Annotated in this window: 37 protein-coding genes and 1 pseudogene (1 of these 38 running past the window's edge); 18 read left to right on the top strand and 20 right to left on the bottom strand. The window is 40.6% G+C overall.

What is annotated here, in order from left to right:
• Nucleotides 1-156, bottom strand: a pseudogene (locus A9J31_RS15460) (IS5/IS1182 family transposase); the annotation flags it as partial.
• A gap of 470 nt (nt 157-626) precedes the next feature.
• Between A9J31_RS15460 and ilvD (A9J31_RS11285) the strand changes: the two are divergent.
• The 4 genes from ilvD (A9J31_RS11285) (at nt 627) to A9J31_RS11270 (ending at nt 6,573) form a co-directional block, all read left to right on the top strand.
• Nucleotides 627-2,456 (top strand): dihydroxy-acid dehydratase, encoded by a 1,830-nt coding sequence (ilvD, locus tag A9J31_RS11285; RefSeq protein ID WP_081410317.1) that lies wholly within the window; start codon nt 627-629, stop codon nt 2,454-2,456.
• A gap of 689 nt (nt 2,457-3,145) precedes the next feature.
• The gene (gene ilvD, locus A9J31_RS11280; protein ID WP_067765736.1) at nt 3,146-4,831 is read left to right on the top strand and encodes a dihydroxy-acid dehydratase; all 1,686 of its coding nucleotides are present in this window, start codon (nt 3,146-3,148) and stop codon (nt 4,829-4,831) included.
• A 151-nt stretch (nt 4,832-4,982) separates the two neighbouring features.
• Entirely contained in the window at nt 4,983-6,305 is a 1,323-nt protein-coding gene (locus tag A9J31_RS11275; RefSeq protein ID WP_067765733.1) for a hypothetical protein, read from the top strand.
• Nucleotides 6,286-6,573 carry a chorismate mutase gene (locus A9J31_RS11270; protein WP_067765730.1) on the top strand — a complete coding sequence of 96 codons (288 nt, stop codon included), beginning with the start codon at nt 6,286-6,288 and terminating at the stop codon, nt 6,571-6,573. The genes A9J31_RS11275 and A9J31_RS11270 overlap by 20 nt, the downstream gene beginning before the upstream one ends.
• A gap of 98 nt (nt 6,574-6,671) precedes the next feature.
• Here A9J31_RS11270 and A9J31_RS11265 read toward each other — a convergent pair whose 3' ends face one another.
• Complete coding sequence (locus A9J31_RS11265) at nt 6,672-7,481, bottom strand: toll/interleukin-1 receptor domain-containing protein (protein ID WP_067765727.1); 810 nt, start codon at nt 7,479-7,481, stop codon at nt 6,672-6,674.
• A gap of 93 nt (nt 7,482-7,574) precedes the next feature.
• Between A9J31_RS11265 and A9J31_RS11260 the strand changes: the two genes are divergently transcribed.
• Together A9J31_RS11260 and A9J31_RS11255 are read left to right on the top strand one after the other, a co-directional pair.
• Nucleotides 7,575-8,042: a TIR domain-containing protein gene (locus A9J31_RS11260; protein ID WP_081410316.1), complete on the top strand. Its 468-nt coding sequence runs from the start codon at nt 7,575-7,577 to the stop codon at nt 8,040-8,042.
• Entirely contained in the window at nt 8,039-8,914 is an 876-nt protein-coding gene (locus tag A9J31_RS11255; RefSeq protein ID WP_067765724.1) for a DUF4231 domain-containing protein, read from the top strand. Before A9J31_RS11260 ends, A9J31_RS11255 begins: the two co-directional genes overlap by 4 nt.
• Nucleotides 8,915-9,052: 138 nt before the next feature.
• Here A9J31_RS11255 and A9J31_RS11250 read toward each other — a convergent pair whose 3' ends face one another.
• Nucleotides 9,053-9,544, bottom strand: coding sequence for a pyridoxamine 5'-phosphate oxidase family protein (locus A9J31_RS11250; protein WP_039624381.1), 492 nt, complete (start codon nt 9,542-9,544; stop codon nt 9,053-9,055).
• A gap of 201 nt (nt 9,545-9,745) precedes the next feature.
• Between A9J31_RS11250 and A9J31_RS11245 the strand changes: the two genes are divergently transcribed.
• From A9J31_RS11245 to leuA, 4 genes are all read left to right on the top strand, one after another.
• Nucleotides 9,746-10,066, top strand: a complete 321-nt coding sequence (locus tag A9J31_RS11245) for a type II toxin-antitoxin system RelE/ParE family toxin (RefSeq protein ID WP_067765721.1) — start codon at nt 9,746-9,748, stop codon at nt 10,064-10,066.
• Nucleotides 10,059-10,331: a NadS family protein gene (gene nadS, locus A9J31_RS11240; protein ID WP_004641921.1), complete on the top strand. Its 273-nt coding sequence runs from the start codon at nt 10,059-10,061 to the stop codon at nt 10,329-10,331. Before A9J31_RS11245 ends, nadS begins: the two co-directional genes overlap by 8 nt.
• Nucleotides 10,332-10,867: 536 nt before the next feature.
• Nucleotides 10,868-11,632, top strand: coding sequence for an AraC family transcriptional regulator (locus tag A9J31_RS11235; protein WP_067765718.1), 765 nt, complete (start codon nt 10,868-10,870; stop codon nt 11,630-11,632).
• 118 nt (nt 11,633-11,750) lie between these two features.
• Complete coding sequence (gene leuA / locus A9J31_RS11230) at nt 11,751-13,448, top strand: 2-isopropylmalate synthase (RefSeq protein ID WP_067765715.1); 1,698 nt, start codon at nt 11,751-11,753, stop codon at nt 13,446-13,448.
• Nucleotides 13,449-13,576: 128 nt separating this feature from the next.
• Here leuA and A9J31_RS15740 read toward each other — a convergent pair whose 3' ends face one another.
• Nucleotides 13,577-14,368: a hypothetical protein gene (locus A9J31_RS15740; RefSeq protein ID WP_005166851.1), complete on the bottom strand. Its 792-nt coding sequence runs from the start codon at nt 14,366-14,368 to the stop codon at nt 13,577-13,579.
• An 863-nt stretch (nt 14,369-15,231) separates the two neighbouring features.
• Between A9J31_RS15740 and A9J31_RS11215 the strand changes: the two genes are divergently transcribed.
• Nucleotides 15,232-15,969, top strand: coding sequence for a sulfite exporter TauE/SafE family protein (locus A9J31_RS11215; protein ID WP_067765709.1), 738 nt, complete (start codon nt 15,232-15,234; stop codon nt 15,967-15,969).
• A gap of 9 nt (nt 15,970-15,978) precedes the next feature.
• Here the strand turns inward: A9J31_RS11215 and A9J31_RS11210 are convergent, their stop codons facing one another.
• The 4 genes from A9J31_RS11210 to A9J31_RS11195 form a co-directional block, all read right to left on the bottom strand.
• Nucleotides 15,979-16,881 carry a LysR family transcriptional regulator gene (locus A9J31_RS11210; protein ID WP_067765706.1) on the bottom strand — a complete coding sequence of 301 codons (903 nt, stop codon included), beginning with the start codon at nt 16,879-16,881 and terminating at the stop codon, nt 15,979-15,981.
• A gap of 129 nt (nt 16,882-17,010) precedes the next feature.
• Nucleotides 17,011-18,315 (bottom strand): solute carrier family 23 protein, encoded by a 1,305-nt coding sequence (locus tag A9J31_RS11205; protein ID WP_067765704.1) that lies wholly within the window; start codon nt 18,313-18,315, stop codon nt 17,011-17,013.
• A gap of 297 nt (nt 18,316-18,612) precedes the next feature.
• The gene (gene ppc / locus A9J31_RS11200; protein ID WP_067765701.1) at nt 18,613-21,297 is read right to left on the bottom strand and encodes a phosphoenolpyruvate carboxylase; all 2,685 of its coding nucleotides are present in this window, start codon (nt 21,295-21,297) and stop codon (nt 18,613-18,615) included.
• Nucleotides 21,298-21,449: 152 nt separating this feature from the next.
• Nucleotides 21,450-22,073, bottom strand: a complete 624-nt coding sequence (locus tag A9J31_RS11195) for a TetR/AcrR family transcriptional regulator (protein ID WP_150923049.1) — start codon at nt 22,071-22,073, stop codon at nt 21,450-21,452.
• Nucleotides 22,074-22,224: 151 nt separating this feature from the next.
• On the opposite strand from A9J31_RS11195, the gene A9J31_RS11190 reads away from it, so the two are divergent.
• From A9J31_RS11190 to dnaJ, 4 genes are all read left to right on the top strand, one after another.
• The gene (locus A9J31_RS11190) at nt 22,225-23,334 is read left to right on the top strand and encodes an efflux RND transporter periplasmic adaptor subunit (protein ID WP_067765695.1); all 1,110 of its coding nucleotides are present in this window, start codon (nt 22,225-22,227) and stop codon (nt 23,332-23,334) included.
• Complete coding sequence (locus A9J31_RS11185; protein ID WP_067765692.1) at nt 23,331-26,468, top strand: efflux RND transporter permease subunit; 3,138 nt, start codon at nt 23,331-23,333, stop codon at nt 26,466-26,468. Before A9J31_RS11190 ends, A9J31_RS11185 begins: the two co-directional genes overlap by 4 nt.
• 133 nt (nt 26,469-26,601) lie before the next feature.
• The gene (locus A9J31_RS11180; RefSeq protein WP_067765689.1) at nt 26,602-26,979 is read left to right on the top strand and encodes a hypothetical protein; all 378 of its coding nucleotides are present in this window, start codon (nt 26,602-26,604) and stop codon (nt 26,977-26,979) included.
• Between the two features lie 107 nt (nt 26,980-27,086).
• On the top strand, nt 27,087-28,208 hold the full coding sequence (gene dnaJ, locus A9J31_RS11175) for a molecular chaperone DnaJ (RefSeq protein ID WP_067765686.1): 1,122 nt from the start codon (nt 27,087-27,089) through the stop codon (nt 28,206-28,208).
• Between the two features lie 85 nt (nt 28,209-28,293).
• On the opposite strand, the gene A9J31_RS11170 is transcribed toward dnaJ, so the two are convergent.
• Complete coding sequence (locus A9J31_RS11170; protein ID WP_067765683.1) at nt 28,294-29,937, bottom strand: PglL family O-oligosaccharyltransferase; 1,644 nt, start codon at nt 29,935-29,937, stop codon at nt 28,294-28,296.
• Between the two features lie 219 nt (nt 29,938-30,156).
• On the opposite strand from A9J31_RS11170, the gene dapB reads away from it, so the two are divergent.
• Both dapB and A9J31_RS11160 read left to right on the top strand, forming a co-directional pair.
• On the top strand, nt 30,157-30,978 hold the full coding sequence (dapB, locus tag A9J31_RS11165) for a 4-hydroxy-tetrahydrodipicolinate reductase (protein WP_067765680.1): 822 nt from the start codon (nt 30,157-30,159) through the stop codon (nt 30,976-30,978).
• Between the two features lie 58 nt (nt 30,979-31,036).
• Complete coding sequence (locus A9J31_RS11160) at nt 31,037-31,678, top strand: START domain-containing protein (protein WP_067765676.1); 642 nt, start codon at nt 31,037-31,039, stop codon at nt 31,676-31,678.
• 3 nt (nt 31,679-31,681) lie between these two features.
• Here the strand turns inward: A9J31_RS11160 and A9J31_RS11155 are convergent, their stop codons facing one another.
• Nucleotides 31,682-32,134 (bottom strand): hypothetical protein, encoded by a 453-nt coding sequence (locus A9J31_RS11155; protein WP_067765671.1) that lies wholly within the window; start codon nt 32,132-32,134, stop codon nt 31,682-31,684.
• 101 nt (nt 32,135-32,235) lie between these two features.
• Here A9J31_RS11155 and A9J31_RS11150 point away from each other — a divergent pair, with 101 nt between their 5' ends.
• On the top strand, nt 32,236-33,669 hold the full coding sequence (locus A9J31_RS11150) for an aminotransferase-like domain-containing protein (protein WP_067765667.1): 1,434 nt from the start codon (nt 32,236-32,238) through the stop codon (nt 33,667-33,669).
• Between the two features lie 11 nt (nt 33,670-33,680).
• Here the strand turns inward: A9J31_RS11150 and ahr are convergent, their stop codons facing one another.
• The 10 genes from ahr to A9J31_RS11100 form a co-directional block, all read right to left on the bottom strand.
• The gene (gene ahr / locus A9J31_RS11145; protein ID WP_067765663.1) at nt 33,681-34,706 is read right to left on the bottom strand and encodes an NADPH-dependent aldehyde reductase Ahr; all 1,026 of its coding nucleotides are present in this window, start codon (nt 34,704-34,706) and stop codon (nt 33,681-33,683) included.
• A 49-nt stretch (nt 34,707-34,755) separates the two neighbouring features.
• On the bottom strand, nt 34,756-35,310 hold the full coding sequence (locus A9J31_RS11140; RefSeq protein WP_067765660.1) for a DNA-3-methyladenine glycosylase I: 555 nt from the start codon (nt 35,308-35,310) through the stop codon (nt 34,756-34,758).
• A 27-nt stretch (nt 35,311-35,337) separates the two neighbouring features.
• Nucleotides 35,338-35,583, bottom strand: a complete 246-nt coding sequence (locus A9J31_RS11135) for a hypothetical protein (protein WP_067765657.1) — start codon at nt 35,581-35,583, stop codon at nt 35,338-35,340.
• Between the two features lie 17 nt (nt 35,584-35,600).
• The gene (locus tag A9J31_RS11130) at nt 35,601-36,128 is read right to left on the bottom strand and encodes a M23 family metallopeptidase (RefSeq protein WP_245668229.1); all 528 of its coding nucleotides are present in this window, start codon (nt 36,126-36,128) and stop codon (nt 35,601-35,603) included.
• Nucleotides 36,129-36,195: 67 nt separating this feature from the next.
• Nucleotides 36,196-37,242: an A/G-specific adenine glycosylase gene (gene mutY / locus A9J31_RS11125; RefSeq protein ID WP_067765654.1), complete on the bottom strand. Its 1,047-nt coding sequence runs from the start codon at nt 37,240-37,242 to the stop codon at nt 36,196-36,198.
• A gap of 136 nt (nt 37,243-37,378) precedes the next feature.
• Nucleotides 37,379-37,738, bottom strand: coding sequence for an HIT family protein (locus tag A9J31_RS11120; protein WP_067765651.1), 360 nt, complete (start codon nt 37,736-37,738; stop codon nt 37,379-37,381).
• A 72-nt stretch (nt 37,739-37,810) separates the two neighbouring features.
• Nucleotides 37,811-38,572 (bottom strand): dienelactone hydrolase family protein, encoded by a 762-nt coding sequence (locus tag A9J31_RS11115; RefSeq protein WP_483757037.1) that lies wholly within the window; start codon nt 38,570-38,572, stop codon nt 37,811-37,813.
• Nucleotides 38,573-38,749: 177 nt separating this feature from the next.
• Complete coding sequence (gene bamJ / locus A9J31_RS11110; RefSeq protein ID WP_067765645.1) at nt 38,750-39,442, bottom strand: BamJ family beta-barrel-assembly machinery protein; 693 nt, start codon at nt 39,440-39,442, stop codon at nt 38,750-38,752.
• A 54-nt stretch (nt 39,443-39,496) separates the two neighbouring features.
• Nucleotides 39,497-40,210, bottom strand: a complete 714-nt coding sequence (gene bamJ / locus A9J31_RS11105) for a BamJ family beta-barrel-assembly machinery protein (RefSeq protein ID WP_067765642.1) — start codon at nt 40,208-40,210, stop codon at nt 39,497-39,499.
• 249 nt (nt 40,211-40,459) lie between these two features.
• Nucleotides 40,460-40,849 carry the end of a polysaccharide biosynthesis tyrosine autokinase gene (locus tag A9J31_RS11100; RefSeq protein WP_067765639.1) on the bottom strand. The gene runs 1,797 nt beyond the window's last position, so only the last 390 of its 2,187 coding nucleotides appear in the window; the start codon falls outside the window, past its right edge; it ends in the stop codon at nt 40,460-40,462.

Below are 40,849 nucleotides of genomic sequence, written 5' to 3'. Positions count from 1 at the left end.
GGAGTAGGTTTGATTTCGCCCTTGTTTGCCTTTTGATGGCGCATACCATTGCGTAGCAGGATCAAACCAAATGGCAATATTTCCGCGACTCATAAGTGCTCGGTTATATGCGGGCCAATTGGTTGTGCGGTAGATTTTGTGTGCAGGCTTCTTCATTTGAAAATTATATCGCTGAAAAAGCCTTTACAGATAGGTTTGTGCAACAAAGCCGTATCTCTTTAAAAACGTTTAAAATTAAGGCAATAAAACCGATCAAAATGTTATTGAAAAAATGACTTAATTAAGCGTCTTAAATCAGCTTTTATATAACCCAATATTCAATATTTACTTATTTTAAATAAATTATATTTATATAAAATTTAAAAATTATTCATGAAAGTTTTGTATTGTCTCTACAGTGATGGCGGTATAGTAGATTTCAGTTAAAAGATTTTTGTCGTCAAATCAGCAAATTCAATTGATCGACCCTTCTGCCTATTACCAATATGAAAAGGCCATCTTTAAAAACAATGGCTTGGTGTATGATAGGGTTAAAATTTGACTGATTTAACATCATTGTCAGTATGATTTAGCCAGAATGACTCGCGTAGATTCATTTCAAGCTCAAACTTTGTTGGAAATATAAAATGCCTGACTATCGCTCAAAAACATCGACACACGGAAGAAATATGGCTGGCGCACGCGGTTTATGGCGTGCGACAGGGATGAAAGATGAAGACTTTGGTAAACCAATTATTGCCGTAGTGAACTCTTTCACCCAATTTGTACCGGGTCACGTTCATCTTAAAGACCTTGGTCAGCTTGTGGCGCGTCAAATTGAGCAAGCAGGCGGTGTTGCTAAAGAATTCAATACCATTGCGGTTGATGACGGTATTGCGATGGGTCATGATGGCATGTTGTATTCATTGCCTTCACGTGACTTGATTGCTGACTCAGTTGAATACATGGTGAGCGCGCACTGTGCGGATGCCATGGTATGTATCTCTAACTGTGACAAAATCACCCCAGGAATGCTAATGGCGGCTATGCGCTTGAACATTCCAGTGGTATTTGTATCTGGCGGTCCAATGGAAGCGGGTAAAGTTAAAATCCGCGGCAATGACAAAGCGATCGACTTGATTGATGCCATGATTGTAGCTGCTGATGATAACTACACTGACGAAGAAGTGGCTGAATACGAACGTTCTGCATGCCCAACTTGCGGCTCATGTTCAGGTATGTTCACCGCAAACTCAATGAATTGCTTAACAGAAGCATTGGGTCTGTCTTTACCGGGTAACGGTTCTACACTGGCAACACATGCCAACCGTAAAAAACTATTTGAAAAAGCGGGTCAATTAATCGTAGAAATTACCAAACGTCACTATGAACAAGATGATTACAGCGTATTGCCACGTGAAATGGTGACCAAAGCATCGTATGAAAATGCCATGACTTTGGACATTGCGATGGGTGGTTCAACCAATACTGTTCTTCACTTGTTGGCTGCTGCCAATGAAGCTGGCGTTGATTTCACCATGGACGACATTGACCGCTTATCTCGTAAAGTGCCAGTTCTGTGTAAAGTTGCACCTGCGAAAAACGATGTGCATATGGAAGATGTACACCGTGCGGGCGGCATTATGTCAATTCTAGGTGAATTGGATCGAGCTGGCTTACTCGATACATCTGTGGGCACCGTACATGAAAAAACACTGAAAGATTCTTTAGATAAGTGGGACATCATTCGTACTGAAAATGAAGATGTATACCAATTCTTCCGTTCAGCGCCAGGCGGTGTACCAACGCAAACTGCATTCTCACAAGATCGTTATTACCAACGTCTTGACGGTGACCGTGAAAATGGCGTGATCCGTAATGCTGAACATGCGTTCTCGAAAGACGGTGGCTTAGCTGTGCTTTACGGCAACATTGCGCTCGATGGTTGTATCGTAAAAACTGCGGGTGTAGATGATTCAATCTTGAAATTCAACGGTACTGCACGTGTGTTTGAAAGCCAAGATTCAGCAGTAGAATCGATTTTGGGTAACGAAATCAAAGCAGGCGATGTGGTTGTAATTCGTTATGAAGGTCCACGCGGCGGTCCGGGCATGCAAGAAATGCTGTACCCAACCAGCTACCTAAAATCGAAAGGTTTAGGTAAAGAATGTGCGTTATTGACTGACGGTCGTTTCTCTGGCGGTTCATCAGGCCTTTCAATTGGTCACGTTTCACCTGAAGCAGCAGAAGGTGGTGCAATTGGTTTGGTGGAAGATGGTGATTTAATCGAAATCGATATTCCAAACCGTACCATCAACTTAGCTGTTGATGACGCTACGATGGCAGCTCGCCGTGCAGCGCAAGAAGCCAAAGGTTGGCACCCAGTAGAAGAGCGTCCACGTAAAATTTCGAAAGCTTTGAAAGCGTATGCGATGCATACCACGAGTGCAGCGAAAGGTGCAGTACGTGAAATCTAAATTTTAGATTTCCAAATAAAAAAGCACTCCAAATGGGGTGCTTTTTTAATTTACATCTACATAACTTGCATTGGATACGAGGAAATGTCATCCGCAACTGTCTGAGGCAAACGGTAATTTAAAAGTGAATGTTTCTGCGATCATTTTTTTAGTTGCAAACAGTTGCCGAGTTTTGCGGATGACAAATGGTTTTGGTTACTTTTGCCGGAACAAAAGTAACATACGAGCTCCGAAAATTAGCTTTTATAGAGGTAAGACTCCGCTGTAATCAGCTTTTAAATGAAATAATGGGGCAATAATTCTAAGTTATATATTTCTTAATCTGATTAAAAATAATGTTTCTTGAAGCAACTAAATAAAATTTAATAATTAGTTGATGTCATTAAAATTCTAAAAAAGACAGCCTCGAATAGTAGCTATAATTTATATGGCTTTGTGTAGGCAATCCCTTACTTTTGAAAGATCAAAAGTAACAAAAATCTTTTGTTCTCCTGATATGGCATCCCTGCCATACAGGAAAACAGCGACTTCCATGTCGCTTTGTCATGTGATTGAATGGTATTGCATGCGCTAAAAATCTCTTTTGTTGGGATGTAATTTCTTTTACATACCGAGCGCTTTCTATACAATCAATTTAAAAGAATCCGCCAAAGCTGAGGCACGAAATCAGCGATCACCAAGGAACAACAATGAGTAAAAATAATATCCGCGAACATTCTGCTCCTGTTTATGAAGGCATTGAAAATGCCCCTGCACGTTCTATGATGCGTGCAACAGGTTTTGATGATGATGATTTTACTCGCCCCTTTATTGGTATTGCATCGACTTGGGCCAATGTCACGCCATGCAATATGCACATTGACGGCTTAGCGCGCGAAGCAGAACAAGGTGCCAACGCTGCTGGCGGTAAAGGCATTATTTTTAATACTATTACTATTTCGGACGGCATTTCCAACGGCACGGAAGGCATGAAATATTCATTGCTGTCGCGGGAAATTATTGCCGATTCCATTGAAACGGTTGTGGGCTGTCAAGCCTATGACGGCGTGATTGCCATTGGCGGCTGTGACAAGAACATGCCCGGTTGTATTATGGGCTTGGCGCGTTTAAATCGTCCGGGACTATTTATTTATGGCGGCACCATCAAACCCGGTGTAGGGCATACCGACATGATTTCAGTCTTTGAAGCTGTGGGGCAGTATGCAAAAGGTGAAATTAACGAGATTCAAGTTAAACAGATTGAAGAAGTTTCACTGCCGGGGCCTGGCTCGTGTGGTGGTATGTATACGGCCAATTCTATGGCTTCAGCCATTGAAGCCTTAGGCATGAGTTTGCCGGGTTCATCGGCGCAAGAAGCAGTTTCAGCAGATAAAATTGAAGATTGCCAACGCGCAGGCGAAGCAGTTATGAATTTGCTGCGTTTAGATATTAAACCACGTGACATTATGACCAAGGCTGCTTTTGAAAACTCGATTAAAGTGCTGATAGCTTTAGGGGGTTCAACCAATGGCGTACTGCATCTGATTGCCATGGCGCATACAGCAGGAGTTGAACTGTCTTTGGATGATTTTGTACGGATTGGTAAAGACATTCCCGTGGTCGCAGATGTGCGTCCATCCGGTAAATATTTAATGTCGGAACTGATTGCCATTGGCGGGATTCAGCCATTGATGAAACGTATGCTGGATGCCGGTATGCTCGATGGTTCTTGTTTGACGGTAACCGGTAAAACTTTGGCGGAAAACTTAGCAGATGTGCAGGATTATCCTGAAGGTCAGCAGATTATCTTGCCGTTTGATGCACCGATTAAAAAAGATTCGCATCTGGTGGTGCTCAAAGGCAACTTGTCACCGACTGGCGCTGTGGCAAAAATTACTGGTAAAGAAGGGCTGCATTTTGCAGGGCCTGCGCGTGTCTTTGAAGGTGAGCAAGGCGCAATGCGCGGTATTCTAGATGGCGAAGTCCAACCAGGTGAAGTAGTAGTAATTCGAGGAGTGGGGCCAAAAGGCGGCCCGGGTATGCCGGAAATGCTAAAGCCGACCTCTGCTATTATTGGCAAGGGTTTAGGGGCCTCGGTTGCCCTAATTACCGATGGCCGCTTCTCTGGCGGCAGTCATGGATTTGTTATTGGGCATGTGACACCGGAAGCTTATGAAGGCGGCCCGATTGGTTTAGTGCAAAATGGTGACCAAATTTCAATTAATGCCGAAACCCGCGAAATGACGTGGCAGGTGTCTGAAGAAGAAATTTCCAAACGCCGTGCAGCTTGGGTCAAACCGAAACCAAACTATACTTATGGTGCTTTAGCTAAATTTGCAAAACTCACGACGGGCGCAGAAAAAGGTGCGGTCACTGATCTAAATCTGGACGTCTAATCCATTGTTAAACGTTGAACATTTTGCCTTGAGTTGATATAAGTTTTGCACAAGACTTATATCTGCGGCAAAACATCTTCATAATAAGATGTAAACACCCTAAATGTGCTGACAGGGCTTAGCACGACCACATTGTTGAGGCAAAAAACGCATGTCACTGTTACGCCGTTGGTTCGATCCAATCCGATCGAGTTGGTTCTATCAGAAACCGACCCGACAAGCGGTGTTACCCACGGACCAAGGCTTAAGTGTTTATCTTCGACTGGATGATGTCTATAGCTATTTGGCGGCGCAGCAGTTACCACAGCTCGAAGAAATTCTCAGTGATGAGATTAAACCGCTGAAAGTGATTATTTCCAGCCAAGCAGCAGAGCCCCCCAACCAAATGTCAGCGGTTGAATGGCAGCAGTATTGCCTGAATGATGCCAAGATCTTATCGCGTCAGCATCGATTTAGTTTTCATGACACCCCAGAACAGCCACCACAAGAAGCACTAAAACAGGCTGAAACCATTCTAAAAAACACGCCACTGCGCGGCCAAGATTTTCTCTATTTACTTGAAGATGTGTTTCATATGTTGTGGCAAAAGCAGTACGGCAAACTGCGTACACTATACGCCATGGCGAGCCGTCATCATCAAGCCCAAAATTTCCCTGAACGTATTTTTAATGATGAGCCAATTTTGTCGGGTTACTTCGAATTTGGTGAACGTAAATATCATTCAGTAGATGATTTACTGCGTTTAACGCGCCGGTTAAAACAACAAAAACTGCTGACCGATAACCCAATTTTTATGATTAATCATATTGAATGGCGTGAGCATTTAATTAGTGATGCCGAAGAGTTGAATGAAATTCAGGGGCTAGATCCTGAGTTAGACCTGTATATTGCCATGGAAGATCCGATTTCATGGCTACTGCTTGCGTATATTCGTGAAGAACTGGCAGCCTATTACAATATTCATTTAAATGTGTATCCATTGTCATATCATGGTCGTGATTTGTTTGACTGGAGCCTTGCAACGCGTTTATCTAAAAGGACTGAAGTTAAGTTCACGCCATTTTGCCGGCCTACAGAAGCTGCGACATTAGCTATGTCACAGCTTTACTACAGTGCGCCCGAAGAGCAGCGTATTGATGCGATGTATCGCATTTTGGAAGCCGTATGGACCAAAGGGCGTGATTTATCCTTCAAAGCACATTTTCAGGCTTTACAGTATGAGTTAGAGATTTCTGAACTGAGCACTGAGGATATTGCTGAAAAATTAAAAGAAAATGATATGCACTGTGAGATGAAGTCACAGCCCGATTTTCCTGTTTTAGAATTACGTATTGCAGGTCAAAGCTATGTATTTAATAGCTTATACCGCGTTTGGATGATTGAAAGTATTTTCAGTAATGTGTTAGAAGAGAAGTATAAAAGTGAAAACACCGCTGAAAGTGAAGCCAGAGAAGATGAAGAAAGAAAAAGTTGAGTCATTAGAGCAAGCCCGCGCACAGATTGATGTGATTGATCAGGGAATTATTGAGCTCATTGCTGCACGTCAGTTTTATGTCGATCAAGCGGTGCGTTTTAAGCGTTCAGTACAGGATGTTCAATCACCAGAACGTGTCGAAGCGGTGATTAGTAAAATTCGTCTACAAGCCGCAGAGCACGGTGTAAATGCAGATATTGTGGAACGTTTATACCGCGATATGATTCAGCATTTTATTCAACGTGAGTTGAAAGAAATCCGCCCATAGTTGGGACGGATTTGAATTTCGTATAAGAGATTTTATGTTAAATAGGCCCTTTCTTAGGGGGCTATATTTTTAAATAAGTTCTAATTCAAAGTTTTCTTTCAGATATGATTATTAATATTATCCGAAATGGAATCTATACCTATATCACGTGAAATTTCATTAACCTCTTTAATAATAAAATGTGGAGAAACTCCTTTTTCTATAAGGTTTTCAATAATTATTTCTTTAGGAACACCATCTCTTAGCATCTCAAAGATTCTTTTTTTAGCTTGGTTTGGAGAAATCATATTTCTCCCATGAATACCTTGATTTTTTACGGATAATTCAATATTTCTAATTCTTTTATCAAAAGTTCTAGTTGTTTCCAATAATTCTAACAAAATATTTTCTTCAGTTCTAATGACTGGTTGTGGGGTCTCATTTGCATATCTCACAAGAATAGCATCAAGATCGCTTTCAAACTTAGGCCAATAAGTTTCAAAAACAGTCTCCAGAATATCATCTCGTAATTTATGTTCTTTTAAGGATTCATTTAATGTATCTATTAACGCTCTCATATTCTCTTTATTCGGAAGAGTATGGTTGAACTGAGATAAAGGGGGTTCAATATCTGTAGGTTGGAGATCTACTAAAAATGTGCATACTCTAGAAGATGTTAAACCTCGGGCTAAAGATCCAGCTTCGAATAGAATCCAAGGCTTATTTAAGTTCTCTTTTGTTAAGCAAATAATTCCTATAGTAGTATGTTGAAGTTGATCAGCAACCTCAGTAAACCAAAGAGCGCCCCGACCAATATGCTTAGTTGAAATCCAAGGATCTACTGCTTGTAAAACACATCTAATCCATGAATCTAATAGTTCTGCCGTTTCTTTACTTTTGTCTCCAGACCAGCTCAAAAAAACTTTCATTTTATCTCAATAGTATTTTTAAATTTTAATTATTATATTGATATTTATATTAATATACGAATTATTATTTTATGAGTCATTTAAAGAAAAGTTATGACATCAAAAGTTTTTTTTAGTTTCAGTAGTTCTGATATAAGTCACTATTATTTAATGAAAGCATGGAAAAAAAACCCTCATACAGATTTTACTTTTATTGATTATCAATTACCTACTGCTATTCGTTCTGAGAATATTCCATATATTAAGAGAATTTGTAAGGAGAGAATTGATTCAGTAAGCACATTTGTACTGTTGATAGGTAAAGATACAAAGTTCAAAACTACTTTTGTGAAGTATGAAGTTGAATGCGCGGTCAAGAAGGGTTGTCGATTATTTGCTTTAAATCTTAATAACTCTAGAAAATCTGATAGCTTATGCCCTGATTTTATTAAAGATTTAGGATTTGTTTTCTTGCCATATTCGCAAAAAGCATTAATGTATTGTTTAGAAAACATTCCTAAACATGAGGTTGGGAAAAATTATGTATTATCAGATGCTACATACAGAAAGTTGGGCTTATGAAAGATACAGATTTTCCTAATTGGTTTCAGGTTTCAGATAAGCTTTCAACAAAATATCAGAATCGGTTTTATCTTCTTTATTTTTCACATATTTTGTCCTTAATACTTCTTACTGGAATATCTCTTTATCCAAATGTTTCAAAATGGACTATTTCATTCCAAATTATTATTGTTATAGGCGTCTTAATTTCATCATTAGGCTTATTTCTGAATAAGCCAGATAGAAAGTGGTATTCAGCGAGATCTCTAGCTGAGTCTATTCGAACTATTACATGGCGTTTTGTAACAAGAGCAGAACCATTTCATGAAGATTATGATATTGCTAAGGTTAAATTTGTTAATTCAATTAAAAAAATAACAAACCAAAATCAAGAATTGAAGCTTTTAATTTCTGCTGACATTAATGAAGATTTAATTTCATATCGAATGCAGGAATTGAGGAATGGTAATTTACAGAAAAGAAAATCTGCATATCTGTCATACAGAATTGAATCACAATTAGGCTGGTATAAGAAAAATTCAAGAAAAAATAATTTTAGATCTAATTTATTGTTTTCAATAGTTATTTTTCTAAATATAATTGCTCTTGTTTTGGCTGCTTCAAGATTAGGATATATAGAAGAGAAAGTGTGGCCAACAGATATAATAGTAACAGCTGCTATAGGTTTAGTAGGCTGGATACAGGTGAAAAAATATTCTGAATTATCTACATCATATTCTTTAACAGCATCAGAAATAACACAGATTAAAATAGATTATTTTTTATATCCAATAAACAATGAAAAAGCTTTTTCTGATTTTGTTGGCGATACAGAAAATGCATTTTCACGCGAACATACCCAGTGGTATGCACGGAAAGATCATTTTTCTTAATCTTAAAGTTTTCCTAAAATTAACATAATACACGTTATGCGAAATTAGAAAAATGAGTTTATTGTACTGATATTTATCTGTTTTTTAAAATTTAGACCTGGGTTGGTGCCCAGGTTTTTTTATTGCGTATAACAACCATTATGTTAAATGATCCATCATATTAGGATATTTTATCCATCTATAGTTATTAACCTTAAACTCTCTAACATGAGTAAAATCAGACCAAATTAATTTACTGCCTTTCGTCCACTTTAAAGATTGAATACGCAGATTTACTTTTAATTTTTCTTGTTCTGTTGCAGGTCTTAAATCCCCAAGCTCACCATAGAGTCTTACACCAGGATGAGAGTTAAATTGCCCTTTAATGAATGACGATAACCAAAAAACTTTGCTTGAGTTCACAGCACAGATACAAACATTTTTATTTTGTTTTAGATTTTCTGCTAATTGATGAGAAAATGAATCAAACAGAAAACCTGTTCCATCATCATTCAAGAAAACTGTTCCTATTGGAGTAATGTTAGGTATTCCCTCGATAGATACGCTAGCAATATTTACATGCATATTTGCTTTTTGCGCTTTAATAAAAACATCTTTAATTATTTTCCAGTTATTCAAATCAATTTTCATTTTTATAAGTCCTTATTCCAATTCCATTTATTTGTAACTTACATCTGTTTTTAGTTCATTGACTAGAAGAACTAATTTTATATTTTTATAGATATTCTAAAATTAACATAATACTGATTATGCGAAACGAGAGCCTACAGCTCTCGTTTTTTTATTCTAAAACTGCTAAAATTCTTATACGCCATTGACGTACTTGAGCTCATGTTATTCATTGAAACCAGTGTTTTTACCAAGCAAATTAAAGAGCTTGTAAGTGATGAAGAGTATCGTCAGCTCCAGCAAGATCTTTTGGTACAACCTGATAAAGGTGACTTAATCAAGAATGGTGGTGGAATTCGTAAAGTACGCTGTACTCAAGGCAATAAAGGTAAAAGCGGCGGCATTCGGGTGATCTATTATTGGGTCACAGAAGATGATCAGATATTTTTCCTGGTGGCTTATCCAAAGTCTGTGAAAGATAATCTGACAGACAAAGAAACATCGATCCTGCGTCAATTAGTAAAGGAGCAATTTCATGGATAACAACTTATTTGATGACCTGGTTGCTTCAATCAAAGAAGCTGGTGCCATCAAACGTAATGAGATAAAGGCCAGTCGAGTCACAGAGCTTGAATTGCCAGATATTAAAGAAGTACGTGAGAAAACTGGATTAACGCAAGCAGAGTTTGCTGCACGTTTGCATATTAGCGCGAGAACGCTACAGAACTGGGAACAAGGCCGACGCTATCCGACTGGTCCTGCAGCGACTTTAATTCGCATTCTGGATGCCCATCCAACTTTGATCTAAATATTTTAGATAATAAAAAACCCCAGCATCCTGCCGGGGTTTCTCATATTGGGTTGCTAGGTATGACTCCTGTCTTACCTCACGCTCCTGGTGCGATCTTTCTTATTCTTGTTGTTTGGAACATCCTGTTCTCTATGACTTCATCATAGGAAAATTCACCTATCCTGGATAGCCGTAAAGGGCCGAGTTTTATGTGAGCCAAAGCGTACAAAATAGCCTAAATTTTATCCCCAGCAATTGGGGATAGTTTTGGAACCTGGATCCGTATGAAATGGGCACTGATTGCTAAATTGATCATTTTTTAGCCAATTTTCTTGGCAAAAACTATCAAAATCGATCATAAAAAAGCCGACTTGTTTCAAAGTCGGCTTTTTGGGCATTTTTGGATTTTTCTATTTTTATTAAGTAGTTGATATTTAAATTAATATACAAGTGTATTGCGTATAATCGCCATTATGTTAAATGGGAATTACCCTTAATGATTTATTCTTTATCAATCATATAAAATACTTCCTCAAGCTTAAGAGATATTTATAGTGCATTATTCTCATGGTCAGCTCAATTATCCAGTTTATGCTTATGCACAATCGTATGCTGATGGATATGTAGAGGGGACTCATCAACATGACAGAATCCAGTTACTACATACTCTCTCTGGAGTCATTCATGTTCGAACATCAGAAGGAATATGGGTCATCCCTCCATCTAAAGGTATTTGGATACCTCAAAACAAAAAACATTCAATCAAGATATTTGGTAATGTGGAGGCTCGAGGAATATTTGTTGATCCCTTTGCCCGTGCTGATTTCAATACGCAATGTAGTGTTATTGCTATTCCAAAACTTCTGTCAGAACTTATTAATCAGGCTGTACAGATAAAAGAAGAAGTCTTACCTCACACTAGAAACGAACGGCTTTTGGAACTCATATTAGATGAATTACGCTTTTTAGAACAAATTCCATTCCGTTTGCCGGAACCAAGGTCAGAGATACTCAAAGAAATTTGTGAAAATATCAAAGTTGATCTCTCCAAAACCAACCATTTAGAGATAGTTGCCGGACAGCATGCCTTAAGCTCTAAAACACTTTCAAGGCTTTTCCAAAAAGAACTCAATATGAATTTTAGTGTATGGCTGAAGCAAGCAAAATTGCTACAAGCCTTAACTGATTTGGAAATGAGAAAGCCGATACTCAATATTGCTTTAGATTTAGGCTATGAGAGCCCCAGTGCTTTTTCTTATATGTTTAAAAGACAAATGGGCATGACACCTACAGAATATATGAAGAAAAAATCAGATTAGATTTAGATTAGATTTAGATTAGATAATGTCTTTTTATCGATAGTATTTGTCTTTAAGTCGAAAGAAAGACAAAAAGTGATGCTTCATGATGATGTGATTCAAACAATAGGAGCACATCATGTTAAGCCACCCTCAAAACAAATATCGCCCATTTGAATTTTTAGATTTTTCAGAGAGAACTTGGCCAAGTCAAAAAATTACGACTGCTCCTGTTTGGTGTTCTACTGATTTAAGAGATGGAAATCAGGCATTGGCGAATCCTATGGATCATCATAGAAAGCTAAAATTTTTCCAGTTACTGGTGGAATGTGGGTTAAAACAGATTGAAGTTGCATTTCCAGCTGCATCAGAAACGGATTTTAATTTTGTACGATACCTTATTGAAAATAACCAAATACCAAATGATGTTTGTATTCAAGTCATGACCCAAGCCAGATCCGACTTAATTGAAAGAACCTTTGAGTCTTTAACTGGAGTAAAGCAAGCGATTGTTCATGTTTACAATGCCACGGCAGAAGTCTTCCGTAGAATCGTATTTCAAAAGACTAAACAGGAAGTGATCGAGTTAGCCCTTGCATCAACCAAGCAGGTTAAATCCTTATGTGAACAGTATCCAGAAACAAAATGGACGTATGAATATTCTCCAGAGACTTTTTGCTTTACCGAGATTGAATTCGCTCTAGAAATTTGTGAAGCAGTCGCTCAAGTATGGGATCCGAGTCCTGAGAATCCAATGATTATTAACTTGCCCACGACTGTCGAGGTGAGCACTCCTAATATTTTTGCTGATCAAATTGAATACTTCTGTAAACATTTCTCTAGAAGAAATCAGGTCTGTATTAGTGTGCATCCACATAATGATAGAGGGACAGGCGTTGCTACAGCTGAACTTGCATTACTCGCAGGTGCAGACCGTGTTGAGGGTTGTCTATTTGGTAATGGTGAACGTACAGGAAATGTAGATCTTGTGAACATTGCTTTGAATATGTACACACAAGGTGTTTCACCCGAACTTGATTTTTCCGATATTAAAAAAGTGGCTGAAATCGTGAAAGAATGTAATGAACTTCCTATTCATCCACGGCATCCTTATGTCGGTGAGTTGGTTTTTACTGCTTTTTCAGGTAGCCATCAGGATGCGATTAAAAAAGGTTTTCAAGCCAGAAGTACCCAATATCATTCATTTTGGGAAGTTCCTTATTTGCCTATAGATCCAGTTGATTTAGGATGCAGTTATGAGGCAGTCATTCGTGTCAATAGTCAGTCGGGTAAAAGCGGTGCTGCATGGATATTACAGCAGAATCATGGCATAGATTTACCACCAAATTTACAAAAAGATTTTAGCCAAATCGTGCAAAAGCTGACAGATAATAATCAGAAAGAATTATCTCATGCTGAAATTTGGACAGTATTTAGAGAAGAATATGGAATCAGCGTGGAGGGCTGTGATTTTAAACTTGTAAATTATCAATCAAGTAAAAAAGATGATATTTATGAAGTTAAAATATCTATTGAGTTAAAAGATGAGATTATCAATCTTGTAGGTTGTGGAAATGGGTTGTTATCTGCATCAGTCAATGCTTTAAATATGAAATGGCCTTGTAAAATAACGATTGCTGAGTATTCAGAACATACTTTAGGAAAGCAGAGTAGTAGTCGGTCTATTAGTTATATTCGTTGTATAGACTCTAGAGGGCATGCGTATTGGGGAATAGCAATTGATACCGATATTGCTACAGCATCTATTCAAGCACTATTGAATGCGTTTTCTAAGTCGTACAAATTTAATTATTTAGAAAGTCTACAATTAACATAATACACGTTATGCGAACTTCTAAAATTGAGACTATAACCTTAATTTTTATATATTTTTTTAAATTTAACACCTAGGTCAATGCCTAGGTTTTTAAATTTCGTATAACCGCCATTATGTTAAATGGGGAACTATTTAGTTAGTTTTTGAGGTGATGGAGCAGAGTTCCATGTACCTAATAAGCGCCAAATTGCACTATCTATCTCTTGCCATTTGTCCCAATTATTTAAATTCGTTTCCCACTGAACCCATATACCGCCATATTTATTGGGCTCATAACTCTCTCCTCTAATTTGAACAAATCGATTATCTACCGTATTTTCTAAAGCAACTACATCCAATAAAACACCAGCAACATCCTGTTCTTTGGATTTCCCATAACAACCATAGAAATTATCAGCCACTTTTTTTGGGTAACAAGTCAGACCATATTTTTCAAATTTTGAATTTTTCTTAAAAAATTCTTTCCTTTGTAAAAATGTCTTATATGTGTCTAATTTCTCAGCTCGCATATCTATGGTAAGACCTTCGATCCTGACTCTCACTTGGTCATCATGATCAGGTAAATAGCCATCTGTTGCTTGAAAATCTAAATTGCTTAATTTTAAATCAAACTGTAATTGTCGATTCGAATCAGGCATCGGCAAACTGTCAGCTTCTTGTTGTGCAATAGGTTCAAATTTTTCAGGTGTATAATCAATTGGAAATTGACCTAAATAGTGTTCTCGTGCAGGTCTATAAAACTCATAATCAAATTGATCAGGTATATGTTCTCGTCTCAGTCCAAGTTTCGCTTTAACTATCAATTGTGGATTCTGTTTCCATGTCACTAGATCTCCTTCCTGAGGAATATATGATTTTTCTTTAGGTGTACATCCTATAAGAAAAACCAAACATAAAGAGACCATTACTTTGTGCTGCATTATTTTTTCTCTTTAATAGAGTTTATTTTTTAAATCTGAATCAGTTTAGTTTCTCTAAAATTAACATAATACACCTTATACGAAACGCTAAAATTGAGTTTATTACACTGATTTTTATTTGTTTTTTTAAATTTAAAACCTAGGCCAGTGCCTAGGTTTTTTTATTTCGTATAACAACCATTATGTTAAATGAAAATAAATGAGTTAAAGAGCAGCTTCTAGCAGAACTATCATTAAAAGCTGAAAACATAGATATATGATTGATGCATATATCATTATCTGAGACATTTTATCTAAACTAAAAAAAGTGTAGCTTATTAAAATATTTAAAAAAATTACTAAAATTGTAGAAAAAAGGATATTCAAAAAATTATTAACTTTATGTTTTTTTATAAACCTAAAGATTATATAAATGAGCAAACTTGATGCTGAATTTATACAAAATATAATTGGGTAAAATAGCATGAAAAAGAAATTTGATATTGAAATTATGAATCCAAATATATTTAATCCGATAAAAATTTTCCAAAATTTATGCATATTTTACTCATTAATTATCAATTTTTTCTAAAATTAACATAATACACGTTATACGAAATTATTTAGATTTTCACATAAATATCAATTTCTTAAGTGAGACTATTTAAGTAACTAGCAGATTGGAACAGTTTTTATATCACTATTCAAGAAATACGCTTATATTTTATTCAAAATCAAAATAGTTTGTTAAGCCCATCTACGCTATCAGTTTTAGACGTTAAAACCCAGCCTCAACTTTTCATTGAGGCTCTATTCCAAAAACACTGATTTTTCAAAGCGCCTGAATTGCATAGCATAGAGCCAATTCTTCAGCGAGTTTCGCCATGATTTGGTTCGTCATCACAGTTTTTGCAATCGCAGGCCTAATTAAAGGCACGATTGGACTAGGTTTACCTGCGGTATCGATGGGCTTACTCACCATGGTGATCAGTCCATTTCAGGCCGCCACGTTATTGATCATTCCATCTATGGTCACCAACTTTTGGCAACTATTTGCTGAAGGGCAGGTAATGCGCCTGATTAAACGTTTTTGGCCGTTATTAATTGGGATTATCGTCGGATCAATTTGGAGTATTTTTCCAACTTTAGGGCATGGTGAATTTAAAAGTGAAGCTTTACTAGGGGGCATGTTGGCACTATACGGACTGTATGGACTTTGCGCCAAAAGCCTGCTGAACTTTGCAGCACACGAAAAATGGCTGTCTCCAATCATTGGTTATCTTGGTGGAGCATTGACTGTGGCAACGGGTGTAGTGGTGATCCCTGTGGTGCCATATTTGCAAGGCTTACAGCTTAAACGTGATGATTTGGTGCAGTCACTTGGTCTTGCTTTTACCACCTCAACCATTTGTTTAGCAGTGTTCTTACAACAAAATCCGGTCGAAGATATTCCCATTGATTATGCCATTTCCGCTATGGCGCTTATACCGGCACTGATTGGCATGTGGGCAGGGAAAAAAGTCCGTTACCGCATTCCAGAACAAAAATTCCGTAAGGTGTTTTTTATCGGGTTGATTGCCCTCGGTGGTTATATGATGCTGCACCAGTTTGGCGTGATTTAAAGGTTAGACTTAGCTATCCAAAGCAGATTTTTGTGACAGTAGAAACTGACTGAAATGCTGATAACTTACAGGCAAGTCATCAAAATTGCGCGCTGTAAGCAGTAGTTTTCGATTCGCCCACTCACCAATCAGTTCAACTTGACTAAAGGCGTATAGGGTTCTTAATCGCTGCGCTGCGCGTTTTGGCATAATCGCAATGCCCACACCATTGGCCACCACTTGGGCAATCGCGGCGAAATTCGGCAGGCGCAGTCGGTATTGGATTTCACAGCCGAATAATCTGGCTTGCGCTTCAATAGACTGCTGTAGCGAATGATATTGCATGAGACCGACAAAGGGATAATTCAAAATTTGCATTGGCTGTACCGCTGACTGTGCCACCAGTTCATGCTGCGGCGGGCAGATCAGTACTAATGGATCTTCGGCAAACTCTAAGGTTTGTAAATGCTCGGATTTAAAGAAACCAGATATCAGACCGAGTTGTGCGCTGCCTAGTTCAATGGCAGCAATGATGTCTTTGGACTCAGCTTCATGTAGTTCAATTTGGGTATTGGGATTTTCCACTAAATAACGCGGTAGCAAAACCGGTAGATATTCACTTTGCGCTGAAGAATTACACCATAAGGTCATGCTCGAGCTTAGACCTTCGGCAAAAGGCAGCATGGCTTGTTCGAGCTGTTGTCCTTGGCGCAAGATTTGCTGCGCATGTTCCATAAAGGTTTGTCCAGCCAAGGTGAGCTTGACGCCTTTGGCCTGACGTATAAACAGGGTCGTGCGGTAGTGTTGTTCGAGTTTTTTAATCCGTTCACTGGCTGCCTGTAAGGAAATGGCAGAATGCGCAGCACCTTTGGTCAGGCTGCCTGTATCTACAATATGCAGCATCAGTTGCAGGTCGAACAAATCCAATCGCATACAGCACTATCCTAGGGTAATGGCTTATCTTACCGAAATATCAGGCAGAAAAAAAAGCAGCCCGTTGGCTGCTTTCAAAATTCAATCAATATTTTTCAATCGTTTTTATGCTTTGTAATTGGCTCAGACTTATTCTGATTTATCGCCCAAGCTAAAGAACCAGTTCAAAATCAAGGCTGCAAAGGTTGCAGTACCAATACCACCTAGATTGAAGTTACCGAATTGCAAGGCAAAGTCACCCGTACCTAAAATAATAGTAACTGCTGCAACCATTAGGTTCTTGTTCTTAGAGAAATCAACTTTGTTTTCAATCCAGATTTTAGCACCAGCGATGGTGATCAAACCGAATACCACAATAGAGGCACCTGTCAAAATCGCTTGTGGAATGGTATGAATAATCGCGCCAAATTTTGGTGAAAGACCAAGGAAAATGGCAAATACACCTGCAAAGACAAAGACGATGGTTGAGTAAACGCGAGTCACTGCCATCACACCAATGTTTTCACCATAAGTGGTCATACCTGGGCCGCCGACACCGCCTGAAAGCGTGGTTGCAACACCATCCGCAACAAAAGCTTTACCAATGTGCGGATCCAGATTTTCACCTGTCATCGCACCGACAGCTTTAATGTGACCTAAGTTTTCTGCAACCAAAATCAAAGCAATTGGTGCAATGATCAGCATGGCATTGAAATCAAAAACAGGCGAATGGAATTGAGGAACACCAAACCAAGCGGCTTCTTGTACTGGAACGAAATTGATTGGCGTGCCATGACCCATGACATTGGAAATGATGTAATACACCAAATATGCCAGTAATAGACCGACCAATAGCAATAAGCGTTGTAATAAGCCCTTCGTGAACACAGCAATTGAACCCATACATAGTACAGTTACTAAAGCCATCCACATATTAAAGTTATTACCGGCAACCCCTTTAATGGTCACTGGGGCAAGGTTGAGACCAATGATCATCACCACTGCACCTGTCACTACAGGTGGCATGAGTTTTTCAATCCAACGGGTACCCGTTGCCATCACGATAAATCCAAAAATGGCATATAAAATACCGCAGGCCATAATCCCGCCAGCAGCCAATGCGATATTGGCATTTGCTGCACCAGTACCTGACGCTGCATAACCTGTTGCGGCAATGACCACACCAATAAAGGCAAAGCTTGAGCCCAGATAACTTGGTACACGACCACCAGTCATAAAGAAGAACAAGATGGTACAGATGCCCGACATTAAAATTGCAAGGTTGGCATCAAAGCCCATCAAAAATGGCGCAAGGACAGTTGCACCAAACATTGCAAAAGCATGTTGTATCCCCAATACAACACTTTGCACCGGAGGTAGGTACTCATTGGTACCTACAGGACGTGCATCAATATTGCCTTCGTACGGGCGCCATTTGGGAAACCAATTGGACATAAAATGAGCACTCAATAGATAAATTGTGCACATCATACTCTTGTTTTTTAGAAGATTTAATCTCTTTTAAAAATATTTTGTTCAAATTAATTACCTGACTTTACATGTATTTTTACCAAGTGGTAAAAGTTTTTTATATGTAAAATTAATGTTAAATCATGTAATTAATCATTGTTGGTTTTTTATCTTAGTTCATAAATTTTTCTTATTTTATATATTCCTAAACAATTTAAAGCTAAAGTGATTGCTTAAAAAAAAAGCACATCCATGGATGTGCTTCGTTTGGGGTTGGAAGTTTTAGCCAGTATTACGTAGACCGGCAGCGATACCGGCAATACTTACCATCAAGGCATGATCAACAGGCGTATTTTCTGCTTGGCGTGCTGCCAAATAAGCACGACGGCGTTTCATTAACTCGGCTTGCAGTAAATGTAGCGGCAGTAGATAGGGCTTACGTACTTTCATGGATTGATCGAGTACATCATTGCTACTCAGCAGTTTTGACTCACCTTTAAGTGCCAATAAGGTTTGTACTGCATCACGTAGGCGTTGGCGGAGTTCTTCGCCAAGTAATTTCAAATCAGCATCATCTGTCAGGTGAGATTCATAATACAGTGCTACATGACCATCAGCCTTAGACAAGACCATTTCCAACATATCAATTAAGGTTTGGAAATACGGCCACTGTTGTAGCATTTCTTCTAAGGTTGCTTTTTGACCCTGATCAATCACCTGATTAATTGCAGCACCTGTGCCTAACCATGCCGGTAGCATTAAACGAATTTGCGTCCAAGCAAATACCCAAGGAATGGCACGAAGAGACTCAATGCCACCGCTGACCTTACGTTTAGCAGGGCGGGAGCCAAGTGGTAGCATTTGTAACTCAAGTTCAGGCGTTACGGTACGCAGGTATTTTACAAAATGTGGATTTTCACGCACGGTTTGGCGATAAACCTGAACCGATAAATCAGTCATGCTGTGCATGAGCTTGCGCCATTCCTGTTTGGGTTCAGGCGGTGGCAATAAGGTCGCTTCTAAGGTCGCTGCGGTGTAGATTTCCAGGTTTTGTAAGGCAATGCCTTCTAATCCAAACTTGAAGCGAATCATCTCGCCTTGTTCAGTCACCCGAATTGCACCTGAAATCGAACCCGGCGGCTGCGAAAACAGTGCTTGTTGGGTTGGCGCGCCACCACGGCTGATAGAACCGCCACGACCATGGAATAATGTCAGTTGTACATCATGTTTTTTCGCAACCGCGGTTAATTCTTCTTGGGCACGGTACTGCGCCCAGTTGGCCGACATAAAGCCCGCATCTTTGGCTGAGTCTGAGTAACCAATCATGACTTCATGTTTACCCTGAATATGCTGTTTATACCAATGCATATTAAATAGGGTATTCATGGTGCGTGATGCGCCATCCAAATCTTTCAGGGTTTCAAATAGCGGAACCACACGCAGGGCTTGCTTAATACCTGCTTCTTTTTGTAGTAATAGCACAGCCAAAACATCACTTGGATGCTCTGCCATTGAGATAATATAAGCACCTAAACTTTCAGCAGGTTGTTCGGCTAGGGTACGCATCGTGGCGAAGACTTCTTGTACATCTGGATGTTCAATCAGGCTTTGTTTTGGCTCATTTAAAAACTTCGGTAACAGTGGACGTTTGCTTTGGAGTTCCTGAATCAAGAAGTTTTGACGGGCTTGCTCCGTCCATGTTTCAAAATTGCCTAAACCTAAATATTCGGTAATGGCAGAAATGGCTTGGCGATGACGTGTGGATTCCTGACGAATATCTAATTTGAGTAATTCGATACCGAAACAATTCACTCGATGAATAAAGTCGAGTAACTGACCATTGGCAATTTCAGGTAAACCGCTGTCAATCAGAGAGCGATAGCAAACCAACAGTGGATCAAGCAACTCATGGCGGCTTTTAATGACTTGGCTATCGTCCGCATCTTCGCCACGGAGTTTCAGTGCCAACCAGTGACGAGTGGCTTTGAGGCGTTCACGTGCATCACGTAGATATTCACGATACGGTTCAGGGTGGAAATGACCCAAGGCATCACTAAGCTCTTTGCTGCATTCTTGAATCGAAAGTTCCCAGCGCAGGTCTTCGATATCGCGTAAATACAGGTCGGCAGCTTTCCAACGTGAGAGCCACAGCACTTCTTGAGTAATGTTATGGGTGACGTTTGGGTTGCCATCACGGTCACCTCCCATCCATGATGCAAAGCGCACAGGGGCAACATTTAAAGGCAAGGTCTTGCCACAGTGGTCTTGTACCATGCCATCCAACTCACGCATGAATTTGGGTACAGCATTCCATAAGGTCTGTTCAATGGTGGTGAACCCCCATTTAGCTTCATCGACAGGGGTTGGGCGGTGTTGACGAATTTCGTCGGTTTGCCATGCCGAACAAATCAGTTGTTTTAAATCATCTAAAACCGCTTTGCGTTCGCGTGGCGTAAGTTTTTGTTGATCCATTTTAAACAGGCAATCATTAATCCCATCATATTTTTGGATCAAGGTACGGCGGCTAACTTCGGTTGGATGTGCAGTCAGTACCAATTCAATTTTTAATTCACAAATTTGTTGGAACAGTTGTTCTGCGCTGATGTTATTGCTTTTAAATTTTTCAAATAAATGATCCAGTGGATTCGGTGAGGGCGCTTGCTCATCAAACTCACTTTGGCGACGGCTGCGCACCACATTGTATTGTTCGGCAATATTGGCAAAGTTGAGAAAGTGCGTAAATGCACGGGTCAGTGGCAGAATTTCTTCATCTTTTAAATTTAAAAATAATTGTTCTAACTGTTTTTCGGCTTCAACTTGTCCATCGCGCGCGCCTTTAGACAAAGCACGAATTTGCTCTACCTGATTAAACAAATCTTGTCCTGCATGCTGCTTTAGGGTTTCACCCAATAAATTGCCCAGTAAGCGCACGTCTTCACGTAATGGAGCATCAATTTGTTGAATCATTTGTTATTTCTCCGCGTATTCCTGTCTCGACTATACCCCGAAAGTGCCGTGGCAAAAGGGGGTACAGACAAAAGTCGGATGACTTTTCTAGGTAAATGAGCAATAGCTATGCCATTTGTTTCAGTTTAGCGTTGAAATATTTCAGAAAATGCTTAGTTTTGCGTGCCGAGTTGATATTTCAGCATAAAGATGTCGATGGCAGAGTGAATAATGGCCTGCCGCTCTGCTGCTTCAGGTACTGGGCGCATGCCCAATAAGACTTCTTGATGGCGTAGTCCCATCAGTAGCGACACAATCAGTTCAGTTTGTCGGGCAGGATGATCCTGCTGAATGAAATTTAAAGCCGCTGCATCTTGAAAGAAATTTTCCCAAACCTGTCGCATTTTCAAATGTGAAGCACGATAAAATTGCTCGACCAAAGGGCTATGTTCAGCAGCTAATTCTAAAAGCAACAAATCGAGCTTAATGGCTTCTGGCAAATTGACGATGTTCAGGGCGAGTTCGCAGACTTCGTTTAACACCACAATAAAATTGCTGTCAGCTGTTAGTTCACGTGGACGGGTACTTAAGATGTGCTCGCATGTGTCTTCAATGGCGCAGGTAAATAAAGTCGCTTTGTCTTGAAAGTGGTTATACACCGTGAGTTTGGTCACGCCAGCATTTTGCGCAATTTGATTCATACTGGAGCCGTGATAGCCCATTTCTAAAAATAGCTGCTTTGCCGACTCTAAAATGCGTTGTCGTTTTTCTAAGTCTTTCGGGCGGCCGACGTTCATTTGCTGAAAAAATTCCAAAAAAGGCGAAAAGGTCATTGATTTCGGATAAATAATCTAATTAATGTACCGCATGGTTTATTAATTAAAAAATAACCAAACTAATTGAATAATATTCTGCCCTAAAAAATACTTTTTATTAAGAGCGAACTTCATGAGTACGATTAAGACCACAGTTGTCAGCATGATCATCGTTTGCAGTGTGACCTTATGGGGATGCAGCAAGGATAAAGCCCAAACTGAACAGGAAGTTCCATTTGTGATGGTGACTCAGCCGAGTGCAAGCCATTTTGAACAAAAAAGTTATGCAGGTGATGTGCAAGCCCGTCAGCAAACGGCATTGGCTTTTCGTGTCAGCGGACAAATTACCGAACGCTATGTCGAAGTTGGTGATCAAGTCCGAGTAGGGCAGGTCTTGGCAAAACTGGATGTCAAAGATGCACAATTACAACTCAATGCTGCGCAAGCACAGCTTGAAAGCGCACGTTCCGCAGCGCAAATTGCTGAAGATGAATTAAAGCGCTTCAAGCAATTGCTACCAGTCAATGCCGTGAGTCGCTCACAGTATGATGCAGTCGATAATCAGTACAAAGCTGCGCAGTCCAATTTAAAACAAGCACAATCTAACTATGATGTCAGTCGTAATCAAACCGGTTATAACCAATTAATCGCCAATAAAAATGGTGTGATTACTGAGCGTAATATTGAAATTGGCCAAGTGATTTCAGCCGGTCAGCCCGCCTATCAGTTGGCGATTGCCGGTGAACGTGAGGTGGTGATTGGGGTGCCGGAACAAGCTGTAACCGATATTAAAGCCGGGCAGGATGCCTGGGTCACTTTATGGTCTAAACCACAGGAAAAATTTGCTGCGTATGTGCGTGAAATTAGCCCTGCCGCAGATCAGTCGCGTACCTATAGTGTGAAAGTTGCACTGCGTGAGGGCAATAGCGCGATCCAATTGGGTCAAAGTGCCCGAGTCTTTTTAAACAAAGCACAGCACAACGTCATTCAAGTTCCGCTGTCGAGTGTGTCTGCAAGTGGTCAGCAGGCCTATGTGATGGTGGTGAATGCCGATCATACTGTGCGTAAAGTTCCGGTGACTTTGGGTGAATATGGCCGTGAAACCGTACCCGTATTGAGTGGTCTCAATCCAAATGATTATGTGGTGGTCGGCGGTGTGCATCTACTGCGTGAAAAACAAAAAATTAATCCAGTTGACCGTGAAAATCGTGCTGTCCAAATTTCTGGAGGCGCGAAATCATGAATTTTAACCTGTCAGAGTGGGCACTGAAAAATAAAGGCTTAATCCTCTATTTTATGATTTTACTGGGCATTATTGGCATCGTGTCGTATTCCAAATTGTCGCAGAGTGAAGACCCACCATTTACTTTTAAAGTCATGGTCATCCAAACTTATTGGCCTGGAGCAACAGCCAAAGAAGTCTCAATGCAGGTAACGGATCGTATTGAAAAGGAACTGATGACCACCGGGCAATATGAACGGATTATGGCCTATTCACGGCCGGGTGAGTCGATGGTGACATTTGTCGCTAAAGACAGCCTACGTTCACAGCAAGTTCCGGATGTTTGGTATACGGTACGTAAAAAGGTCAACGACATTAAACATCAATTGCCTTCTGGCGTGCAGGGACCATTTTTTAATGATGAGTTTGGCGATACTTTTGGCAACATTTATGTCTTGACCGGCAAAGACTTCGACTATGCCACTATGAAGGAATATGCCGACCGCTTACAACTGCAATTGCAACGGGTCAAAGATGTAGCCAAAGTGGATTTAATCGGGCTGCAAGACCAAAAAATTTGGATTGAAATTTCCAACACCAAAGCAACGCAGATGGGTGTGCCGATAACTGCCATTCAACAAGCCTTGCAGCAACAAAATACCGTAGCCAGTGCTGGATTCTTTGAAACCAACTCCGACCGTATTCAAGTTCGGGTCAGTGGCAATTTACAAAATATTGATGAACTGCGTCAGATGCCACTGTTGGTGAATGGTCGAACCATTCAACTGGGTGATGTAGCAGATGTCTATCGTGGCTTTAGTGATCCGCCGCAACCGCGTATGCGTTTTATGGGTGAAAATGGTTTAGGTATTGCCGTGTCGATGCGAAAGGGTGGTGACATTCTGTCTCTGGGCAAAAATCTTGAAACCGAGTTTGCTCGCCTGCAAAAAACTTTGCCTTTGGGTATGGAGCTGAAAAAAGTTTCTGATCAACCAGTGGCAGTGAAACGCAGTGTCAATGAGTTTATGAAAGTCTTGGCTGAAGCGGTCATTATTGTTTTGTTGGTCAGCTTTTTCTCATTGGGTTTTCGTACCGGACTGGTGGTCGCATTTTCCATTCCTTTAGTACTGGCAATGACCTTTGCCGGCATGCAAATGTTTGATGTTGGGCTGCACAAAATTTCTTTAGGTGCACTGATTTTAGCGCTGGGACTCTTAGTGGATGACGCCATTATTGCGATCGAGATGATGGCGATTAAGATGGAGCAGGGCTATACCCGACTGCAAGCCGCCGGTCATGCATGGAGGACTACGGCTTTTCCAATGTTGACCGGAACCTTAATCACCGCAGCAGGTTTTTTACCCATTGCGACAGCGGCATCAAGCACCGGTGAATACACCCGTTCAATTTTCCAAGTAGTGACTATTGCGCTCATTGTATCGTGGTTTGCAGCGGTGCTGTTTGTACCATATTTGGGTGATAAATTATTGCCTGATTTCAATAAAGATCTAATTCAAAAAGCACCGTGGTATCAGCGTTTGTGGGCACGTTTGCGTAAGCAACCAGAACCTCAGCCAACAGTGCATCATGCGGGCGAACAGCACGATCCTTATCAAACTCAGTTCTACCAACGCTTTCGCGGTTGGGTCAATACCTGCGTGACTTATCGTAAAACTGTCATTGCTGCGACGGTCGGCATTTTTGTGTTATCCATTTTGATGTTTAAAACTGTGCCACAGCAGTTTTTTCCACCGTCGAATCGCGCTGAAATTTTGGTGGATTTAAAACTGGAAGAAGGTGCTTCGCTGAAAGCCACTGAAGCCGCAGTGAAAAAAGTCGAAGCGTTCCTCTCGAAAAAACAGGGGATTGATAACTTTGTTGCTTATGTCGGAACGGGGTCGCCGCGTTTTTATTTACCTTTAGATCAGCAATTGCCCCAAGCAAGTTTTGCACAGTTTGTGGTGTTGGCTTCCTCTTTGGATGATCGCAATGAAATCCGTGAGTCATTGGCAGAAGAAATTCGTAAATTACTGCCTGAAGTGCGTACTCGTGTGTCGTTATTGGAAAATGGTCCACCTGTGGGTTATCCATTGCAGTTCCGTGTCTCAGGGGAGGATCTGACTTTAGTACGTGAATGGGCGCAACGTGTGTCTGCAACAGTCAGTGAAAACTCAAACACCACCAATGTGCATTTAGATTGGGGTGAGCCGAGTAAAGTCATTCAGTTGGATATTGACCAAGACCGTGCACGGCAAATGGGTGTGTCGAGTTTAGATTTGGCGAATTTTCTTAACAGTTCGATCAGTGGCGCAGTGATTAACCAATATCGTGAAAAGCGTGAATTGATTGAAATACGTATGCGTGGCGATCAGGCAGAGCGGCTGGATGTCGGTTCACTCAGTAGTTTGGCAGTACCGACCAGCAATGGCAGTTCAGTCCCCTTGGCTCAAATTGCAAAAATTGAATATCGCTTTGAAGAAGGCTTGATATGGCATCGTAACCGTTTGCCAACCATTACGGTGCGTGGGGATATTCGCAGTAAATTACAGCCTGCTACAGTCGTTGGTGAGTTAAAAGAGCCATTTGATCAGTTACGTGCTGAGATGCCAAATGGTTATTTACTTGAAGTAGGCGGTACAGTTGAAGAATCGGCGCGAGGTCAAAACTCAGTGAATGCGGGCATGCCACTCTTCCTTGCAGTGGTCATGACTTTATTAATGATTCAGCTGCGTAGCATTTCACGCGCAGTGATTGTGTTTTTAACAGCGCCACTGGGTATTATTGGTGTAGTGCTGTTCCTATTATTGTTTAATAAACCTTTTGGTTTTGTGGCGATGCTGGGCACAATCGCGCTGTCAGGTATGATCATGCGAAATTCACTGATTTTAATTGATCAGATTGAGCAAGATATTCAGTCGGGGGAGTCTGCATGGGATGCCATTATTAATGCCACAGTGCGCCGTTGTCGTCCAATTGTGTTGACCGCTTTGGCTGCGGTACTGGCAATGATTCCACTTTCTCGTAGTATTTTCTTCGGGCCGATGGCAGTTGCCATTATGGGCGGTTTGATCGTGGCGACGCTGTTGACGCTCTTCTTTTTACCAGCATTGTATGCGCAGTGGTTTAAAGTGAAAAAAACTCAGCAGAATCCTTAAAACTGTCATAATATTGGGTGCGAAATATGGAATTTTTCTCTATAGTAGCACCTGATCTACAAAGACATTTTTAAAAAGTAAAAAAGCCACAAATGAAGTTCGGTATATTGTGGTTTATGGGGTTGAAGAACAGATGACAGCAGACAATCTAGCCAAGTATCGCCGTTATGTTGCGATTTCTTATGTCTTCATGTTTTTTGCCCTTTTCACATTGATTAGTGGTGTTTTTGCCTACTTTCTTGCACGTAAAGTCACTCAAATTGATTCTGCTGAAGTTTGGTTGCAAGCCCAAGCACTCTGGGTGATGCGTACGGTGGTCATTTATACCTGTATGGCTGTGTTTGCAGCACTCTGGTTTATTCCTTTATTTTTCTACTATTGGGATACTTACCTATGGGTAACCGCATGTACAGTTATTGGCGTGGTTTTTTCTGGCATTGCATTTCTATATTTGCTCAATGCTTGGATCCAAGGTCTTTCAAAATTCGTTAAAAACAAAGCGGTATTTTAAGCCGTTTAAATTTTTTTCCCACATTCCCCTTGAAAAAATGGTTTGATCCCCCAATTTCAGACCACAGTTAAGTATTAAATTGAATTCCGTGAGGAGCATCGCCAGACATGGCTAAACGTGATTATTATGAGGTTTTAGGCGTATCTAAAACCGCAGGTGATGATGAAATTAAAAAAGCCTACCGTAAGTTGGCGATGAAGTATCACCCTGACCGTAACCCAGACAACCCAGAAGCTGAAGAAAAATTCAAAGAAGCTGCAGAAGCTTATGAAGTTTTATCGGACAGCGAAAAGCGCAGTATGTATGACCGTATGGGGCATCAAGCGTTTGAAGGTGGTATGGGCGGTGGTGCAGGTGGCTTCGGCGGTGGTTTTAGCGCAGAAGACATTTTCAGCCAATTTGGTGACATTTTCGGTGGCGCATTTGGTGGCGGTGGTGGCCGCGGTCAACAACGTGCACGTCGTGGTTCAGATCTTCGATATGTTATGGAATTGACCCTTGAAGAAGCGGTAAAAGGCGTTAAAAAAACCATTACCTTTACTGCTCCAGCACCGTGTGACGCATGTGATGGAAAGGGTTCAAAAAATCCGAAAGACGTTGAAACCTGTAAAACTTGTCATGGTGCGGGTCAAGTTCGCATGCAACAAGGTTTCTTCTCTGTACAGCAAACCTGTAGTACTTGTCGTGGTCAAGGCCAAATCATTAAGAACCCTTGTAACAAGTGTCATGGTTCAGGTGTTGCCGATCGTCAGCAAACTCTAGAAGTCACAATTCCTGCGGGTGTGGATAATGGCGACCGCGTACGTTTAAGTGGAAAAGGTGAAGCCATTCGTGATGGCCAATCTGGCGACTTATATGTAGAAGTGGTTGTTCGTGAGCACGAAATTTTCCAACGTGATGGTGCAGATCTGTATATGGATGTACCGGTTTCAATTGCAGATGCCGCTTTAGGTAAAGAAATTGAGATTCCAACTTTGGAAGGTCGTGTAAGTTTGAAAGTGCCTGAGGGTACACAAACGGGTAAATTATTCCGCTTACGTGGAAAAGGGGTGAAGCCTGTACGTACCAGCATGACGGGTGATTTACTGTGCCGTATTGTGGTGGAAACACCAGTGAATTTAACTGCACGTCAACGTGAGTTGTTAAAAGAACTGCAAGATACAATGGATGGCGATGACAACAAATCATCACCGAAGAAAAAATCATTCTTCGACCGTTTGTTTGACTAAGTTGAAATGAAATGGACAGTATGTAAAAACTGTCCTGATTCAAATAAAAAAGCCTGCTGAAAAGCAGGCTTTTTTATTGATCAAATTATTGGTGAGTAGCGGTTATAGGTGGAAGTAAATCTTCGTAAGGCATATCGATTTTATAAATAGTTTTTAAACGTTGTAGCTGATGGCGAGCTTCAGCTTCATAGCCATTAAAAGCCAATAAACGTGCATATTTAATGATGTGGTATTTGGCTGGATAACTACGCACCAATTTATCTGTTTCTTGTAGGGTTTGTGCCGAAACTTTTTGATATGGATTTAAGCGAATGATCGCAACACGATGTTTAAATTCGGTCAGTAAATAAATTGGCTCATGATTGGTGATCTTTTCAGGGCTCTTTTCATATTTAGAGGCTTGTCCTAACTGGATCGCTGCATTGGCATAGTCACGGTAAATCACAGTGATTAAAATGGCACCCACCATAAACACGATACGTATGAACCACGGTGATAATTGAAAAGCTGAAGTGTTCAGCTTACCAGCTTGCAAAATCCCGATAATAAAACCGATCGGTAACAGGAAGTAAGCGTAGTTTTGCGGAAATTCCAACATGGCATGAATGACAAATACGCCGACCATGAGTAGCCCAATGACCGACAAGGCAGACTTTGCCATTTTCTGGAGTTGGATGCCCCAATAAGCAAAATAAGCCAAAAATGGAATACCAATAATCGCGCCATTCCACAATAAAAAGTCTAAGATGAAATTGTGCGCACTACGCACCCAAACCGGGCCTGGTACAGTATCTGAAATGGCAACAAACGCAGTACTGGTTTGATGCCAACCATAACCAAACCAAGGCTGTGCAGCAACGGCATGGGCCATTTGTGTCCAAATTGCCAACCGCGACATATCTCCACCAGCACGTTGTGCAATATCACGACTTTCCTGAATATTCATGTCGGATAGTTGGATTATCATTTGGCTCAGCTTCGGCATCAACACAATCAGCGCGATAAAGCCAATAAACCACGCCAAGCTATAAAACCAACGTAAGCGAATAAAATCGCGATATTGTGCATAAGCCAAGTAAAGTAAAATACAGAGGCTTGCGACCCAAGAGGTACGTGATTGGCTTAAGGCAATACCAATTAAAATAGGTATGGCAGCAGCCACCAAGTAACGAGTCTTCACTTTGCCTTGCTCATATAGATATAAGCAAGCCAATAATGCCATCAGCAAGAAGGTCGCCATATTATTAGGTTGAGCAAAATTGGCAAAAGGACGAGTTGTACCACTGATTTTCATGACAAATGGTAAGAACGAATCGAAGTCTAACCACTGACAAATCGCTATCAGTCCGGTCAGAACACCAGAAGCCACAAAGGTATAACTTAAATAAAGGAATGTTTTCTCACGATCTACTGTAGTTCGAGACAAGCTAAAGCCCAAATTAACGCACAGCCAAAAGCTAAACACAAACAGCATGCACAGGAGCGCAATGCTGAAATAGTAGATTTGCCCTAACATCAGCTGCATCAACGGAACGGCAGCTAAAACCAACAAGGGTAAAGAAATTTTTGCGACATCTAGCTTTTGTTTGAAGAAGGTAGCAGCTAAAGCAAACAGTGCAAAAAAGGTATAAAGCTCACCCGTGTAGGTTGCCCAAGGACGGTAATGAATCGGAATTAGCCATGCCAATGCAATACATATAGCAGCACAAAGATACAGTAGGGTTTTCATGAAAATTCAGGATAAAAAGAACGCGCCTATCATACCGTGAAATTGAGCGAGCTTGGTGATGTAAGCGTCAAACAGACTGAAAAGCGATGGACATACAGTGCGTATAGTATTGACTGTAAAAGCATCAGGAAATTTGAACTTTTTATGAATTCTAACTTAGCCTGTGTATGGAGTTTTGCTATAGTAAGACCAATTTTGAATCAACATTAGGAAAATGTTATGTCAGCTTCTCCACGCATTGGTGTATTAGGTGCAGGCGGTCGTATGGGACGCATCTTAATTCAAGCAGTTCAGCAAGCGGGCTATCAATTGGCTGCTGCAGTAGAACGTCCTGAAAGCAGCTTAATTGGTGCAGATGCTGGTGAGCTTGCTGGCATTGGTGCAGTGGGTGTGAAGGTTGTCGGTAACTTGGCTGATGTACTGAAAGACTGTGATGTGGTCATCGACTTTACTGCACCTGTTGCAACAGCACAGCATTTAAAATTATGCCGTGAAGCGGGTGTTGCAATTGTGATTGGTACGACGGGTATGAATGATGAGCAAAAAGCTTATCTAGATGAAACAGCAACAGAAACCCCAGTAGTCTATGCAGCGAACTATTCGGTCGGTGTAAACGTTTCGATCAAACTACTTGAACTTGCATCAAAAGTATTTGGCGACACAGTAGATATTGAAGTGATTGAAGCCCATCATCGTCATAAAGTCGATGCTCCATCAGGTACAGCGTTAATGTGGGGCGAAGCCATTGCCGATACTTTAGGGCGTGACTTAAAACAAGATGCCGTGTATTGCCGCGAAGGTCATACTGGTCCACGTGAACGTCAAACTATTGGTTTCCAAACGATTCGTGGTGGCGACATTGTCGGTGAACATACTGCGATGTTTATTGCTGATGGTGAACGTGTGGAAATTACCCATAAAGCGACCAATCGTATGAACTTTGCAGCCGGTGCTGTTCGTGCCGCAGCATGGGTTGTGGGTCGTGATGCACGTAAATATGATATGAAAGATGTATTGGGCTTTAACGATATTGAGGTATAAACCTCCGTTAAATTCCGTTATAACAACAAAATAAAATTAAAATAAGACGATCAATGGAATGAAAAAAGTCATATGTATGCTTTGTACTGTCGCAGTGACTGCGGCAGTACAAGCGAAACCAATGGATAATGCTAAACTGAGTATTCATAAAAACAATATTAAAGTTTGGACTTATCAAAATGAACAAAACCCAGTCATTCAATACAAAGCTGAAACCAGTTTTGATGTGCCGATGGAAAATGCGGTCAGTTTGGTTTTAGATGTGGAAAATGCAGTGAAATGGGTACCTTATATGGGTAGCGTAAAAGTACTGTCCCGAGATGACAAAAAAGGTGAATTTACGCTGTACATGGTTTTGGATTTTCCTTTTCCGTTAAAAGACCGTGACTTAGTTGTGCAGGGTAAAATACGCAAAGATGCACAGGGCAATATCAGTATTCAAAACAAAGGCCTTAAAAAAGGCTATCCACTTCATCCGAATTATGTACGTTTAACTGAATATGAAGGTGATTGGACCTTCCAACGTTTAAGTAATCAAAAAGTGAAAGTATCGACTTCAGGATATGCGAATCCTGAAGGGTCGATTCCACTCAGCTTTGTGAATATGTTCGTACAGCAACAGCCCTATCAAATGCTGCAAAAAATGAAAGTGCAACTGGCAACTTATAAACCAATAGCACTTCATGACGTTTTAAAATAAAAGCTATCTTTGCAAATTCGGTCGTGATGTTTCAGCCAATGAAAAAGCAGTCAGCTGTTTAAGCTGTTGAGGTTCTGGTAGTTCAATACTCAGCAGGGTTTCTAGCTGGTTGTCAGCTTTTTGTGGATCATGCAACTTAATTTGAATTTGGCGTGACGGGGTCTGTTGACAGGCAAAGCGTAACTTCGCTTGTTGGGGCGTCAAATTTAAGTTGTTACTGTGTTGAGCTGAATAGACATAGATTTTTTGCTGTAGATTACCAGCTGCTAAGGGTAGGATCTGTCTTAATTTATATTCATTCAGCTTTTGGGCATTGAGAAAGCCTTCAATCAATGCATTACAAACGAAATTTTGCTGCTGTTCTGCCACAGTTTGCGCATCTTGCTGACAGGCACTCAATAAAAATGTAGTGATGACAACGCTGCCCAAAGTAAATTTTGTAAGTTTGAAAGCCATACATCCTCCTCTGTATTTTTTGATTTTTAACTGAATAAGCACAGCTTAAATCTGTTATTTTTATGGGTACAGATACAGAAAATATTAAAAATAGGGTACAGATGGCATTTCAATATCAAAGCTTAGCGGCAAGCATGGCGCATAAAATATATAGCGGTGAACTTATCGCAGGGCAGCGCCTCAATTCGCTTCGTCAATTTGCTCAAAAGCAAGGTATTAGTTTGAATACCGCAAAAAATTGTTATGAGTTGCTCGAGGCACAAGGTCTGATTTATGCGCAAAATAAGGCAGGCTATTTTGTAAAATGGCAGCAGCTCGCTAACCCGTATGATCACTTAGCATTACCAGAGCATCCAGATTTTCAACCTGCATCGCGTGATGTGTCGCATTTAGAATTACAAATTCAGATTCAAGAAGATGCTATCAATAATCAATTGATTCATCTTGGTTCCATTCAACTCTCACCGAATTTGATTCCTACTGAAGCCTTGCGTCGTTCTGTGCAGCGTGCGCTCAAACATTGTAAGCCCGAAGATTTTCTTTATAGTGATCGACAAGGACATCCAATACTGCGTGAAGCATTATCAGCGCATTGGGCTGAAGACGGTTTTCATATTGCAGCTGAACAAATCTATATCAGTAATGGCTGCATGCCCGCACTTTCGACGATTATTCAAACTATAACTGAACCTGGTGACAGCATTATTGTGCCGACACCGAATTATAATGGTCAGTTGCAATTGCTCGCTTTATTAAAACGTAAAATCATTGAAATACCTGCAGATAGTAATGGCTTTGATTTAGAACGTTTAGCCCAAGCCATGCAACAACCCCATGCAAAAGCATGCTTATTGACAGCAAATTTTCAAAATCCTTTGGGTTTTTGTTTAAGTAATCAAGAGAAAGAAAAAATTGCACAATTGGCGGCGCAGTATCAATGTCCAGTGATTGAGGATGATATTTATGCCGAGTGCAGTCATGCGCAGCAGCGACCTTTACCCATTCAATATTGGGATCAACACGGATATGTGGTGTATTGTGGTTCGGTCTCGAAATCGTTGTCACCTTCTTATCGGGTGGGCTGGTTTTGCCTACCGACGCGGCTTAAACATTTACATGCGCGGCTACTTATTCAAAATGTTTTGGTGAATACACCGCTGCAATTGGGTTTGGCCGATTTAATTTACAGTCGCGCTTATCGTCAGCATTTAACGGCGTTAAAACCTAAACTGCATGAGCAAGTGCAGCAATATCGTGATTTTATTGCCCATGCATTTGAAGGTGTGGAGATCCGTTTGAATCAGCCACAGGGAAGTTATGCTCTCTGGTTGCAATTACCCGCGCAGATTGACAGTTGGGATCTGTATTGTTTTGCCCAGCAGCACGGTATTAACATTGTGCCGGGACTGTTGTTTGGTGGTGCAGATCGTTACCGTAACTGTATTCGCCTGAATGCAGGACATGAACTGTCTGAACAGATACAACAGGCGATCCAGTTATTGGCCAATTGGGTTAAAAAGACTTTAAAAATTTGATTTGAATAGCGTTAATCAAAATCAGCTTTAAGCACAACACGATAACGCACTTGGCCTGAATGTAAGCGTTCAATGGCTTCATTCACTTGTGACATTGGGAACAGTTCAATCTGTGGCGCAATATTTTGACGTGCGGCAAATTTCAGAAGTTGACGCAGTGCGGCAGGCGATCCAGTTGAAGAACCGGTGACTGATTTAGCACCGCTAATCAACATACCCGCAGGAATCTGCATTGGCTCTAGTGCAAGTCCGAGCATATGTACACTGCCATTTGGTGCGAGTGTAGATAGATAGGCTTGCCAGTCTAAAGTGACATTTACTGTACTTAAAATTAAATCAAACGTGCCACGATGTGCCTTAAGTGCAGCCGTGTCACGACTACTGAGCACATGGTCTGCACCCATGGTTTTGAGTTCGTCAGTTTTATCAAGACTTGAGGTAAATGCGGTAATTTCACAGCCCCATGCTTTCAATAACTTAATTGCCATATGACCTAAGCCGCCAATCCCAATCACTGCAACGTGATGAATGGCTTGAATCTGGTGCTGCAAAATTGGATCAAATACGGTAATGCCACCGCATAGAAGTGGGCCTGCACTCACAGGATCTAAATCATCAGGGAGGGGAATCACCCATTGCCAACCTGCACGGACTTTATCTGCAAAACCACCTGCGTGTCCCACGATGGTCGCCGTTTTTCCACCCGTGCACTGTACTTGCTGCCCTGAGATGCAGGGATCACAGTGTTGACAGCTTTCAGCAGTCCAACCAATCCCAACACGTTGACCTAGTTTTAGGCCTTTGGCTTCACTACCAAGTTGTGTGATCGTTCCGATAATTTCATGGCCTGGGATTGCAGGATAGACTGAGGATTTCCAGTCATTTTGGATAATTGAAACATCTGAATGACATAAACCACAGTACTCAACTTTGACTTCAACTTGATGGGCTTGTAGTTCGCCTGCATCAAATTGATAGGGAACCAATGCTTCACCGGCATTCATTGCCGCAAAAGCACGAATTAAATTGTCACTCATTGTCTTTAGTCCTTATTAATCTATGAATACTCTAAATTTATTTGTTTAACTATTTAAATTCACAATGATTTTCATGGTCGTTTACCATACCAATTGCTTGCATGAATGCATAGCAAGTGGTGGGGCCTACAAATTTGAAGCCGTGTTTTTTTAAGGCTTTAGATAGGCTTTGACTCTGCACAGTTTGTGCGGGAGCAGCACGATAATCTGCGACATCATTATGTTGAACTGTATTATTAACAAATGACCATAACCACTGTACCGGATCAATCCCTTGCTCTTTAATACTTTGCCAAGCTTTGGCATTATCACGTATAGCAGCTAATTTTCCGATATGTCGAATGAGTCCAGCATCTTTTAATTTTTCTTGTAATTGTACTTCAGTCAATGCAGCAATATCGGCTATAGCATGCTGAAAAAAATGTTGACGGTAGCAGTCACGTTTTTTGAGTACGGTAATCCAAGATAGGCCAGCTTGTTGTCCTTCAAGACACAACATTTCAAATAAGTGTGTTTCATCATGATTGGCTATTCCCCATTCATGATCATGGTAATGAATGTATAAAGGGTCTTCAGAGCACCAACCACAGCGTTGTTTTGTCATGTCCAGTGCTCCTGTGACAACTGAAACTTAAATTTTAAACTCAGTCCATTGATCACTTTTATTATCCCAATAGGACAGGGTGGCTTGTCCTAAATCGGCAAATTGAATCCATACATCTTTGCCAGATTTGTCTGCGTAACCTGTGCTAATCAGCAGGGCTTCTTCAGTAATCTCCATGATCCAGCCCTGATGTGACTGACCATTAAGACTAATTTTTTGTTGATTGCCTGATTCTGCAAATTCCACCAGACGATTGATCAACGCTTCTGACATGTAAGATTCCTAAAAAATTAACGTAAATATGGATAAGGGTTTACCGCATTTCGACCCTTACCATTTAAGTAAATGCCATAGTGTAAATGCGGTGCGGTATGGCGTGCGTTTCCAGTGTTACCCACATAACCAATCACATCGCCTTTTTTGACATAGTCGCCGACCTGTAAACCACGTTTGTGGCCATCAAGGTGCGCATAATAGTGCCATGAACCAGCAGGCCCCATAATCCATATCACTTTACCACCCAAATTGTTATTACGTAAGTCGGCAACTAAACCTTCTGTAGTACTCAATACTTTTGTTCCACGTGGAACTATAATATCAATGCCTTCATGGCTGCGACCTTGACTGCGTGCTGCACCCCAAGTGTCTTTAAGTTGACTACGTTTAACTTGATGAACGGGTACAGGAAGCTGATTAGCCAAGCGCATTTGTTGCAACTTTTTCACTTCCGCAGCAGGAAGGCTTGAAGAGGGTGCTTTTTTAGGTGCTGAGGTACAGGCAGAAAGTAGGGCTAAAAACAAACTGGTTACAGTGCCAATGACAAGGCGGCTAACAGACACTTTTTGAATCACAAATATCCCTATTCGTTATTTAAATCGAGTCTGACTATGGCACAGATACGGCCGAGCTTTCTAGCGCAGAAATGAGTTTTTTCATTGCAGTGGGTATTCCTAACTGTGTTGCAGCAGTTGGACTTAACCACTGACCTTGTAGCTCAATTGAAATATGTTCTTTTTGATCATCGCTTGCTTTGAAACATAATGCTTCAAGTTGCCAAGTAAAATGGGTAAAGCTATGTGAAATCTCGACCCGTTGTGGCAACGCGGTTAAGCCTAAAGTTTGCGCTTGCTGTTGTAAGGCTGCAAGCTCATCAAAAATAGGTAAACACCATAAACCGCCCCATAAGCCACTGTCTGGACGTTGTAGCCAAAACCATTCATCTTGAGATTGGATTAATAAGACTTTTGCTGAACGAATAGGAACAGCTTTTTTCGGTTTTTTAAAAGGAAGGTCTGCTTCAATACCTTGTTGATGTGCTTTGCAATGCTGTTGCATTGGGCAATATAGGCATAGTGGTTTTTTGGGGGTACAGATGGTAGCTCCCAAGTCCATGATGGCTTGAGTATAGTCATGATTGCGTTCAACAGGGCAAAGCTCATCTGCTAATTTCCACATTTCACGTTCATACATCGGTTTAGATAAGTCATCTTCAATGGCAAAAAATCGTGACAGTACACGTTTCACATTACCATCCATAATCACGCCATATTGGCGTAAACCCAGTGACATTAAGGCACCACCAGTAGATGGCCCGATACCAGGAAGTTCTATCCATTCAGCTAAAGATTTTGGAAAATGTCCCTGCCGTGCAACAATTCCTGCTGCTTTATGTAAATTACGTGCACGTGCATAATAGCCAAGTCCAGCCCAATAGGGTGCGACATCATCCCAAGAAGCCATACCAAGGTCGTTTACAGTTGGAAAGCGTGTGATGAAACGGTTAAAATATTGTAAAACCGTTTTGACTTGGGTTTGCTGCAACATAATTTCCGATACCCACACTTTGTACGGATCATCTGCAACTTGCCACGGTAAATCATGGCGACCATGGATATCAAACCATTCAAGCAGGGCATCTGAAAATTTAAACATGAAACAACATCGAAACTAAAATCTGAGCATAGTATACATGCTTTGAGTTGGTGCTTTAGCGTACATAGCTTGCTTAGACTACAAGATTTAGAGCATTTAAAAGGAGCCGAAGCTCCTTTTAAAAGTGGGTTATGGTTTAATTTTCAAAACCCCAACGTGAGTCAAGTGCTAGTTTTTGATTGTCATAGCGTGGAATGATGTGAATATGCACATGGGCTGTTTCCTCACCAAAAACATGACCATCATTGAAACCGATATGAAAGCCTGTAGGTTGATATTTTAAATTCAGCTCATTACGTGCCTGTTCAAGCAGCGACATCAGACTTTTACGTTCTTTGTCGGTCACATCAAAAAAAGAACTGACATGTCGAAGGGGAACGATGACACTATGACCCTTCGACAAGCTATGAGGCTCAGGAAGCACAACACCAAAATCATTTTTTGCAAGAACGTCATATTCGTCGAAGTTGCAATATGGGCAATTGAGTTCTGTCATCTTTATCTCCTCGTTTATTTTTTGAATTTGAAACTTTATTTCATCACTTTTTATTTATTAACCAGATACTGATTAAACTTTTAAAGTTCGATCCAGTAATTCATACATCGCATTTAAGCTTTGTTGCTCTGCTGCTGCGTTATAGCCTAAATCGACATTATTCGCTTTTGCACGTTCATCAGCCAAAGGGTTGCTAAATCCATGCTTGGCATCGGCATACACGATGACATTATGGTTCACACCCGCAGCATGCATTTCTTCACGGAAACTCGCCACATCATCCAGTGTTACCATAGAGTCGAGTTCACCATGTTGCACCAAAAGCTCGGCTTGGACTTGGCCAGTTTGAGCCGGTGTTGCTGTTGCCAAGGTCGCATGAAATGTGACCACAGCATCTAGTTCTGCTCCTGAACGTGCGAGGTCTAAGACCACTTTACCGCCAAAACAAAAACCGATTGCTCCGAGTTTAGCTGCATTTACTTCAGATTGCTGTGCCAAAGTGGTTAAAGCGGCAGACGCACGGGTCACAATTGTGTCTGCATGATCAAAGGTTTGCATCATCCATTCATAAGCTTGTTTCGCATCTGTAGTAACTTTTTTGTCACCATACATGTCCAGTGCTAAAGCTGCATAGCCATGTTCAGCCAATTCACGAGCACGTTGTTCGGTATATTCATTACGTCCCCACCACTCAGGTGAAACCAATACACCTGCAACGGGTTCAGATGTTTCAGGCGTGGCAAAATAGCCAATCAGTTTTGTGCCATCTGCAGCAGTATATTCAATTTCGCGTGTTTTGATTTTGACGGTCATGTTTAAATCCCTGTAAGACAATGGAACGTTTGAATGCTTAGAAATTAAAGCATAAATAGCAAAAATGATTTATCTAAATCTATGATGGCAATGTGAAATTTTGATGATTGAAAATAAATAAAGAAAGTGGAAATTAAATAATTGAGCATTGGGCGTGATCAGTTGATCATTACGCCCAGTTTAAACATTTTTAGAATTTTATTTATTCACAACTTCGATGAGTTCAACATCAAAGATGAGTGTACTGTTTGGCTCAATGACATCGCCTGAGCCAATTTGTCCATAAGCTAAATTCGCAGGAATAAAGAAGCGATATTTTGCTCCTTCTTTCATCAGTTGTAGGCCTTCAGTCCAACCTTGTATCACTTGGCTCACTTGGAACATAGCAGGTTGGTTACGTGCGATAGAACTATCAAATACCGTATTGTCCAAAAGACGACCTTCATAATGTACTTTGACCGTTGAATTGGCTTTTGGCGTTTTCCCTTTACCTTGTTGAATCACTTGATACTGTAAGCCAGATTTTGTGATTTGAATGCCGGGCTTTTTCGTATTTTCACTTAGGAAAGCATTGCCAATTTTTGCATTTGCATCAGCTTTTTGCTTCAGCTCAATGAGTTGTTTTGCTTCAGCTTGCTTTTTATATTGGGTTAAGGCACGTGTCATTTCTTCATCGCTGAGCGACGACACTTGACCTTTGGATGCTGCTTTTAATCCTGAAACAAAAGCATCAATATCGAGATCTTTAATAGATTCGGCATTACTGCGACCCATTAAATAGCCAAAGCTATAACCGACTTGCTCTGCGGCGCTACTTTTATTATTAACGTCTTTGGCAAAGGTGCTACTTGTGCACAGTGCTAAACACAATAAACCCAGTCCTAATTTCATGCTTTTATCTCAAAATAAAGCAGGAGAGCTGTTAGGCTCTCCTGCATAGTTTTATTATTTAACTTCGATGAGTTCTACATCAAAAATTAATGTGCTATTTGGTGGAATGGTTCCTGGAACACCTTGCGCACCGTAACCGAGATTAGCTGGAATATAAAGCGTTGCTTTACCGCCTTCTTTCATGAGCTGTAGACCTTCAGTCCAACCCGGAATTACTTGGTTCAGTGGGAATTCAATTGGTTCTCCACGCTCTACAGAGCTATCAAATACAGTACCGTCAACAAGCTTACCCGTGTAATGCACTTTTACTACAGAAGTCGCTTGAGGTTGTTTACCTGTACCTTCTTTCGTTGTTAGGTATTGCAAGCCAGACGCTGTAGTTTTAACACCTGCTTTTGCTTTGTTTTCATTTAAAAAATTATCGCTTGAACTTTGCGCTTGCTGATTACTTTGCAGTTGTTTTTTCTGCATTTCTTGCTGGAATTCAGTATATGCTTTTTGCAGTTCTTCTTCTGTATAAGCTGGTTTAGTACGAGCATGGCCTGCACGAACGCCAGTGACAAAGCTATCAATATCTAATTCTGGAGGCGTTTGATGGGCAACTTCATAACCTAGAGCATAGCTGATTTTAGCGACAGCTGAAGCATTTGCAGCAGGTTGAGTTGATGTTGCTGATTGCGTAGCAGGTGTCTTGGTTGCATAGTAAACAGGAACAAGTGCGGCACCGCCGAGTAGAACAGCGACAGCGATAGGTAGGGCCTTACTCATATATTTTCCCACAATTATTTTATATGTAAAAAGTTGCTGAAATTCTAGCAGACTTTTCCTAACATGCGATTGCTAACAAAGTTAGAGCAAACACTGCGTAGGAAAGTTCATCATAGTCATCTTCTAATTTTTATACTATAACAGCATGAATATATAAAACATTTTTTATACATAATCTTTAGGTGTTTGTTTATTACTTATATAAAAAAGCCAGTGTATAAACACTGGCTTTTTTTTAATAGCTGAAAGTTAGTCTTGATCTTTAGCTGCTTTATAACCGTATGAATAGTTATAACCATAACCATAACCAGCAGAACTACGCTGGATATCGTTCAAGATAATACCATTAACTTTGACACCCACTTGTTCAAAGCGATTTACAGTGAGTTCAAGTTCTTTCATCTGGGTTTTTGCATAACGCGCGATGACAAGATTCACACCTGCAAATTGTGAAATGATGATACCGTCAGTTACAGCAAGTACAGGCGGGGTATCGATAATCACATGATCGAACATCGGTGAAATCAAATCTAAGAATTCTTTGAATTTACCAGAACTTAAAAGCTCAGATGGATTAGAAGGGCTTTTACCACGAGTAATCACACTCAAATTTGGAATTTCAGTGGTTTTAATGATGCT

Source organism: Acinetobacter gandensis (genome assembly GCF_001678755.1).
GTDB lineage: Bacteria > Pseudomonadota > Gammaproteobacteria > Pseudomonadales > Moraxellaceae > Acinetobacter > Acinetobacter gandensis.
This window is presented reverse-complemented; position numbering and strand designations above follow the sequence as displayed.

Excerpts from the sequence above, each read along its gene's own strand:
- A9J31_RS11185 (WP_067765692.1), top strand. The coding sequence starts at position 23,331 with ATGAATTTTAACCTGTCAGAGTGGGCACTGAAAAATAAAGGCTTAATC.
- ilvD (WP_081410317.1), top strand. The coding sequence starts at position 627 with ATGCCTGACTATCGCTCAAAAACATCGACACACGGAAGAAATATGGCT.
- bamJ (WP_067765642.1), bottom strand. The coding sequence starts at position 40,210 with ATGAGTAAGGCCCTACCTATCGCTGTCGCTGTTCTACTCGGCGGTGCC.
- A9J31_RS11260 (WP_081410316.1), top strand. The coding sequence starts at position 7,575 with ATGACATCAAAAGTTTTTTTTAGTTTCAGTAGTTCTGATATAAGTCAC.
- A9J31_RS11160 (WP_067765676.1), top strand. The coding sequence starts at position 31,037 with ATGAAAAAAGTCATATGTATGCTTTGTACTGTCGCAGTGACTGCGGCA.
- A9J31_RS11195 (WP_150923049.1), bottom strand. The coding sequence starts at position 22,073 with ATGAACGTCGGCCGCCCGAAAGACTTAGAAAAACGACAACGCATTTTA.
- A9J31_RS11270 (WP_067765730.1), top strand. The coding sequence starts at position 6,286 with ATGAAGAAAGAAAAAGTTGAGTCATTAGAGCAAGCCCGCGCACAGATT.
- bamJ (WP_067765645.1), bottom strand. The coding sequence starts at position 39,442 with ATGAAATTAGGACTGGGTTTATTGTGTTTAGCACTGTGCACAAGTAGC.
- A9J31_RS11250 (WP_039624381.1), bottom strand. The coding sequence starts at position 9,544 with ATGAAAATTGATTTGAATAACTGGAAAATAATTAAAGATGTTTTTATT.
- A9J31_RS11275 (WP_067765733.1), top strand. The coding sequence starts at position 4,983 with ATGTCACTGTTACGCCGTTGGTTCGATCCAATCCGATCGAGTTGGTTC.
- A9J31_RS11150 (WP_067765667.1), top strand. The coding sequence starts at position 32,236 with ATGGCATTTCAATATCAAAGCTTAGCGGCAAGCATGGCGCATAAAATA.
- leuA (WP_067765715.1), top strand. The coding sequence starts at position 11,751 with ATGTTAAGCCACCCTCAAAACAAATATCGCCCATTTGAATTTTTAGAT.
- A9J31_RS11135 (WP_067765657.1), bottom strand. The coding sequence starts at position 35,583 with ATGTCAGAAGCGTTGATCAATCGTCTGGTGGAATTTGCAGAATCAGGC.
- A9J31_RS11140 (WP_067765660.1), bottom strand. The coding sequence starts at position 35,310 with ATGACAAAACAACGCTGTGGTTGGTGCTCTGAAGACCCTTTATACATT.
- A9J31_RS11170 (WP_067765683.1), bottom strand. The coding sequence starts at position 29,937 with ATGAAAACCCTACTGTATCTTTGTGCTGCTATATGTATTGCATTGGCA.
- A9J31_RS11155 (WP_067765671.1), bottom strand. The coding sequence starts at position 32,134 with ATGGCTTTCAAACTTACAAAATTTACTTTGGGCAGCGTTGTCATCACT.
- A9J31_RS11180 (WP_067765689.1), top strand. The coding sequence starts at position 26,602 with ATGACAGCAGACAATCTAGCCAAGTATCGCCGTTATGTTGCGATTTCT.
- ilvD (WP_067765736.1), top strand. The coding sequence starts at position 3,146 with ATGAGTAAAAATAATATCCGCGAACATTCTGCTCCTGTTTATGAAGGC.
- ahr (WP_067765663.1), bottom strand. The coding sequence starts at position 34,706 with ATGAGTGACAATTTAATTCGTGCTTTTGCGGCAATGAATGCCGGTGAA.
- A9J31_RS11210 (WP_067765706.1), bottom strand. The coding sequence starts at position 16,881 with ATGCGATTGGATTTGTTCGACCTGCAACTGATGCTGCATATTGTAGAT.
- dapB (WP_067765680.1), top strand. The coding sequence starts at position 30,157 with ATGTCAGCTTCTCCACGCATTGGTGTATTAGGTGCAGGCGGTCGTATG.
- ppc (WP_067765701.1), bottom strand. The coding sequence starts at position 21,297 with ATGATTCAACAAATTGATGCTCCATTACGTGAAGACGTGCGCTTACTG.
- dnaJ (WP_067765686.1), top strand. The coding sequence starts at position 27,087 with ATGGCTAAACGTGATTATTATGAGGTTTTAGGCGTATCTAAAACCGCA.
- A9J31_RS11120 (WP_067765651.1), bottom strand. The coding sequence starts at position 37,738 with ATGACAGAACTCAATTGCCCATATTGCAACTTCGACGAATATGACGTT.
- A9J31_RS11265 (WP_067765727.1), bottom strand. The coding sequence starts at position 7,481 with ATGAAAGTTTTTTTGAGCTGGTCTGGAGACAAAAGTAAAGAAACGGCA.
- mutY (WP_067765654.1), bottom strand. The coding sequence starts at position 37,242 with ATGTTTAAATTTTCAGATGCCCTGCTTGAATGGTTTGATATCCATGGT.
- nadS (WP_004641921.1), top strand. The coding sequence starts at position 10,059 with ATGGATAACAACTTATTTGATGACCTGGTTGCTTCAATCAAAGAAGCT.
- A9J31_RS11190 (WP_067765695.1), top strand. The coding sequence starts at position 22,225 with ATGAGTACGATTAAGACCACAGTTGTCAGCATGATCATCGTTTGCAGT.
- A9J31_RS11215 (WP_067765709.1), top strand. The coding sequence starts at position 15,232 with ATGATTTGGTTCGTCATCACAGTTTTTGCAATCGCAGGCCTAATTAAA.
- A9J31_RS11255 (WP_067765724.1), top strand. The coding sequence starts at position 8,039 with ATGAAAGATACAGATTTTCCTAATTGGTTTCAGGTTTCAGATAAGCTT.
- A9J31_RS15740 (WP_005166851.1), bottom strand. The coding sequence starts at position 14,368 with ATGCAGCACAAAGTAATGGTCTCTTTATGTTTGGTTTTTCTTATAGGA.
- A9J31_RS11205 (WP_067765704.1), bottom strand. The coding sequence starts at position 18,315 with ATGTCCAATTGGTTTCCCAAATGGCGCCCGTACGAAGGCAATATTGAT.
- A9J31_RS11245 (WP_067765721.1), top strand. The coding sequence starts at position 9,746 with ATGTTATTCATTGAAACCAGTGTTTTTACCAAGCAAATTAAAGAGCTT.